Annotated in this window: 52 protein-coding genes and 5 pseudogenes; 34 read left to right on the top strand and 23 right to left on the bottom strand. The window is 61.3% G+C overall.

Annotation, left to right across the window (positions count from 1 at the left end):
• The first annotated feature begins 98 nt into the window (after window positions 1-98).
• Window positions 99-1,541 carry an MFS transporter gene (locus tag JMF86_RS26295; RefSeq protein ID WP_011548552.1) on the top strand — a complete coding sequence of 481 codons (1,443 nt, stop codon included), beginning with the start codon at window positions 99-101 and terminating at the stop codon, window positions 1,539-1,541.
• Window positions 1,542-1,731: 190 nt separating this feature from the next.
• On the top strand, window positions 1,732-2,805 hold the full coding sequence (locus tag JMF86_RS26290) for a porin (RefSeq protein ID WP_011548551.1): 1,074 nt from the start codon (window positions 1,732-1,734) through the stop codon (window positions 2,803-2,805).
• A gap of 231 nt (window positions 2,806-3,036) precedes the next feature.
• Here JMF86_RS26290 and JMF86_RS26285 read toward each other — a convergent pair whose 3' ends face one another.
• Entirely contained in the window at window positions 3,037-3,198 is a 162-nt protein-coding gene (locus tag JMF86_RS26285) for an AraC family transcriptional regulator (RefSeq protein ID WP_200094992.1), read from the bottom strand.
• Window positions 3,195-4,362, bottom strand: a pseudogene (locus JMF86_RS26280) (IS3 family transposase). The gene JMF86_RS26285 and the pseudogene JMF86_RS26280 overlap by 4 nt, the downstream one beginning before the upstream one ends.
• 65 nt (window positions 4,363-4,427) lie before the next feature.
• Between JMF86_RS26280 and JMF86_RS26275 the strand changes: the two are divergent.
• A pseudogene (locus JMF86_RS26275) lies at window positions 4,428-4,526 on the top strand (protein NrnU); the annotation flags it as partial.
• Between the two features lie 206 nt (window positions 4,527-4,732).
• Here the strand turns inward: JMF86_RS26275 and JMF86_RS26270 are convergent.
• The 3 genes from JMF86_RS26270 to JMF86_RS26260 form a co-directional block, all read right to left on the bottom strand.
• On the bottom strand, window positions 4,733-5,470 hold the full coding sequence (locus JMF86_RS26270; protein ID WP_011548548.1) for a sulfite exporter TauE/SafE family protein: 738 nt from the start codon (window positions 5,468-5,470) through the stop codon (window positions 4,733-4,735).
• Window positions 5,471-5,745: 275 nt separating this feature from the next.
• Window positions 5,746-6,321 (bottom strand): DUF488 family protein, encoded by a 576-nt coding sequence (locus JMF86_RS26265; RefSeq protein ID WP_011548547.1) that lies wholly within the window; start codon window positions 6,319-6,321, stop codon window positions 5,746-5,748.
• The gene (locus JMF86_RS26260) at window positions 6,318-6,545 is read right to left on the bottom strand and encodes a DUF2945 domain-containing protein (protein ID WP_011548546.1); all 228 of its coding nucleotides are present in this window, start codon (window positions 6,543-6,545) and stop codon (window positions 6,318-6,320) included. The genes JMF86_RS26265 and JMF86_RS26260 overlap by 4 nt, the downstream gene beginning before the upstream one ends.
• A gap of 239 nt (window positions 6,546-6,784) precedes the next feature.
• Between JMF86_RS26260 and JMF86_RS26255 the strand changes: the two genes are divergently transcribed.
• A complete protein-coding gene (locus JMF86_RS26255; protein ID WP_124675975.1) occupies window positions 6,785-6,964 on the top strand; it encodes a hypothetical protein in 180 nt (59 codons plus the stop codon).
• A 376-nt stretch (window positions 6,965-7,340) separates the two neighbouring features.
• The gene (locus JMF86_RS26250; RefSeq protein WP_011548544.1) at window positions 7,341-7,631 is read left to right on the top strand and encodes a DUF4148 domain-containing protein; all 291 of its coding nucleotides are present in this window, start codon (window positions 7,341-7,343) and stop codon (window positions 7,629-7,631) included.
• 75 nt (window positions 7,632-7,706) lie between these two features.
• On the opposite strand, the gene JMF86_RS26245 is transcribed toward JMF86_RS26250, so the two are convergent.
• Window positions 7,707-8,879 (bottom strand): porin, encoded by a 1,173-nt coding sequence (locus JMF86_RS26245; RefSeq protein WP_011548543.1) that lies wholly within the window; start codon window positions 8,877-8,879, stop codon window positions 7,707-7,709.
• Window positions 8,880-8,953: 74 nt separating this feature from the next.
• Window positions 8,954-10,303, bottom strand: coding sequence for an MFS transporter (locus JMF86_RS26240; protein ID WP_011694456.1), 1,350 nt, complete (start codon window positions 10,301-10,303; stop codon window positions 8,954-8,956).
• Window positions 10,304-11,006: 703 nt separating this feature from the next.
• Between JMF86_RS26240 and JMF86_RS26235 the strand changes: the two genes are divergently transcribed.
• The 7 genes from JMF86_RS26235 to JMF86_RS26205 all read left to right on the top strand — a co-directional run bounded on the left by JMF86_RS26235 (window position 11,007) and on the right by JMF86_RS26205 (window position 22,241).
• The gene (locus JMF86_RS26235) at window positions 11,007-11,984 is read left to right on the top strand and encodes a helix-turn-helix domain-containing protein (protein ID WP_011548540.1); all 978 of its coding nucleotides are present in this window, start codon (window positions 11,007-11,009) and stop codon (window positions 11,982-11,984) included.
• A 215-nt stretch (window positions 11,985-12,199) separates the two neighbouring features.
• Window positions 12,200-14,914 carry an alpha-ketoglutarate dehydrogenase gene (mdeB, locus tag JMF86_RS26230; RefSeq protein WP_011694457.1) on the top strand — a complete coding sequence of 905 codons (2,715 nt, stop codon included), beginning with the start codon at window positions 12,200-12,202 and terminating at the stop codon, window positions 14,912-14,914.
• Between the two features lie 162 nt (window positions 14,915-15,076).
• On the top strand, window positions 15,077-16,411 hold the full coding sequence (gene aceF, locus JMF86_RS26225; protein ID WP_236593028.1) for a dihydrolipoyllysine-residue acetyltransferase: 1,335 nt from the start codon (window positions 15,077-15,079) through the stop codon (window positions 16,409-16,411).
• Window positions 16,412-16,685: 274 nt separating this feature from the next.
• A complete protein-coding gene (gene lpdA / locus JMF86_RS26220; protein ID WP_011548537.1) occupies window positions 16,686-18,473 on the top strand; it encodes a dihydrolipoyl dehydrogenase in 1,788 nt (595 codons plus the stop codon).
• A gap of 248 nt (window positions 18,474-18,721) precedes the next feature.
• Window positions 18,722-19,231 carry an Lrp/AsnC family transcriptional regulator gene (locus JMF86_RS26215; RefSeq protein ID WP_011661374.1) on the top strand — a complete coding sequence of 170 codons (510 nt, stop codon included), beginning with the start codon at window positions 18,722-18,724 and terminating at the stop codon, window positions 19,229-19,231.
• A 22-nt stretch (window positions 19,232-19,253) separates the two neighbouring features.
• Entirely contained in the window at window positions 19,254-20,402 is a 1,149-nt protein-coding gene (gene ribB / locus JMF86_RS26210; RefSeq protein WP_011548535.1) for a 3,4-dihydroxy-2-butanone-4-phosphate synthase, read from the top strand.
• Window positions 20,403-20,603: 201 nt separating this feature from the next.
• On the top strand, window positions 20,604-22,241 hold the full coding sequence (locus tag JMF86_RS26205) for an acyl-CoA synthetase (RefSeq protein WP_011548534.1): 1,638 nt from the start codon (window positions 20,604-20,606) through the stop codon (window positions 22,239-22,241).
• A 37-nt stretch (window positions 22,242-22,278) separates the two neighbouring features.
• On the opposite strand, the gene JMF86_RS26200 is transcribed toward JMF86_RS26205, so the two are convergent.
• Window positions 22,279-23,100: a helix-turn-helix domain-containing protein gene (locus JMF86_RS26200; protein WP_011694458.1), complete on the bottom strand. Its 822-nt coding sequence runs from the start codon at window positions 23,098-23,100 to the stop codon at window positions 22,279-22,281.
• 218 nt (window positions 23,101-23,318) lie between these two features.
• Between JMF86_RS26200 and JMF86_RS26195 the strand changes: the two genes are divergently transcribed.
• The 10 genes from JMF86_RS26195 (at window position 23,319) to JMF86_RS26150 (ending at window position 33,466) form a co-directional block, all read left to right on the top strand.
• Window positions 23,319-24,083 (top strand): enoyl-CoA hydratase/isomerase family protein, encoded by a 765-nt coding sequence (locus JMF86_RS26195; RefSeq protein ID WP_011548532.1) that lies wholly within the window; start codon window positions 23,319-23,321, stop codon window positions 24,081-24,083.
• A gap of 2 nt (window positions 24,084-24,085) precedes the next feature.
• Window positions 24,086-24,865, top strand: coding sequence for a creatininase family protein (locus tag JMF86_RS26190; protein WP_011548531.1), 780 nt, complete (start codon window positions 24,086-24,088; stop codon window positions 24,863-24,865).
• A gap of 290 nt (window positions 24,866-25,155) precedes the next feature.
• Complete coding sequence (locus JMF86_RS26185) at window positions 25,156-26,310, top strand: LLM class flavin-dependent oxidoreductase (RefSeq protein WP_011548530.1); 1,155 nt, start codon at window positions 25,156-25,158, stop codon at window positions 26,308-26,310.
• Between the two features lie 4 nt (window positions 26,311-26,314).
• Window positions 26,315-27,103, top strand: a complete 789-nt coding sequence (locus JMF86_RS26180; RefSeq protein ID WP_011548529.1) for an enoyl-CoA hydratase/isomerase family protein — start codon at window positions 26,315-26,317, stop codon at window positions 27,101-27,103.
• Complete coding sequence (locus JMF86_RS26175) at window positions 27,100-29,007, top strand: long-chain fatty acid--CoA ligase (RefSeq protein ID WP_011548528.1); 1,908 nt, start codon at window positions 27,100-27,102, stop codon at window positions 29,005-29,007. The genes JMF86_RS26180 and JMF86_RS26175 overlap by 4 nt, the downstream gene beginning before the upstream one ends.
• 165 nt (window positions 29,008-29,172) lie before the next feature.
• Complete coding sequence (locus JMF86_RS26170; protein WP_226113947.1) at window positions 29,173-29,679, top strand: flavin reductase; 507 nt, start codon at window positions 29,173-29,175, stop codon at window positions 29,677-29,679.
• 916 nt (window positions 29,680-30,595) lie between these two features.
• A complete protein-coding gene (locus JMF86_RS26165) occupies window positions 30,596-31,732 on the top strand; it encodes a Mu transposase C-terminal domain-containing protein (protein ID WP_236593027.1) in 1,137 nt (378 codons plus the stop codon).
• Between the two features lie 9 nt (window positions 31,733-31,741).
• Window positions 31,742-32,611 carry a TniB family NTP-binding protein gene (locus tag JMF86_RS26160; protein ID WP_011548525.1) on the top strand — a complete coding sequence of 290 codons (870 nt, stop codon included), beginning with the start codon at window positions 31,742-31,744 and terminating at the stop codon, window positions 32,609-32,611.
• On the top strand, window positions 32,604-33,116 hold the full coding sequence (locus tag JMF86_RS26155) for a TniQ family protein (RefSeq protein WP_011548524.1): 513 nt from the start codon (window positions 32,604-32,606) through the stop codon (window positions 33,114-33,116). Before JMF86_RS26160 ends, JMF86_RS26155 begins: the two co-directional genes overlap by 8 nt.
• 8 nt (window positions 33,117-33,124) lie before the next feature.
• Window positions 33,125-33,466: a hypothetical protein gene (locus JMF86_RS26150; RefSeq protein ID WP_011548523.1), complete on the top strand. Its 342-nt coding sequence runs from the start codon at window positions 33,125-33,127 to the stop codon at window positions 33,464-33,466.
• A gap of 86 nt (window positions 33,467-33,552) precedes the next feature.
• Here the strand turns inward: JMF86_RS26150 and JMF86_RS26145 are convergent, their stop codons facing one another.
• The 6 genes from JMF86_RS26145 to JMF86_RS26120 all read right to left on the bottom strand — a co-directional run bounded on the left by JMF86_RS26145 (window position 33,553) and on the right by JMF86_RS26120 (window position 38,458).
• Window positions 33,553-33,771: a 4-oxalocrotonate tautomerase family protein gene (locus JMF86_RS26145; RefSeq protein WP_011548522.1), complete on the bottom strand. Its 219-nt coding sequence runs from the start codon at window positions 33,769-33,771 to the stop codon at window positions 33,553-33,555.
• A 58-nt stretch (window positions 33,772-33,829) separates the two neighbouring features.
• Window positions 33,830-35,038, bottom strand: a complete 1,209-nt coding sequence (locus JMF86_RS26140; protein ID WP_011548521.1) for a MalY/PatB family protein — start codon at window positions 35,036-35,038, stop codon at window positions 33,830-33,832.
• A gap of 380 nt (window positions 35,039-35,418) precedes the next feature.
• The gene (locus JMF86_RS26135; RefSeq protein WP_011548520.1) at window positions 35,419-36,528 is read right to left on the bottom strand and encodes an alkene reductase; all 1,110 of its coding nucleotides are present in this window, start codon (window positions 36,526-36,528) and stop codon (window positions 35,419-35,421) included.
• A 148-nt stretch (window positions 36,529-36,676) separates the two neighbouring features.
• Window positions 36,677-37,357 carry a DsbA family oxidoreductase gene (locus JMF86_RS26130; protein WP_011548519.1) on the bottom strand — a complete coding sequence of 227 codons (681 nt, stop codon included), beginning with the start codon at window positions 37,355-37,357 and terminating at the stop codon, window positions 36,677-36,679.
• 69 nt (window positions 37,358-37,426) lie between these two features.
• Window positions 37,427-37,768: a carboxymuconolactone decarboxylase family protein gene (locus tag JMF86_RS26125; protein WP_011548518.1), complete on the bottom strand. Its 342-nt coding sequence runs from the start codon at window positions 37,766-37,768 to the stop codon at window positions 37,427-37,429.
• A gap of 126 nt (window positions 37,769-37,894) precedes the next feature.
• The gene (locus JMF86_RS26120) at window positions 37,895-38,458 is read right to left on the bottom strand and encodes a TetR/AcrR family transcriptional regulator (protein ID WP_011548517.1); all 564 of its coding nucleotides are present in this window, start codon (window positions 38,456-38,458) and stop codon (window positions 37,895-37,897) included.
• A 358-nt stretch (window positions 38,459-38,816) separates the two neighbouring features.
• Between JMF86_RS26120 and JMF86_RS26115 the strand changes: the two genes are divergently transcribed.
• The 3 genes from JMF86_RS26115 to JMF86_RS26105 all read left to right on the top strand — a co-directional run bounded on the left by JMF86_RS26115 (window position 38,817) and on the right by JMF86_RS26105 (window position 41,311).
• Window positions 38,817-39,371, top strand: coding sequence for an OsmC family protein (locus tag JMF86_RS26115; RefSeq protein WP_011548516.1), 555 nt, complete (start codon window positions 38,817-38,819; stop codon window positions 39,369-39,371).
• 152 nt (window positions 39,372-39,523) lie between these two features.
• Window positions 39,524-40,294, top strand: coding sequence for an SDR family NAD(P)-dependent oxidoreductase (locus JMF86_RS26110; RefSeq protein WP_011548515.1), 771 nt, complete (start codon window positions 39,524-39,526; stop codon window positions 40,292-40,294).
• 144 nt (window positions 40,295-40,438) lie between these two features.
• Entirely contained in the window at window positions 40,439-41,311 is an 873-nt protein-coding gene (locus tag JMF86_RS26105; RefSeq protein WP_011548514.1) for a fumarylacetoacetate hydrolase family protein, read from the top strand.
• A gap of 503 nt (window positions 41,312-41,814) precedes the next feature.
• Here JMF86_RS26105 and JMF86_RS26100 read toward each other — a convergent pair.
• From JMF86_RS26100 to JMF86_RS26085, 4 genes are all read right to left on the bottom strand, one after another.
• Window positions 41,815-43,257 carry an amidase gene (locus tag JMF86_RS26100; RefSeq protein WP_011548513.1) on the bottom strand — a complete coding sequence of 481 codons (1,443 nt, stop codon included), beginning with the start codon at window positions 43,255-43,257 and terminating at the stop codon, window positions 41,815-41,817.
• Between the two features lie 36 nt (window positions 43,258-43,293).
• Window positions 43,294-44,523, bottom strand: a complete 1,230-nt coding sequence (locus JMF86_RS26095; RefSeq protein WP_011548512.1) for an MFS transporter — start codon at window positions 44,521-44,523, stop codon at window positions 43,294-43,296.
• A 22-nt stretch (window positions 44,524-44,545) separates the two neighbouring features.
• Entirely contained in the window at window positions 44,546-45,484 is a 939-nt protein-coding gene (locus JMF86_RS26090) for a transporter (protein ID WP_011548511.1), read from the bottom strand.
• Between the two features lie 78 nt (window positions 45,485-45,562).
• Window positions 45,563-46,516 (bottom strand): helix-turn-helix domain-containing protein, encoded by a 954-nt coding sequence (locus tag JMF86_RS26085; protein WP_226113973.1) that lies wholly within the window; start codon window positions 46,514-46,516, stop codon window positions 45,563-45,565.
• Here JMF86_RS26085 and JMF86_RS26080 point away from each other — a divergent pair.
• From JMF86_RS26080 to JMF86_RS26055, 8 genes and pseudogenes are all read left to right on the top strand, one after another.
• On the top strand, window positions 46,506-46,913 hold the full coding sequence (locus tag JMF86_RS26080; protein ID WP_226113972.1) for a hypothetical protein: 408 nt from the start codon (window positions 46,506-46,508) through the stop codon (window positions 46,911-46,913). The genes JMF86_RS26085 and JMF86_RS26080 overlap by 11 nt on opposite strands.
• A 626-nt stretch (window positions 46,914-47,539) precedes the next feature.
• Window positions 47,540-48,916, top strand: coding sequence for a glycoside hydrolase family 28 protein (locus tag JMF86_RS26075; protein ID WP_011548508.1), 1,377 nt, complete (start codon window positions 47,540-47,542; stop codon window positions 48,914-48,916).
• A gap of 143 nt (window positions 48,917-49,059) precedes the next feature.
• Window positions 49,060-49,197, top strand: a pseudogene (locus JMF86_RS35140) (IS66 family insertion sequence element accessory protein TnpB); the annotation flags it as partial.
• Window positions 49,198-50,433: 1,236 nt separating this feature from the next.
• Entirely contained in the window at window positions 50,434-50,829 is a 396-nt protein-coding gene (locus JMF86_RS35135; RefSeq protein ID WP_011694460.1) for a transposase, read from the top strand.
• Window positions 50,829-51,920, top strand: a complete 1,092-nt coding sequence (locus JMF86_RS26070) for a DDE-type integrase/transposase/recombinase (protein WP_011694461.1) — start codon at window positions 50,829-50,831, stop codon at window positions 51,918-51,920. Before JMF86_RS35135 ends, JMF86_RS26070 begins: the two co-directional genes overlap by 1 nt.
• Complete coding sequence (istB, locus tag JMF86_RS26065) at window positions 51,895-52,683, top strand: IS21-like element helper ATPase IstB (RefSeq protein WP_011694462.1); 789 nt, start codon at window positions 51,895-51,897, stop codon at window positions 52,681-52,683. Before JMF86_RS26070 ends, istB begins: the two co-directional genes overlap by 26 nt.
• Entirely contained in the window at window positions 52,680-52,901 is a 222-nt protein-coding gene (locus JMF86_RS26060) for a hypothetical protein (protein ID WP_011548505.1), read from the top strand. Before istB ends, JMF86_RS26060 begins: the two co-directional genes overlap by 4 nt.
• A 300-nt stretch (window positions 52,902-53,201) precedes the next feature.
• Window positions 53,202-54,301, top strand: a protein-coding gene (locus tag JMF86_RS26055) for an IS3-like element ISBcen23 family transposase (RefSeq protein WP_085962301.1) whose coding sequence is annotated in 2 segments (ribosomal slippage) — window positions 53,202-53,454 and window positions 53,454-54,301 — 1,101 coding nt in all. Because the reading frame shifts where the segments join, the coding sequence is not laid out codon by codon here.
• Between the two features lie 265 nt (window positions 54,302-54,566).
• On the opposite strand, the gene JMF86_RS35435 is transcribed toward JMF86_RS26055, so the two are convergent.
• From JMF86_RS35435 to JMF86_RS26035, 4 genes and pseudogenes are all read right to left on the bottom strand, one after another.
• The gene (locus JMF86_RS35435; protein WP_011548488.1) at window positions 54,567-54,794 is read right to left on the bottom strand and encodes a DUF1016 N-terminal domain-containing protein; all 228 of its coding nucleotides are present in this window, start codon (window positions 54,792-54,794) and stop codon (window positions 54,567-54,569) included.
• Window positions 54,795-54,875: 81 nt separating this feature from the next.
• Window positions 54,876-55,364: a GNAT family N-acetyltransferase gene (locus JMF86_RS26045; protein ID WP_011548487.1), complete on the bottom strand. Its 489-nt coding sequence runs from the start codon at window positions 55,362-55,364 to the stop codon at window positions 54,876-54,878.
• Window positions 55,361-55,630 (bottom strand): DUF1778 domain-containing protein, encoded by a 270-nt coding sequence (locus JMF86_RS26040; RefSeq protein WP_011548486.1) that lies wholly within the window; start codon window positions 55,628-55,630, stop codon window positions 55,361-55,363. The genes JMF86_RS26045 and JMF86_RS26040 overlap by 4 nt, the downstream gene beginning before the upstream one ends.
• A gap of 332 nt (window positions 55,631-55,962) precedes the next feature.
• Window positions 55,963-56,205: pseudogene (locus JMF86_RS26035) on the bottom strand (IS256 family transposase); the annotation flags it as partial.
• Between the two features lie 54 nt (window positions 56,206-56,259).
• Between JMF86_RS26035 and JMF86_RS26030 the strand changes: the two are divergent.
• Window positions 56,260-57,272 (top strand): annotated as a pseudogene (locus JMF86_RS26030) (IS3-like element ISBcen22 family transposase); the annotation flags it as partial.
• 279 nt (window positions 57,273-57,551) lie between these two features.
• On the opposite strand, the gene JMF86_RS35125 reads toward JMF86_RS26030, so the two are convergent.
• Window positions 57,552-57,671: integrase core domain-containing protein (locus JMF86_RS35125; protein ID WP_231691705.1), on the bottom strand; the 120-nt coding region annotated here is incomplete at its 5' end.

Here is a 57,671-nt window from a genome sequence, read left to right as displayed (position 1 = left end):
CAAGCTCCAACATCGCGACACTACAAGACAGAAGCGCGACGGTGCTTAAAAAAGACGAAGTCCGAGGGCCCATAAAATGCAGCTTTTCAGGAGACAGCATGAACACCCCTTTGACCGCCTACAGCGTCGGTGTTGGTCAATCCGAGAGCGCAACGCGCACCACGAGCGAGCAGTTGCGTGCGGCGAACCTGCTGTTCCGAATCGAGAACGTACCGTTCTGCCGGTGGCACACCAAGGCCCGTATCATCATGGGCAGCGCGACCCTCTTTGACGCATTCGACGCCCTATCGCTTGCCTTCGTACTGCCCGTATTGATTGGCCTCTGGCATCTCTCGGCCGGCCAGATCGGCGTGCTGATCGCCGCCGGCTATCTCGGCCAGGTCGTAGGCGCGTTGGTGTTCGGCTGGCTCGCTGAGCGCATCGGTCGCGTACCGAGTGCGACGGTGACTGTGGGCGTGATGTCGGCCATGAGCATCGTCTGCGCATTCACCGGCAGCTTCCATATGCTGTTCCTAATGCGCTTTCTGCAAGGCATCGGCGTGGGAGGAGAAGTGCCCGTCGCGGCCACGTACATCAACGAGCTGTCGCAAGCGCACGGCCGGGGACGTTTCTTTATTTTGTACGAACTCATTTTCCCGCTGGGTTTGCTCGCAGCCGCGCAACTGGGGGCGTTCATCGTCCCCCGCTTCGGTTGGGAGTACATGTTCCTCGTGGGGGGCATCCCGGGCATAATTGTCGCCTTCCTGATCGCACGACTCCCGGAATCGCCGCGCTGGCTCATTTCAAAGGGGCGCTTCGATAAGGCGGAAGGAATCATCGAGCGACTGGAGGCCAGCACGCCCAAGCGAAACCTTGATACGAAAACGCAGAAGGCCGAAGTTGATGAGCGCGTGGTCGGCCTGCTGAACGGCCTGCAGTCGAAGCAGACGGGATCGTGGAAGGAACTTTTTTCGCCGTTCTACCGCGGGCGCACCATCGTAGTGTGGTTACTTTGGGCGACCTCATATTTTGTCGCGAACGGCATCAACAACTGGCTGCCCAGCCTCTACAAGACGGTCTACCATCTGCCGCTGCAAGAGTCGCTTCACATGGCGTCCATCTCGAACGTCCTGAGTACGTGCGGGGTGCTTGCCTGCGCGTTGCTGATCGATCGTGTCGGGCGCCGCCGCTGGGCAATGGCCTGCTTCATCATCAGCGGGATCCTGCTCGCCGCTCTGGGTATTCATGGAGCAGGTAGTGCCTGGTCAGTGATGTTCTTGGGATCTTCCGCATACGCAGTGATGGCAACCACAACCGTACTGCTGTACCTGTACACACCTGAAATCTATCCGACCCGGATGCGCGCGATTGGTACTGGCCTCGCGACGTCCTGGCTGCGGGCCGCTTCTGCTGCCGCGCCTGCGATCGTGGGCGTCGTATTGACAGGGAAGGGCATCGCGGCGGTATTCATCCTTTTTGCGGTGGTCAGCGCTGTGGGTTTCTTTGTAGCTTCGCGAATGGTGGAGACCACCAATCGCGCTCTCGAAGAGATCTCCCCGTAACCGCTCGCATCCCTTGCCGCTCCTTCTCCTGATGTGAGTCAAGGGGAAGGAGCGTCCTGGTTCGAAACACCGATAATTTCAGCGCGACAGGTTCACAGATAGCGACAACGTTCCACGACTCTGTTTGTAGTCCTTATCGGATGTCGTGCGGCAAAGATCGCATATAACAAAACGAATGGAGACAACGGAAATGAAAAAGGCACAACGGGTCATGGCCCGCGCTTCGATGCGGAAAGTCGCTGGCACACTTGGCGTAGCAGCGATGCTCAGCGCCGGCCTCGCATTGACCTCTGTCGGCGCCCGCGCAGATAGTGGTTCGCAAGTCCAGCTGTATGGGATCGTCGGCACCTATGTCGGCAGTGTCAAACGTAGCGATACGCCTCAATCCACGGTACTCATAGGCAGCGGCGGATTGACCACATCATTCTGGGGAATCCGCGGCAAGGAAGATCTGGGCGGCGGTGTCAGCGCCATCTTCGCTCTGGAGAGCTTCTTCCAGCCTCAAAACGGCGCGCAGGGCCGCAATGCCACAGACCCGTTCTTTTCACGCAATGCGTACGTGGGCTTTCAAGGCGACTTCGGTCAGTTGACCTTCGGGCGCCAAAGAAATCCGACCTATACGGCCGAATCCCTCATCAACCCGTTCAGTTCGTCGACTGTCTTTTCGCCTCTCGTCCTCCAGACGTTCGTGACCAACTATGGTGGCACGATCATTGGCGATACGGTGTGGAACAACACCGCCAAGTACACAACACCGGACTTCAAAGGTTTCGGCGCAACCGTGATCTATGGCCTGGGTGGCGTTGCGGGGTCGCCCGGCGTCGGCAATCTCGGCGCGCATTTGAATTATCAAGGTCACGGTCTCACGGCAGTGGTGTCCGGCCAGCGCGTACGCTACACCGCAGCGGGGCCAGTGGGCGCACAATACGCCTACCTCGCGGGCGCGGCCTATGACTTCAAGCTCGTGACACTTTATGGCGCGTGGGCGATGACAAGTGACGTGAGTACGCCGACAGGCAGCCACACGTACGAGGCGGGTTTTTCGATCCCGTTCACACCGGCCGATTTCCTGCTTGCTGAGTGGGCGCGTACGCAACGGTCCGGTCCTACGCATACGACCAACAGCCTTCGCAATACTGCCGCACTCGGTTACGACCATCTGCTGTCCAAGCGGACGGACATTTACGCAATTTACTCTATCGACAAGCTGAGCGATCATCCCATCGGCAACACCTTTGCCGTCGGCATTCGGCACACGTTCTAGAAAGCGTTCACCCTTTTGTCGTCACTTCCTGTCTCTGAAAAGCTCGGCGGCGAGGTCGGTTACGGGCCGGTCATATACGAGGGGCGTTCGGGATTCGCAAATTCCGCCGAGTCTGGTGCTAAGCTGCTGATTCGAGAGGGGAAACGCTGACATCCGCTCGGTAGTCCGTGACAGCGACGTGGACGCCAGCAGCGACAAGTGCCAGAACCCAGGCACCTCATGCGAAGGGATTCAGGGGCCGTCTTGCCTGAGCGCCGAGCGCACCGCTTGCGGGGTTTTTCCGGTCCATGCCTGAAATGCCCGCGCGAAGGAGTTGGGATCTTCGAAACCCAGCAGGAAGGAAATTTCTGCGCCGGACATTGATGAATTGACGAGGTAGTGTGTAGTGGTCAACTAATCCCGGACACTGCGTTAAGTTTTTCTTCCGCAACCGCCGGCGCCAGTCCGTCATTGAACTGATGCGGCCGTATCCAGTTGTACCGGTGCATCAGGTAGTGGCTGATGTCCCGGTGTGCCTCCTGCGCCGACATGTAGCCCACTGACGGTAGCCATTCGGTCTTGAAGCTGCGGAACAGCCTCTCCATCGGGGAGTTATCCCAACAATTTCCTCGACGGCTCATGCTCTGCTGTATCCGATAGCGCCAGAGGCGCTGACGGAATTTCCGGCTTGCATATTGGCCGCCTTGATCCGAGTGAAACAGCAAGCCTTGCGGTCGACCACGTTGCTCATAGGCCATCTCCAACGCCTGCACGACCAGATCGGCATCAGGGCGTGTCGAGAACGCCCAGCCAACAACCCGACGCGTGAACAGGTCGAGTACTACGGCCAGATAATGCCAACGTCCCTGCGCCCAGACATACGTGATGTCACCACACCACACCACACCTGATTCGGCGTACCAACCTCGAATTCGCGATTGAGATGGTTCGGGATATCGATCCGCTCGACCGTGGCCTGCTTGTAGGCATGGCGACCCGGCTGCTTGCAGATCAACCCGAGTTCTTCCATCAAGCGGCTGACCTTGAAGCGTCCAATCGCCGTACCTTCCTCGCGCATCATGCCCATGATGCTGCGACTGCCAGCAGAGCTTCGACTCTCGATGAACAGCTCGTGTACCCGGCTACGCAGTACCATGCGCTCGGTATCAACGCGTCGGGCTCGCCCTCGGTGTGCATACAGGCAGGACCGCGACACGTCGAATACCGCGCAGATCAGCTCGACCGATTCGCTTGCGCCAATCTGATCAATTACTTCGTACGTTCGATGCCTTCCGACATCAAGAGCGCGGTAGCCTTTTTTAAAATGGCCTTCTCACGCTCGAGGCGTTCGATACGCGCCTCGAGTTCCTGAATACGCTGTTGATCCGGCGTGATTGCCTTGCCCTGCGGCGTGACGCCCTGGCGTTCCATCTGAAGTTGCTGCACCCAGCGGCGCAGCACCGTCTCGCCGACGCCGACCGAGCGGCTTGCTTCCATATGGCTATAACCCTGGTCGAGCACCAGACAGGCGGCTTGCTGTTTGAACTCCGGGGAAAACGTACGTCGTTGCTTGCTCATCAGACACCTCTTCATGGCGACCATTCTCGCCTAAATCAGTGTCCGGATTCATTAGACCACTACAGTCGGGCGATGTGTCGGCGATCGCGGCCGGCGTCGTCGGGTGGGCGGTGTTTGCGCTGTTCCTGCACGACCCGTTGATCGGCGTGCGGCCGTTCGGTTGAACGTTCCGCGTACGCAGGCTCGGCGACCGCGTCACGCTGATCGGCCGCGGCCCGGCGCGCGAGCGGCAGGCATCGCCCGGCCTACCGGCCGACGCATTGCAGATCGGCGGCAGCATTGACCGACGGCGGGCACGATCGCGCGGCGGCTGGCGAGTTCGCCCGCGCATCGACGCGAGCGCATAGCGACGACGCTCGCGGCGCGCGCGTCAGATCGGCCTGACGAACAGCCCGACCGTCAGTGCCGCGCCGATACAGACGATCGCGATCCGCAGCACGCGCTCGTTCACGCGGTGCAGCGCCCATGCGCCGAGCAGGCCGCCGACGATCGCGCCGCTGCCGAGCGCAAGCGCCGCGCCCCAGTGCAATTGCGGCGAGGTGACGAACAGCAGGACCGCCGACGCGTTCATCACGCCCGCGAGAGCGTTCTTGGTCGACATCGCGTGACGCGGCGACAGGCCGGCCATCGTGAGCGCGGCCATCATCAGGAAGCCGATGCCGCCGCCGAAATAGCCGCCGTAGATCGCGATCAGGAACTGCGAGATCCCGGCCGCCATCGGGCCGAGATGCTGCGCGGCCTCGGTCGGCTTGCGGAAGAAGCTGCCCCATGCGAACACGACGGTTGCGAACAGCACGAGCCACGGCACCAGCTGCGAGAAGATCGACGACGGCGTTTTGAGCAGCAGCAGCCCGCCGAGCGCGCCGCCGATCACGCTGATCACGAACAGCGCGCGAAACGACAGCGTGCCTGCGCCGCGGACCATCTTGCGGCTTGCCCAGCCGGTCGTGACCTGGCCGGGAAACAGCGCGACCGTCGACGTGATGTTGGCCGCGAGCGGCGACATCCCCGATACGATCAGCGCCGGTAGCGTGACGAATGAACCGCCACCCGCGAGGGCATTCTGGAGACCGGCCCACAGGCCGGCGAGGATGATGAGGACGAGCATCGGTGCGCAGGAAGGGTAGCGTGGCAGGGCGCGCCGGCGGCGAGCGCGAGCGCGAAGGTGGCCCGATGGTAATGCAGGATCGCGTCCGCGCAAAGGCGGTGCGTGCGCTCCGTTTCAGACGCGCACGGGCGGCCGCCGTGCGGCGGCGCATCGGCCGGCTGCGTCAACCGGTCGTGTCAACCCGTCGCATCAACCAACCGCGTCACCCAACGGCGTCACCCAACGGCGTCAACCAACGGCGTCAACCAGCCGGCGCGGGCAGCGCCGACGCCCGGTCATTCGTTCGATTGCGCCGCGGCATCTTCCTGCGTATCGCCGTCGGCGTCCGGATAGACGATCGCACCGTCATCGCGGACCGTCGCGCCGGCCGTGATGCGCGCCGGCTCCACACGATTCAGGCCCATGATGTGCAGCACCGTCTCGCCGCGCGCGAGCAGGTAGTCGGACACGATACGCCGGTGACAGCGCCACCAGACGGCCTCCGAACACATGAGCGCGCAGCGCTGCTGCTCCCCGAGCGCGATCAGCCGCGCGAGGCCGGCGCGGAATTCCGGCGACAGCGCGTAGTCGGCGTACCGATGGAAGCTGCGGTTCGTCCAGAAGCCGTTGAGTGCGTCGGGCACGTCGCGCGACTTGCCGCGCAGCCCGCCGAGCTCGGCGATGTGCTCGTAGCCGATGTCGGCAGCGGCCAGCGCGTCGGGCAGCGTTGCCTCGTTGAACTGCGGGTTGGTGCGCGAGCGCGTCATCTTGCGGATATCGACGAGCAGCGTGATGTCGACGGCCCGCAGCATCGCGACGAGTTCGTCGAGCGTGCGGTTCGAATGGCCGATCGTGTAGAACGGGAGCGTCACGTGCGCTCCTTGCCGGCGACGCGTTCGAGCACGCGGCCGCGATGCGCGGCGATGTGGTCGGTGCGATCGCTTTTGATTTCGTATTGGGGATCGTCGGGCGACGCGCGATGACGATGGCCCTTGTAGTCGAAATCCTGCGTGTGCACCGCGATGATCGTGCCGGTCACGTAACCGGCTTCGGAATTCCAGCGGACATGGTCGCCCGGTTCGAACGGCGTCGTCATGCGTGAGCCTCCTCGTGGTGATGCTCTTGCGATACGGCCGCAAGCGGCGGGTGGAGCGAGCCACGCCAGTATGCACGTCGCCGCGCTTTCGCGCGTGCGAGGTGCATCGTGTGGGGCCTCGGTCAGGCTCGTCCATGCAATCTGCATGCCCCGTATCGACGTCTGAAGTGACATTTTTACTTCGCGAACGTTGACGACTTTGCTTTGGCCGACGGCTCGACGACGATCAGGCGAAGCAGATGAAAGTCGATCCCGATCCGATCGTCCGGCATTTGGCGCTGTCTCCGAACGACCGCCTCGAATCGGCGCGCGGTTCGGCAATGGACCGCCGACAGGACATCGTGCATCAGCAAAACTCTGGCAGTTTTTGCAGATGCGTTGTCATCTTCCACAAATTCATGCTGGCTGGATGTCGATAAAGTACGCATCACGCAGACGCTTCAAAGCACCGACGTGCCGGGTTCCCGTGCTTCGACCCGGTAGTGAACAAGCGTTGTGCGATGTCGATGGCCGCGATGCGTCATGAACCCATGATGCAGCGCTTCGAGCGCTGCTCAGCACCATCGACGGATTGCCGAGAGATCGACCGTAAGGTCGGGTCAGATTGGGGAGTTAATCATCATGAAACTTGTCATTTCGAAAGTCGCAAAGGCAATCGTGTCCGCGTGCGCCATTCAGAGGGCCGACGTCATGGTCTGCAATTCGGCGGGACAGCAGATCCCGTACGTCATGTTGTTCACCATGTATGGCTTCGTCTGAGCGCGGCGCCACGGCCTCACAAGGAAGGAGATTCTCATGCGCACGACAATTGCAGCGATACTCTGGTTCGTCACGTGCATCCCGTTTGCCGCGAGCGCCGGTGTAGTCGATGCGGGCTGCGCCGCGGCCGTGGTCACGAGCGGAAAGACGCGCGCCGAAGTGCGGGCCGAACTCGTTCAGGCAGAACGCGACGGCTGGATTTCGACTCACTCGCCCAGGCAGCGGACCTATCCGCCCGATATGGCGCAGGCTCGCCGGAATCGGGATGTCCGCGATGCAGGCGCGGTGGCGACGCCATCCTTGCAGGCGTCGAACCAGCAGCCTTGAACAATGACCCTGGCGTCCGCATGCTGGCGCTGCAATATCGCTGCATCGTCATGTAGGCTCCAGGGCGAGCCACGCTCAGAACTTATGTCGTATAGCGAGCCGATAAACCATCTGGTGGTTATTCGACGAATCTCCGGAGCCGCCGATGTTGGCGACGGCTGGCGCGCCCGTCGACGATGTGCCCGAAGCGCGCTGCCAGCCGCCGGAGAAGTACACGTCGGTACGCTTCGACAGCAGATAATCCAGCGTGAACGCCACCTGATTGTAGTGCTGGTTGCCGACGGCATTGCCTTGTGCCGTCGTGACGCTCCGCGCGTTCATGTAGTCGTACGCGACGCCGACGAAAAAGACCGGCGTGACACGGTAGTTCAACCCGATGTCGTAGTTGTTGAAGACGGCGGTACCGTTCATGAACCCCGCACCGAGATTGGCGTATTGAACGTTCGAATACGATGCGCTGATCGTCGCGTTTCCGATCGTGTAGGCCGCCGCGATGACGGCGTCCTGATAGGCCTGCGCGACCTGATAGGCCGAGTTCAGAGAGGAGGCCAGCAGATTGAAGCCGCTTGCATAGTTGGTGAACCATCCGTTGCCTGGCGTCGAGGTCGGGTGTTTGAAGTAATCGAACGCCGCGCCGATCTGAAGCGGACCGTGTGTGTAACCGACTCCAAGCGAATAGCCCGACATCGACGTGAAGTCGCCGGGTACGCCGCCAAGGCTATATTCGACGCCAAAGGAGAAGCCGCGGAAGTCCGGGCTCATGTAGCGCACGGAGTTGTTGAATCGCACGCTGTTGCTGGTGTTGTCGAAATCTCCCGGATGCGCGCTCGGCAGGTCGCCAACCGCCGCGGATCCGGCAAGAAACTCGGGGAAATACCACACCATGTCGTATTGACGGCCGGCGGTGAGAGAGCCGTAAGTGTCGCTGCTCAGTCCGACGAAAGCCTGCCGGCCGAACGCCGTGCCGCCCTGGGCAAACTGTCCGTTGTTCACGTTGATGCCGGACTCGAGCGTAAAAATCGCCTTGAGACCGCCACCCAGGTCTTCCTTGCCGGTCAGCCCCCAGCGGCTGCCGTCGATGCCGTCCAGCGAGTCCATGTAGACGGCTTTGCCGCCGCCTACGTTGGTCTGGTAATGAATGCCGTTGTCGATCTCGCCATAGAGTGTGACGCTGCTCTGGCTATGCGCGACGGAACTGGCCAGCCCCACGAGCGAGCCGACAATGATTTCGATTTTTTTGGTTTTCATGAGATCTCCGCAATCAAAAGGCCATACAAAAGAACGGTTCACTTGACGTTCATCGATTCAGCGAGCGGTACCGGTCAGGCCGAAAAGGATTTCTTCAGGCCGTTCTTCGTCAGGCCATAGCAAGCGCCCATCAGCGCCACGCAAGCCGCTGCAATGAGGATTGGCGCGGCTGCCACGCGAAACATCGCGTCGACGCTCCAGTTGTTCGCGTACAGGACGCCCGCGAGGTAAGTGCCGCCCGCGGCGCCGAGCCGACCGAATCCGTAGGCCCACGCGACGCCCGGGGCGCGCAATTCCGGGCTATAGAACAGCGTGCACAACGCGATCGCGCAGGTTTGTCCGCCGCTGATGCAAAAGCCGCAAAAGAAGATCGTCGTGAGTAAAGCGAGATGCGATGAGCCGATCGCGATGGAGATTGCGTACATCGACACGGCGCCGCCGACGTAGACCGCGGACAGAATTCTGTAAGGGCTCGTGCGATCCATGATGGGTCCCATCAGCAGACTGGCCACCATGCCGCCGATGATCACGGTGATGGTCGCCCAGACCACGAGCGCGGGTGGGAACGAGATGGACGCGAGAACGGTCGGCAGCCAGCTCTGCAGAAAATAGAACGCGGCCAGGTTGATGGCGAATACGGCCCACAGCAGGAATGTCCCCACGCGGAATTGTGCGGAGAACAACCCGAGCACACTTGCGTCTGCCGGCTTCTCTTCGTGAGTGACCAGTTCGCTGTCCGCTTGCAGCGTGAAATCGGGAAAGAGGCGCTTGGTTGCACGAAGCAATTCACCGGGCTGCGCGTTCGCCGACAGGTAGGCCACGGATTCCGGCAGCAGCGGGACGAGCAACACCGTCAAGCCGACTGCCGCGAGCCCGCCCAGCCACAGTGGGCCTTCCCAGCCGAACCGCGGGATCAACGCGCTGCTGCAGATGCCCGCGAAGATGAACCCCAGCGCATATCCCATGTAGACGAGAATGACGAAAGTCGCGCGGGTTCTCTTCGGGCTGAATTCCGAAACGAGGCCCACCGCGCAAGGCGTGGCCGCTCCGAGCCCGATGCCGGTGAGGAACCTCAAGGCGATCAGCTGCGGCACGCTGGTGGCAAAGACGGTCAGGACGGTGAACAGGCCGAAAGCAGCGGTTGCCACGAAAGCGATCTTCTTCGTGCTGAAGCGTCGGGTCGCGAACGGAATGCCGAAATTGCCGATCAGCAACCCGAAGAACACCGCTGAAAAAATCGCGCCGAATACCGCCTTGGGCAGTTGCCATTCTTTCGCGAGAACGGGCACGATGAAGCTGATGACCTGGGTGTCGAAGCCGTCGAAAAGCATCAGCAGCGCGCAGAAGGCGACGATGAAATACTGCCTCCTGCCGATTCTGCGACTGTCGATGATGTCGTAGACGTTGATTTTCCGTATTTCCACATCGTTCTCCTCGCGTTAAAAGAAAAGGTTTTACTTCGGGTATTGCATTTTCTTGCCGGGTTAAAGGTGGTGGCGCGAATGGGCGAGCATTCGGTGCCATTAAAATGGGATTGAAGAATCGACGATTAATGCGACGAATACTTGATAAATTTACGAAGCTGATTGTTGATGCAAATGCGGCGGCCCGGCGGATTCGATCGACGACCGTGCCGTCCCGTCCCGAACGGGGCGAGCGCCATGCACAATGGTGCGGCGCCATCGTCCGTTCGGTATTGGTGTGAAAAAACTGTCTCGCTTGATTTATTATTCCGTCGCTCCGTATTTCATTGCGTTTGAAGAAATCCGGGGCGCCGGGATCGTGAAGTCATCTTGATTGCACGGAGAAATATTGCCGCAGTCCAGGCAGTATTTATTATTCTTGTGTTGCCGCGGCGGTGCTCCGTTCGGCAGATTGTGCGGTGAGAGCGGTCGATCGAAGCGTAATTCGCGGTCGGTGGCCCGCTGAACTTCGCGGTGCCGTCCACGCCGATCTGCTCGACGCCATCGTGGGGTTCGCCCGGCTCGTCGAGCGTGCACGTGACGCGCCACAGCCCATGTACGAAGCACAATCGGGGCCGAACCGGACTGCATGGGCATCGACACCGTCGAACCGCTCACGCGCGAGCCCGGACGTCGGGCGTCCGGGAAGGGGCGGTCTCGCGCAATGAAGTCGTGGCGCCATTCCAGCGTGGCACGTGATGCGGCTGTGCCTGCTTATGCTTCGCATCGTTCGCCACAATTTCAACATGTCGCTAGAATGCCCGATATGAACCGTTACGTTAGCCTTCCTGATTTTGCGGATCCGGACGCGATCGATCGGCCGGCGGTAGCGATGTGCATGCACGTCGACGAGCATGCTGCCGAAATTCCGGTTCACAAGCATCAGAAGGGGCAGCTGGTGCTGGCGTTGCACGGCGCCGTGACCTGCCGGGTCGCGGGCGCGTTCTGGATCGTCCCGCCGCAATGCGGCGTCTGGATTCCCGGCGAGATGCCGCACAGTAACCATGCGACACCCAATGCCCGGCTTTGCTATCTGTTCGCCGAGCCCGGTGTCGTCGACTTGCCGACGGAGTGCTGCACGCTGTCCATTTCGCCGATGCTGCGCGAAATGATTCTGCATCTGGCCGGTGCGCCGCTCGACTACGAGCAGGGCGGCCATACCGACCGGCTTGCGCGCGTGCTGTTGCATGAGCTGACGTTGATGCCGGTCGAGCGCCTCTATCTGCCGGTTACGGATCATCCGCGCATCCGGCAGATGGCGGACGCATTGAACGCCAATCCCGGCGATCGCAGCACCGTCGCGCAATGGGCGAAGCGTCTCGCCATGAGCGAGCGTTCGCTGGCAAGACTCGTCGTCAGTGAAACGGGACTGACCTTCGGCCGCTGGCGGCAGCAGTTGCAACTGCTCGTTGCGGTGCGCGAGCTTGCCGGCGGCGCTTCCGTGCAACGCGTGTCGGACGAGCTCGGCTATGAGTCGGTAACCGCCTTCATCACCATGTTCAAGAAAGCGCTCGGGCATTCGCCAGGCCGCTATTTCGCCGCGCTGGCTCGCACGCAATCGGAGGCCGGGCTCGCGCCGGCGGCTGCGACCGAGATGGACGACCGAGCGGATGGCGCAGCGGACGTTGTGGGCGATGCATGAAGCCGCGCCTTCGCCCATTTTCCCGCCCGTGACGCCGGGTTCTCCATGCGAGACCGCGCGCATCGAATAGAAATGCTGTAGATCGCGCATTCCGCAGAAGACACTGCAGCCGATACCGCTTTGGCGGCCTTCAATACGACCACACATTCTGCGGCATCCCCCGTAATCTTTGCGCACTCGCCACTGAACTCGCATTGCTTTTACGGAGTTGCAAGATGACCGACTTATCGACGGGGACACCCTCGATCCTTTCCCTGGGCCAGACGAAAGTCGACGACGACCCACTCGAAACCGCCGAATGGCTCGATGCGCTCGATGGCGTGGTTCGGCATGCCGGTGCCGAACGGGCTCAGTACCTGTTCGATCGGCTCGCGGCCCACGCGTCGTCCAACGGTATCGCAACGGCGCGCCTCAATGTCACGCCCTACGTGAATACGATCGCCGTCGCTCAGCAGCCGCCGTATCCGGGAGACTTCGATATCGAAGAAAAGCTTGCCGCCGCGCTGCGCTGGAATGCGCTGGCCATGGTCGTGCGGGCCAATCGCGCCTACGGTGAACTCGGCGGGCATATTGCCAGCTATGCGTCGGCGGCCGACCTGTTCGAAGTGGGCTTCAATCATTTCTTTCGCGGCGCGAACGATGCCAACGGTGGCGATCTCGTCTATTTTCAACCCCATTCCGCGCCGGGCGTTTACGCGCGGGCTTACCTCGAAGGTTTTCTCGACGAAGCGCATCTCGAGCATTACCGACAGGAAATCACCGGTGCGGGCCTGTGTTCCTACCCGCATCCGTGGCTGATGCCGGACTTCTGGCAGTTCCCGACCGGCTCGATGGGCATTGGGCCGATCAACTCGATCTACCAGGCGCGCTTCATGCGCTATCTGCAGAACCGCGGACTGCAACGCACGGAAGGCCGCAAGGTGTGGGGCTATTTCGGCGATGGCGAAATGGACGAACCCGAGGCGATCGGCGCGCTGTCGCTGGCCGCGCGCGAGCGGCTCGACAATCTCGTGTTCGTGATCAACTGCAATTTGCAGCGGCTCGACGGACCGGTGCGCAGCAATGGCCGCATCATCGACGAACTCGAGGCGCAGTTTACGGGGGCGGGCTGGAACGTCATCAAGGTGTTGTGGGGTTCGGACTGGGATCCCCTGTTCGCACGCGATCGCAGTGGGGCGCTGTTGCGCGCGTTCGCGCACACCGTGGACGGCCAGTTCCAGACTTTTTCCGCCAACGACGGTGCCTACAATCGTGACCGCTTTTTCGGTCAGAACGCCGAACTGGCCGCACTCGCCGCGCATCTGAGCAACGACGATATCGACCGCCTGCGGCGCGGCGGCCACGATGTGCGCAAATTGCACGCTGCCTACGACAAGGCGTCGAAACACAGCGGGCAACCTACGGTGATTCTCGCGAAGACGATGAAGGGCTTCGGCATGGGCTCGATCGGCCAGGGGCGCATGACCACACATCAGCAGAAGAAGCTCGACATCGAACAGTTGAAGGCGTTTCGCGACCGCTTTCGCCTGCCGCTCTCCGACGACGATGTCGAACAACTCAAGTTCTACAAGCCGGACGAAAGCAGTGCCGTCATGCAGTATCTGCACGCGCGCCGTGCGGCGCTGGGCGGCTACCTTCCGCGCAGGCGCACAGCGGCGTCGCACGCGCCGGCCGTGCCCGCGATGTCGTCGTGGGGACGATTCGCGCTCGATACCAACGACAAGGAAATGTCGACCACGATGGCGTTCGTGCGCATGCTCGGCAACCTGTTGAAGGACGCCGAGCTGGGGCCGCGTGTGGTGCCCGTCGTCGCCGACGAGGCGCGCACCTTCGGCATGGCGAATCTGTTCCGGCAAATCGGCATCTATTCTCCGCTCGGTCAACTGTACGAGCCGGAAGACATGGGTTCGATGCTTTATTACCGTGAGGATACCGGCGGCCAGATTCTGGAAGAGGGCATCTCCGAGGCGGGCGCGGTGTCGTCGTGGATTGCCGCGGCGACGTCATACAGCGTGCACGATCTGACGATGCTGCCGTTCTATATCTACTACTCGATGTTCGGTTTCCAGCGCATCGGCGACCTGATCTGGGCGGCTGCCGATCAGCGCGCGCGCGGTTTCCTGATCGGCGCGACGGCCGGCAAGACGACGCTCGGCGGTGAAGGTCTGCAGCATCAAGACGGCACGAGCCACCTCGCGGCCTCGACGATACCGAACTGCCGCGCGTACGATCCGGCCTTCGCGTACGAAGTGGCGATGATCGTCGACGAGGGCATGCAGGAGATGATCGCGCGTCAGCGCGACGTCTTTTACTACATGACGGTCACCAACGAAAACTACGCACAACGTTCGTTGACTGAAGCGGATCTCGATCGCGTCCGTAGCGGCGTGCTCAAGGGGATGTACGTGCTGGAGCCCGCGCAGATCGAGATCGCGCAGGTGCAGTTGCTCGGCTCGGGCGCGATTCTCGGTGAGGTCCAGGCCGCGGCACGGATGTTGAAAGACGACTGGAATATCGACGCGGCCGTCTGGAGCGTGACGAGCTTTACCGAATTGCATCGCGACGGCGTGTCCGCGGAGCGTGCGCAGCGGCTACTGGATCACGGCGAGCCTGCGGTGCCCTACGTGACGGCCGCCCTGGGCGCCGCACGTGGACCGGTGATCGCCGCGACCGACTATGTGCGCGCCGTGCCCGAGCTGATCCGCGCGTATGTACCGTCCCGCTACGTCGTGCTCGGCACCGACGGCTTCGGGCGCAGCGATACACGTGCGGCGTTGCGTGCGTTCTTCGAAGTGGACCGTGCGTCGATCGTGATCGCCGCGCTGAAAGCACTCGTCGACGAGGGCCGGCAGGACCCTGACGTCGTGCGTCAGGCGATCGACCGATACGGGCGAAGCGGAACCGGGCTGACCGAACCCTGGCTGGTCTAGCACCCGTTGACCGGTGAGCGTCGTGCGAGCGGCGCGCGAAGTGGCTGCTCGAAGGCCTTGCGCGTCCATCGGTCCATCGCGGGAAATCCGATCGAATCAAGTGCGTCCGACCTGATGAAGAGGGGGCGTTGACTGTTGAAATGCTTGCTGTTGGAGACGAATGTGCGGGTGACACGAATAGAAGTGCCGGATATCGGCGATTACAAGAACATCCCCGTGATCGAAGTTCTGGTGGGAGTCGGACAACGCGTCGAACGGGAGCAGTCGCTCGTCGTGCTCGAGTCGGACAAGGCGACGATGGATGTGCCCAGTCCCACCGCTGGCGTGATCAAGGAGATGAAGGTCGCCGTCGGCGAGACGGTGTCGCAAGGCACGTTGATCGCGCTGCTCGACAGCGACGGCGAGCGGCAGGACGACGCGGCGCCTGTGCCTCCGGCCGCCTCGGCTGCGCGCGATCTCGCGTGTCCGTCGGCGAATGTCGCGACAGGGCTGGTGCCGGCGCTTGCGCCGGCGCCCGAACTGAACTCCGCATCCGCGCCATTGCATCACGCGCCGGCGCGCGAAGGCGAGCCGTCTCGCGCCAGCCACGCATCGCCGTCGGTGCGCAAGTTCGCGCGCGAGCTCGGCGTCGACGTCGCGCGCGTGTCGGGCAGCGGCCCGAAGGGCCGCATCACCAAGGACGACATCACGGGCTTCGTGAAGGGCGTGATGTCGGGCCAGCGCGCGGCGCCGGGCGCGGCAGCCGCGCCGGCAGGCGGCGGCGAGCTGAACCTGCTGCCGTGGCCGAAGGTCGACTTCGCGAAGTTCGGCCCGTTCGAGCCGAAGCCGCTGTCGCGCATCAAGAAGATCTCGGGCGCGAACCTGCATCGCAACTGGGTGATGATCCCGCACGTCACGAACAACGACGAAGCGGACATCACCGAGCTCGAAGCGCTGCGCGTGCAGCTGAACAAGGAGCACGAAAAGGCGGGCGTGAAGTTCACGATGCTCGCGTTCGTGATCAAGGCGGTGGTGGCCGCGCTGAAGAAATTCCCGACCTTCAACGCGAGCCTCGACGGCGACAACCTGGTGTTCAAGCAGTACTACCACATCGGGTTCGCGGCCGACACGCCGAACGGTCTGGTCGTGCCGGTGATCCGCGATGCGGACAAGAAGGGCCTCGTCGACATCGCGAAGGAAATGGCCGAGCTGTCGAAGGCCGCGCGCGACGGCAAGCTCAAGCCCGATCAGATGCTGGGTGGCTGCTTCTCGATCTCGTCGCTCGGCGGGATCGGCGGCACGCACTTCACGCCGATCATCAACGCGCCGGAAGTGGCGATCCTCGGGTTGTCGCGCGGGCAGATGAAGCCGGTGTGGGACGGCAAGCAGTTCGTGCCGCGGTTGACGATGCCGCTTTCCCTGGCGTTCGATCATCGCGTGATCGATGGCGCCGAAGCCACGCGGTTCAATGCTTATCTTGGCGCGTTGCTCGCGGATTTCCGTCGCATCATTCTTTGATGAGAAGAGGGGCTCGCGGGGGCGTGCGTTTTTGTCGGTGCGCCCCGTACTGTCGTTGAACCTGTTTTGCATACGGTCTGCTAGCGTCGCCCCTGCGCGGGGCGGCGGTTACTTTTCTTTGTCTTCCAAAGAAAAGTAACCAAAAGAAAGGCGCGTCCTTGGGCGGACAGCAAAGGTGGTTCTGCCCAGGTTCGCGTTCTCTTGTCAGGCCGTGGCCGGTTCATCGCGCGAGTTTCCATTCCCTCTCTCCGTAGCCAACAAGAAGGGGACGTACATGAGTCTCATCGAAGTCAAAGTTCCAGATATCAGCGATTTCAACGGCATCGATGTCATCGAAGTCAACATCAAACCCGGCGACGTGATCGAAAAAGAGCAAACGCTCCTCACGCTCGAATCCGATAAGGCATCCATGGAAGTGCCCAGCCACATCGCAGGCACCATCAAGGAAATCAAAGTCAAAGCCGGCGACAAAGTCTCCCAAGGCACCGTGATCGCACTCGTCGAAGCGTCCGCAAACGCCACCGCACCGGCGAAAGCACCAGAGCCCGCCAAGCCCGTCGCGGCCGCGGCACCGGCTGCGGCTCCGGCACAGGCCGCAGCCGCAGCCGCTGCCGCTCCGGCGCCGCAAGCCGGCAGCTACGGCGGCTCAGCCGACATCGAGTGCGACATGCTCGTGCTCGGCGCCGGCCCCGGCGGCTACTCGGCCGCGTTCCGCGCCGCCGACCTCGGCATGAAGACGGTGCTCATCGAACGCTATTCGACACTCGGCGGCGTATGCCTGAACGTCGGCTGCATCCCGTCGAAAGCGCTGCTGCACACGGCGCTGGTCGTCGAGGAAGCCGCAGCGCTCGCGTCGCACGGCATCACGTTCGGCAAGCCCCAAGTCGACCTCGACAAGCTGCGCGACTTCAAGGGCGGCGTCGTCAAGAAGCTGACCAGCGGCCTCGCCGGCATGGCGAGGGCGCGCAAGGTCGAAGTCGTGACCGGCATCGGCGCATTCGTCGACCCGTTCCACATGGAAGTGCAGGGCGACAACGGCAAGAAGATCGTCAAGTTCAAGCAGGCCATCATCGCCGCCGGCTCTCAAGCAGTGAAGCTGCCGTTCATGCCGGAAGACCCGCGCGTCGTCGATTCGACCGGTGCACTCGAGCTGCGCCAGCTGCCCAAGCGGATGCTCGTGATCGGCGGCGGCATCATCGGCCTCGAAATGGCGACGGTGTACTCGACGCTCGGCGCCGAGATCGACGTCGTCGAAATGATGGACGGCCTGATGATGGGCGCCGACCGCGATCTCGTGAAGGTCTGGGAAAAGTTCAACGCGAAGCGCTTCGGCAACGTGATGCTGAAGACCAAGACGGTCGGCGCGGAAGCGAAGGAAGACGGTATCTACGTGAAGTTCGAAGGCGAGAAGGCACCCGCGGAAGCGCAGCGCTACGACCTTGTGCTCGTCGCGGTAGGCCGCAGCCCGAACGGCAAGAAGATCGGCGCGGACAAGGCGGGCGTCGCGGTCACCGAGCGCGGCTTCATCGACGTCGACAAGCAGATGCGCACGAACGTGCCGCACATCTTCGCGATCGGCGATATCGTCGGCCAGCCGATGCTCGCGCACAAGGCCGTGCATGAAGGCCACGTCGCAGCCGAAGCCGCGCACGGCGAAAAGGCGTACTTCGACGCGCTGCAGATTCCGTCGGTGGCATACACCGATCCGGAAGTGGCATGGGCCGGCAAGACGGAAGATCAGTGCAAGGCCGAAGGCATCAAGTACGGCGAGGCGGTGTTCCCGTGGGCCGCATCGGGCCGCGCGATCGCGAACGGCCGCGACGAAGGCTTCACGAAGCTGATCTTCGACGAGGAAACTCATCGCGTGATCGGCGGCGGCATCGTGGGCCTGAACGCGGGCGACCTGATCAGCGAAGTGTGTCTCGCAGTCGAAATGGGCGCGGACGCCGAAGACATCGGCAAGACGATTCACCCGCACCCGACGCTCGGCGAATCGGTCGGCATGGCCGCCGAATTGTATGAAGGCGTCTGCACGGACTTGCCGCCGCCCAGAAAGGCCTGATCGCCATCTCGGCTTGCGTGTCGCAAGTATGACGAGTTGCGGGTTTTCCCGAGCGTGCGGCGACAATGACCGTTTTTGGTGATAACTCGACTTTTTATCAGAATTTTCCGCGGAGCTGCCAGGCATAAACTTGTTCATCAGGTGATGTTGTTCGAATGCCTGCTGGAGCGGAAATCGATGTTCTGCCGCGCAAGCGAGCGTTCGAACTTCAGGGCACCGGAGCCTTGTGCAAAGAGGAGACGCGGGCTATGAACGTTGCGCTGGACAGGATAGACCTTAGCATCCTGAGTGAACTTCAGGAGGACTCAAGTTTGACGAATCTCGAACTGGCGGCTCGAGTCAACCTGTCGCCCTCTCCCTGTCTCGTCAGGGTCAGAAATCTGGAGCGTCTCGGTGTAATCAGCCGACGCGTCGCCGTGCTCAATGCGTCCCTGCTCGGCCTGGGCATCATGGCCATCGTCGAGATCAGTCTGGAGCGGCAGGGCATGCAGGCGCGGGAGAGTTTTGCCGACACGGTCAGAGGCATCACCGAAGTCATGGACTGCTTCATGATGACCGGGCAAACCGACTATCTGCTGCGGGTGGTGGCGAGAGATCTCGTCGAACTCGAACACATCATCACGCACAAGCTGACGTCGCTTCCCGGTGTGGCCAGCGTTCGCTCGAACGTCGTCCTGAAACGGCTTGCCAACAAGACGACGCTTCCCATCGACAAGACGCGGCCTATCCAGATTCATGGACTGGCGCAGGCGTCGTGATCACATCGCGTAAGGTGCTCTCATGAGTAACGCAATGTCCGCCGGCCGGCCGGCAGATTCGCGCGCCGACATCGCAACGGCGTTGGAGATTATCGAAGAAGCGCGCGCCGGGCGGATGTTCATTCTGGTCGACGACGAGGACCGTGAGAACGAAGGCGACCTCGTCATTCCCGCGCAATTCGCCACGCCCGACGCCGTCAACTTCATGGCGACGCATGCGCGCGGCTTGATCTGTCTCGCGATGACTCGCTCGCGCTGCGAATCGCTGGGTTTGCATTTGATGAGCCGAATCAACGGTTCGCGGCACGAGACGGCCTTCACGGTGTCGATCGAGGCGCGTGACGGTGTGAGCACCGGCATCTCGGCGGCCGACCGCTCCCGCACGATTTCGCTGGCGATCAATCCGGAAACGGGGCGAGACGAGCTCGTTTCTCCCGGACACGTCTTTCCGCTCATGGCGCGCGACGGCGGCACGCTCGTGCGCGCGGGCCACACCGAGGCGGCGGTAGATATCGCCCGGCTGGCCGGGCTCGCACCGGCCGGTGCGATCTGCGAAATCATGAACGACGACGGCACCATGGCGAGGCTGCCGGACCTCATCGCCTTTTCACGGCGGCATCAGCTGAAGCTGGGCACGATCGCCGATCTCATCGCGTATCGCCGACGAACGGAACGGCTCGTCGAGGCCGTTGAACACGGGAGCTTCACCGAGCCGAATGGACGGCATTGGCGGATCGTGGTCTACCGGAACCGGATCGATCAGGTCGAGCATATCGCCTTCGTCATGGGCGATCTACGGGGCGCCGACCCCGTTCTCGTGCGCATGCATGCGATGGATACCATGAACGACGTCATCGGCGGTCACCACCTCGCGTCCCTGCGCGGCGCGGCGCGTTTGCTGGAGAACGAGAATCGCGGCGTCATCGTGGTGATCCGCGAATCCCGCCCGACGGCCGTGTCCGAGCGGGTGCGTGCCATGATGCATCCCAAGCCTGCCGAGCCGGAACTGCGCGATTACGGAATAGGCGCGCAAATTCTCACCGAACTCGGCGTGAAGAACATGATCCTGCTCTCCAATCATGAAAGAACGATCGTGGGCCTGGAGGGCTACGGTTTGAACATGGTCGAGCAGAGAAAAATAGAGCGAATTCACGACGATCAGGAAGTTTGACGCCATCCGGTCGCGCCGCCGTGCCGATGCAGAAATCGGGTCGTCCCGTTCCGATCGCGGGAGCGTTGTTCCGGATGAAGTCGTGACGCTCATCGCAGGGCGTTTCGTGACCATAAAAGCAACTGGAGGAGAGATGAGACACGCAGAAAACCCCGACATCGTCGGCGCGCGCGCGAGCGCCGTGGCCGCGGGGCGGCCCGCATGAAAACGACGGCGGAAAATCCCTATACGATCGGACTCGAGCGCGACCCGGCGAACTTCATTGCCTTGTCGCCGCTGACGTTTCTCGAACGCGCCGCGTCCGTCTGGCCGGAGCGCACGGCCATCGTGCACGGCACGATACGCCGCGACTGGGCCGAAACCTACCGGCGGTGCCGGATGCTCGCCGGCGCGCTGCGCGGGCGCGGCATCGGCAACGGCGATACGGTGGCGATGATCGCGGCCAATACGCCCGAACTGTTCGAGGCACATTTCGGTGTACCGCTTTGCGGCGCTGTCCTGAACACCATCAACACACGGCTCGATGCCGACACGATCGCGTTCATTCTCGGCCACGGCGACGCGAAGCTGCTGATCACCGACCGCGAATTCTCCTCGACGGTGAAGAAGGCCCTGGCACGGCTCGGCCGCGCCATTCAGGTCATCGACATCGACGACCCACAGTTCGGAGAAGGCGATCTGCTCGGCGAAAAAGACTACGAGGCGTTGCTGCAGGAGGCCGCGCACACAGAATTTTCTGTCGCGATGCCGGAAGACGAATGGCAGGCCATATCGCTGAACTACACATCCGGCACGACGGGCAATCCCAAGGGCGTCGTGTATCACCATCGCGGCGCATATCTGAACGCAGTATCGAACGCACTATCGTGGCATCTGGACGAGGACACGACCTATCTATGGACCTTGCCGATGTTTCACTGCAATGGCTGGTGCTTTCCGTGGACCATGGCGTTGGTGGCCGGCACCAGTGTTTTTCTGCGCCATACGCGGGCCGAGCGGATTCTCGCCGCCATCCGCACCGAGGCGGTCACGCATTTTTGTGCGGCGTCCGTAGTGTTGAACATGATCAATAACGCCGCGCCGGAGCTGAAAGCCGGCATCCGTCATGGAGTCAAGGTCATGACCGGCGGTGCGCCGCCGCCCGCTTCGGTGATCGCCGGCATGGAGCGCATGGGCTGGGACGTGACGCACGCCTACGGGTTGACCGAGTCCTATGGGCCGGTCGTGCAATGCGTGTGGCGCGACTCGTGGAATGCACTCGATCTCGATGCGAAAGCGCGGCTCAAGGCCCGCCAGGGAGTGCGCGGCCCCGCTCTCGAGGCAGTGATGGTAGCCAGCCCCGATACGCTGGAGCCTGTTCCAAAAGACGGGCAAACGCTCGGCGAGGTATTTCTGCGCGGCAACAACGTGATGAAGGGCTACCTGAAGAATTCGGACGCCACCGTGGAGGCATTTTCCGGCGGGTGGTTTCACACGGGCGATCTCGCGGTATGGCATCCCGATGGCTACCTGGAAATCAAGGATCGCTCGAAGGACATCATCATCTCGGGAGGCGAAAACATTTCGTCGATCGAGATCGAGGACATACTGTATTCCCATCCCGCCGTTCTGGAGGCGGCAATCGTCGCGCGTCCCGACGACAAGTGGGGCGAGACACCTTGTGCTTTCATCGCGCTCAAAGACGATTCGGCGGTGACCGAAGCGGACATCATCGCGTTTTGCCGCGAGCGGCTGGCACATTTCAAGGTGCCCAAGACCATCGTGTTCTCGCCGCTGCCGAAGACAGCGACCGGCAAGATCCAGAAGTTCCACTTGAGGGAGCGGGCGCGCCAGCTGTGAAAGGGGCGGCGGCGTAGCGCCAGCCGCCGCGTTTCGATCAGCGCGAGGACGCCTCCTTCTGGTCCACGCGAAACTTGCCGGGACTTTGTCCCATGGTCTTCTTGAACATGGTGATGAACGAGTTCGGACCTTCATAGCCGAGCTCGAGCGCCACTGCGTGAACCGACGCGCCTGCCGACAATCGCTGAAGCGCAATGATGATATGCAGACGCTCGCGCCAGCGCCCGAAGGTCATGCCGGTTTCGCTGCGTACCAGCCGCGCGAGCGTACGTTCGCTCATCGCATATCGGCGCCCCCATTCCGCGATCGTGCTGCGGTCGGCGGGGTTGTCGAGCAACGCCGAAGCGATCTGTTGAAGCCGGGGATTGTCGGAGATCGGGAGAAAGACGTCGTCGGGCGCCAGCAGCGCGAGCTGATCCAGCAGCACTCTGGCGAGCCGGCCCACCGGGCCGTCCTTCGGATAGTCGGGCGGAAACCTGGCCAGTGAACGGATCAACTCGCGGATGAGCGGCGTGATCGTAAAGCTGCGGCAGTCGGTGGGCAGGCCGGCCTCGTCGGGCGGAATGAAGATGACGTACAGCTTGGCGAAATCGGAAGCATGATTGCTGTGCGGAATGCCGCCCGGAATCCACACCGCGCCGTTGGGCGGGACGATCCACCATCCGCTCGGCGATCGGCACATGACCGACCCGCTCAATGCGACGACCAATTGCCCCTTGCGATGAACGTGCATCGGCAGCTCATCCTCTTTTCCGCTCGTCTCCAGGAGAACGGAAATGACCGGCAAATCGACGGAGTCCGGATCGAACGGCTGATAGTTGATCTTCACCGGGTCTGTCATGGCTCGCGAAGCGGACATGCCGATTTCAGGATTGTTGGGTTCCACGGTTCACTCGCTTTCTGCGCCTGCCTGGCCTCGGTGAATTCATGTATCGCCGCCCTCGGTGCAACATACGGTGGGCCATCCGACTGACGCGATTTTAATCCGCCGAATCAACGATGGCGCCGGCAAATCAAAATTAAATTTGGCCCCGTCGGACCTACACTGACTCGATGTAAATTCACGAGACATCAGGTATGAAAACCGACGAATTGATTTGCACACGGATCGACGCGGACGTCGTGCAACTGACGATCGACCGGCCGCCGGCGAACGCACTGAACGAACCGCTCATCACCGCATTGATGTCCGTCTTCCGCGACTTCGCTCGACACGACGTGCCACCCGGCATCGTGTTCACCGGGGCGGGAGAGAAGTTCTTTTGTGCCGGCGGCGATATCAATGAAGTGGCGGACCATGAGCTCGCCCTGTCGCGCATGGAAGCGTTCCACGCGTTCCTGGCGCAACTCGAGCAGTATCCGAGCCCGCTCGTGTGCGCGGTCAACGGCTATGCAGTGGGTGCCGGATTCGAAATGGCGCTGCATGCGGACTACGTCGTCGCGTCCGCTGAATCCCGGCTAGGATTTCCCGAGATCAATCACGGCCTGTTGCCCGCGGCAAAAGGCATGCGCCACGCAGCGGCCCTGCTGGGTCGGCGTGCCGCGCGTTCGCTGCTTTTCTCCGGTGAACTGATCACGGCCGGAGAAGCGTTGGCGATAGGCGCGGTGGACGCGATCTCCGCGCACGATGAAACGCTGAGAGACGCGCTGGCCAAATGCCGCGCGCTTTGCGCCAAAGATCGCCAGCTGTTCGCCGCCATCAAGCGAACGCTGCGCGAGAGTCCACGGATGAACGACGAAGCTCTGCTGCAGATGACGCTCGATGACCTGCGTGGATATCTCGGCAACGCGCGGACCGCGGACGCAAGATCCAGATTTCTGAACCGCAATAAGAAGGCCTGATCGTGAGCAATCTCAAACTGCCGGAAACGCTGCATCTTGCGCGCATGACGTATGAGGGCGTGGCGGCCGCATTGGCCACGCAGTTCGATCGCGTCATCATTCCTTGCGGCGCAATCGAGCAGCACGGCCCCCATCTGCCGCTGAGCATGGATGCCGATCATGCTGACGCGCTGGCCGTGGAAATCGCCACGTTGCTGGGGCGAACCCTGATCGCGCCGACGATACGAGTGGGATGCTCGAAGCACCACATGGCCTTCCCGGGCACGATCTCGTTGCAGGAGCACACGTATGCCGCGCTCTGCCACGATTACTGCGTGAGCCTCGCGGCACATGGATTCAAGTGCATCTATCTGTTCTCGGCGCATGTCGGTAACTTCAATGCCCTTCATGCGATGTTGCCGGAATTGCGACAGGCCGTCGGGCCAGACGTCCAGGTGCTTGCCTATACGGATCATCAGGCGTGGCTGCGCGAATGGCGACTGGCCGTCGAGGAAGCCGGCGGCGATCCGGAATCCGTGGGCGGACACGCAGACATCGCCGAAACCTCCCTGATGATCCACCTTGATCCGGACAGTGTGCGACTCGCTCGACTCACGGCCGGCCACGTGGGCGCCATGACGACCGAGCAATTGAACCGGATGTGGAAGGAAGGCGTGGCGTCGATCTCCCGAAACGGCGTGCTGGGCGATGCGCGAGGATCGTCACGCGAGATCGGCGAGGCCTGTTTGCGTGCGACCGCGAGGCTTCTCGCGTCGGCATTTGCGGCCGAATCGTCGACCTAGAAAAAGACGGAGAGCCGGCAGCATGATCTGCCGGTATCGGCAAGGTTGCGGCATGAAAAGAATAAAAAATGCTGCGGGATGTGCGGCAATATTTATTCACGGAAACAAAAGAGACATCAAGGCAGAAAAGGCATCCGGATGGATGAGTATCGCTATCCAATCTGGATGGGCTGTTTCTAAATCAAGTTAAACGACGATGTTAATTGGTTGGCGGCGTGACACTGCCCGAACCTCGGCAGCCGTTCGCGCGCGCCGTGAATTTTCGAATTACGACTGTCAAGGAAAAGAAAATGCCATTGAAATTCGGTTTTTGGTCCGAGCAGGAGACGCAGGTCGGGCATAGCTACTCGAACAGGCTTCGCGAGCTGGTTCGCGAAGCGCGCTTCGCCGAGCAAATGGGTTTCGACTTTGTTGCGTTGTCGGAGCAGCACTTTGCGCTTGGCGGCGTGTCGAGTTCGGCGCCTGAAGTGGTGTTCGGTTATCTCGCGGCCGTCACTTCGCGAATCAAGCTGCGTCCTGCCGTGGCGCTGATGCCGAAGGCCATCAATCACGCGCTGCGTACCGCGGAACGGCTGGCGGCCACCGACATCCTCTCCGAAGGCCGGATGGAGATGTATTGCGGGCGCGCGAACACGACGATCGCAATGCGCGCGTTCAACGTATCGCCGGAGGAAACCCTGCCGCAAATGGAAGAGGGCATGGCGCTGTTGCGCAAAGCGATGCGTGAGGACGTGTTCACCTTCGAGGGAAAGTATTACCAGGTGCCGCCCCGGTCGCTCGTGCCGAAGCCGTTGCAAAAACCGTATCCCGTCCTCGGCGTTGCAGCCACCAGTGCGAACAGCCATGCCTGGGCCGGCTCGGAAGGTCTCGCGGTGATGAGCCATGCGATTTATCAGGGATGGGAGAAACAGAAGGGGCTGCTGGACACCTACTGGAACAGCTGGAAGCGCGATGAGACCGGGCCGTTGCACAAGCCGCGCGCCGGCATGCCGATCTTCATCGGTATCGGCAAGACCGACCAGGAAGCGAAGGACATTTACGCCGGCGCGATCATGAACTATGCGCGCATCTCGACCGATGCGTATCCGCGGCTCGCCAAACTCGCCGACAACTACGCATACATGGCCGAAAGCGTGCCCGCGATGCAGCGCGCCGCCGAAGATTGGGACTACCTGCTGAACGAATCCGCCACCACGGTGTGCGGAAGCCCCGATACCGTCATCCGTCAGTTGGAGCAATACGAGAAGCTCGGAATCGACGAGGTGCTGCTGCATATCGACTCGGTGCCGCACGAGCAGATCATGTCGACGATCGACATGGTGGGCCGTTACGTGATTCCGCATTTCAACGATCGCAACAATATCGTCCGCCCGACCGACGAGTTGCTCGAGAAGATTCGCGCCATGCGTCCGCAGGCCGCCAACCCGAAGCAAAGTCAAGGATGAACCTATGAATACGTCTTCGCGCTATCAGTATCTGAATGTCGAACAACGGTCCTCCGGTGTCGCGATCGTTACGATGAATCGCCCGGAAATCCTGAACGCCATCAATTGGGACATGCACGACGAACTCGAACGGGTATTCGTCGAGCTGGATCACGACAAAGCGGTCAAGGCGATCGTGTTGACCGGCGCCGGTCGCGGGTTCTGCTCGGGCGGCGACCAGAAGTCGATCGACAACGGCAATATCCCGTCGGCGACGCGTGGTGGCCGTCACCTCATAAGAAACATGCTGGAGGTCGAGGTGCCGATCGTGGCGGCGGTCAATGGCGTGGCCGTGGGCCTGGGCGCGACGCTCGCGCTGTTCTGCGACATGATTTATGCGAGCCCGACCGCACGGTTCGCCGATACGCACGTCAATGCCGGTGTCGTCGCGGGCGACGGCGGTGCGGTGATCTGGCCGCTTCTGCTCGGGCCGGTCCGCGCGCGGCACTATCTGATGACGGGCGACTTCGTCAGCGCGGAGGAAGCGCTGACGATGGGGATGATCAACAAGATCGTCGAAAGCGACAAGCTGCTGGAGGCGGCGATCGATTACGCGGAACTGCTCGCGAGCGGCCCGCGCGACGCGATCGTCTGGACGAAGTACTGCGTCAACAAGCTCGTCAAGCAGAATGCCCATCTGCTTCTCGACACGTCGATCGCTCTGGAGACGATCACGTTCAATTCCCCCGAGCGCCGCGAAGCGGTGGCTTCGTTTACCGAAAGGCGCAAGCGCTTTGGAGACAACTGGAAATGAGCGCGGCACCGTGGACTTCCGGCAATCAATTCGCGACCACCACCATTCCGGCCTTGCTGATCGAGCGCGTGAAGAACGACGCCGACGCAAACGCGTTCTTTCAGAGGCGTGCCGGAGCGTGGGTGCCCACCACCTGGAAGGGCTATGCGAACGCAGTCTGTTCCGTATCCGCAGCCCTCGGCGCGGCCGGTGTCGCACGAGGCGATCGGATTGCCATCATGGGCGACGTATCGCAGGAGTGGCTGATTGCCGACATGGCGACGATCTGCTCGGGCGCGGTGACGGTAGGCGTCTATTTCACCGCGTCGGTCGAAGAGGTGCGCTACTACCTGGAGGATTCAGGGGCGACACTCGCTTTTGCCGGAAGTGCCGAACAGCTTCGGGTCATGAAAGCGGCCGATACGTCCAGCCGGCTCCTCAAGATCGTGGTGCTCGATCCGGACTGGAAGCGCTCGCCTGACGAAACCGGCATGAATGTCGTTTCACTCGCCGAGTTCGCGTCGCATTTTGACGGCGACGAAGTCGCTTATCTGCGTGAGCAGTCAGAGCTTGCGCGGCCGACGGACCTGGTGAGCCTGGGTTACACCTCGGGAACCACGGGGGCGCCGAAAGGCGCGATGCTGACGCACGTGTCGATGCTCGCGGGCGCGTTCACGTGGCCGACCTTCTGTCCGGCGATATTGTCCGAACCGCAGCGCATGGTGATCCATCTGCCGCTTTCGCACACGGTCGCGCGCATTCAGGCGACGACGCTGCCGTTGATCGCGAAGACGGTACCTTACTTCGTCGACGTGTCGGCCGATTTCGCGAAGTGCATTCAGGAAGTCAGACCGACGTCCTATATGGCGCCGCCGCGCTTCTATCAGAAGTTCGCGACCCAGATCATCAACCACGTGAACGGCAGCAGCGAAGCCGAGCGGAGAAACTACACGCTCGCGCTCGGCATCGCGCGGGAAGTGCTGGCCGATCGCCAGGATGCAGGCACGGGCGACCCGTTCAAGGAACAGCTCTACGCCATCTGCCGTGAGCACGTGTTCAAGCCGTTGCTGGCCAGAATCGGCTTCGACGATTTGCGCTATCCGTACACGGCCTCCGCTCCGGTGCCGCCCGAGGTCGTCACGCTGTTTCAGTTGTGGGGCGTCAACCTGAAAGAGAATTACGGGCAAACGGAGATGGTCGGCGGCAACCTCGCGCAGGTGACCGACTGGTCGAGGCCCGGCAACTCCGGCGTCCCGCTCGACGACCCCGCCTGGGAAACCCGCGTGTTGCCGGACGGCGAAATGATCGTTCGGGGGCCGGGGCTGTTCATCGGCTACTGGAACAAGGAAGCCGAAACGAAGGCCGCGCTGCGGGACGGCTGGCTGTACACCGGCGATATCGTCGACGTCGGCGCGGACGGGTCGTACAAGCTGATCGATCGAAAGAAGGAGCTCATCAATACGGCCGCCGGCAAATCGATCAGCCCGGTGCAGGTCGAAAACGAACTGCGCCAGAGTCCGTACATTACCGAGGCACTCGTGATCGGCGAAGGGCGCAAGTATCTGACGGCGTTGATCGAAGTCGACGGCACGCTCGCCATGGACTGGGCCAGGACGCACGACCCGTCGGTCACGCAGTACGCCGATCTGGCCAGTTCGCAGCCCGTTATCGACCTGATCCGTGAAGAAGTGGAAAAGGCAAATGCGAGGTTGGCGCGCGCGGAGCAGATCAAGGCGTTCAGGATATTCCCCGAGGAACTCACACCGGAAAACGGCGTGATGACCGCCACGCGCAAGAAACGCCGCAAGGCATTGATGGCACGCTACGCGCACATTATTGCCGGCCTTTACGACGATGCCGAAGAGCAGTTGATCAAGGAGCAGCTCGTCGGTTCAGGGACAGCAGCGTCCGTTCACCGGCAATAGGAATCGCCGGCAGCGCAATTGGCCACGAGAACCCGTCGACGGTGCGGCGTGGGTGATGAACGGTGCAACGCCACGGGTACTTCACCACGCATGCTTCATGCAAGGACCCGTGGCGCGCCGCCACGAAGCCGCACCGCCGTTCCGTCCACCGAGAGAGGTACCGCCGTGATAGCACTTTCCCCCGACCGCACGACCTTCCGCGAAGCCATGTCCCGTATCGGCGCAGCGGTGAATATCATCACCACCACGACACCTTCCGGCGATGTCGGCATGACGGTGTCCGCGGTGTGCTCCGTCACCGACGATCCTGCTACGGTGCTCGTTTGCATAGACCGGTCCAGCCGTCAATATGGACACTTCAGCAAGGCGGGCATCATCTGCGTCAACGTTCTTTCCCATGAGCACGAGATGCTTGCACCGATCTTCGCGGGCAAGGGCGATGTCCAGATGACCGAGCGCTTCACGTACGGCGAGTGGATCCGTCTCGTCACGGGTGCGCCGGTGCTGGCCACAGCGGCCGCGAGTCTCGACTGCACGGTGGACCGGAGCATCGACATCGGCACACATACGGTCTTTTTCTGCGCCGTGCAGGCGCTACATCTCGGCTCCGCGTGTACGGGCCTCGTCTATCACGGGCGCGCTTATCATCGGCTGCCGCAGCAGCATGCGTGACACGGCGCGGCCGTTCCCCAGCGACCACAAGGCCAGGCCGATTGTTGCCGTTCGAAGTTTCTGCTGACAGTGTCCGCCGATACTGCTGATGGGTGCGTTTGCGGTGGCGTAGTCAGCAAAGGACGAGAGCTACACCGGGACGATGGAAGTCGATGGTGGGCTGCCCCGGCGTTATACAAATAGCCGGTCTTCCGATGTAGAGCGATGACCTGGTGTAGGCGTTCATTATTAGCGCTAGCCGTGTTCAGAAACGTTGCTAGCGGAAATTCTCAAAGAAGCCTCGGCGAACAGGGACTTTTTGAAGCTTTCTGGCGGCTGCTTAGCCGTTGCGTTTCTGCAACGGAAACTTGGCCAATGTTCACTAACGTTGCTAGCACGTTGCACGTGTTCTTTAATACTGCTAGCGCACGTGTCGCGTGGATTGATAGGGATCCATATGGCTTCGATCGAAGAGCGGGCCGCTCGAGCAGCGAAGATTGCGTCCGTGCTTCGACCGCTTGGCAACGGCGTGCTTTCCCGACAGCAGGCTGAACGAGCAGCACAGCTATTAGGCGTTCACTGCACCACCGTATATCGCCTGCGTCGACGTTTCCTCGCAGATCCGGTCGCCAGCACATTAGAGCCAAGGCAGCCGGGTAGGGCGACCGGGGGCAGACTGGACGCCGCCGTCGAATGCGTCATCGACGAGGCCGTGCACGAATGGCTCCCTGATCAGCGACACCTTGCGCATCCTGCAACTGATCTTGTACTTGAGGTGAAACGTCGCTGCAGCGTTGCAGGTCTATCGCCTCCAAGCAGGTCAACAATTGCTCGACGGTGGCTCTCCTATCGCGAGCAGGATGCTTTGGCACGAGCTGCGCTCCCGAACGCTGCAGTTGCCCCTGGCACATTCCAGGTCCGACATCCGTTAGATATCATGCAGGTTGATCACACGCAAGCGGACATCCTGCTCGTTAGCGAACTGGACGGACAGATTATCGGTCGACCGTGGCTGTCTGTGGCTCTCGACGTTGCTACGAGATGTGTGCTTGGCTTTTATGTCGCAATGGAGAGGCCGGGGGCTGCGACGGTAAGCTTGCTCCTCTCGCGCGTAGTTCTGCGCAAAGAGCCGTGGCTCGAAAGACTAGGCGTTGAGGCTGACTGGCCGATGCGCGGTATCCCTCGAACGCTGCATCTTGATAACGCGGCCGAATTCAAAAGCCGTGCCCTTCGCAGTGGATGCCGCGAGTACGGCATTGAACTGATGTACCGACCGGTGGGCAAGCCGCACTTTGGTGGCCACATCGAGCGGCTGAACAGGACCTTGATGGAGCGCGTACGTGGCCTCCCTGGTTCGACTGGATCGTCAGTCAAAGGGCGCAAGGCGCGCCAGGCCGAAAAGACAGCTTCGCTTACGTTGAAGCAGTTCGAGCAGTGGCTGGCTGTCGAGATCGGTAGGCGTTATCACTGCGGCCCCCACCGCGGTTTGTTGGGACTTCAGCCCGCGCAAAAGTGGCAGGAAACATGGCGAGCAGCGGATTCACGATGCTTGCCAGCTCAACCGGATGCCGAACTGAAGTTTCTGATCCGGTTCCTGCCAGTCGCATCCCGGACCATTCAGCGGGACGGCCTCAAGCTCTTCCTGATCCGCTATTGGCATCCCTTGTTCGCGGCATGGCGGGAAACACGCCGGTCCGTGACGGTCCGCTATCACCCAGAAGACCTCTCGCGCATCTTCGTAAGCGCTGGCAGAGGCAGTTTCGTTGAAGTGCGATACGCGGACTTGCGTCGGCCTCCCATCTCGCTGTTCGAACAGCGAGCAGCTTTGCGAGCTATCCGGGCTAGGGGACAACGGGCAGTATCGGAGAGGGAGATATTCGAGACTGTTGAGCAGCAGCGACAACTGGTCGTCACTTCCCAGCGGGCTACTCGAGCGCGACGCCGCATGGCACGTCAAGCTGGCGGTTTGGTTCCGAAGAGCAGCATCGAAGATCTCTCACTCACTGAACAGCGGCAGGTCGAGCAGGTAAACTACGACGCACCAGTTACCGCGTATGACGTTGAACAGTGGTAGGGGGCCAGCATGAAGCAAGATGATTTCGCGCATCTGCTACCCGCAGCAAGAGATCAGGTCCTACTCGGAAAAGAGGATCGCATAAAGAGTCTGCTACGTGACCGGTGGATCGACTATCCCCGAGCGACTGAAGCCTTACAGCTACTGCAGCGGCTCTATGACACGCCGAGACGTGAGCGCATGCCGTGTCTTCTGCTGCACGGCGACTCGAACATCGGGAAAACCAAGATAACGGCCAAGTTCAGGCGAGCGCACCCCAGCGAGTTCGACGAGAGAACCGGGGTAGAGCGGTGTCCGGTCGTGAGCGTACAGATGCCTCCCACCCCCGATCAGCACCGCTTTTACGCCGCCTTGCTCTTTGAGCTCGGTGCGCCACATAACCCCGCTGCAGGGCTTGCCACACTCGAGCGGCTCGCTCGCGACATCTTGCGGCGGATGTCGCCGCAGATGCTAATCGTAGACGAGGTCCATCACCTGCTCGCCGGAACCTACCGTGAGCAACGCGCCTCTTTGAACCTTCTAAAATACCGAGCCAACGACCTGCAGATTAGCATGGTCCTTGTCGGTACGCGCGATGCCGTTCTAGGGCTTCAGACCGATTCACAGATGATCAGCCGCTACAGACCATTCGAGATCCCAAGGTGGAGGGAAAGTGAAAGTCTTCGCAGGCTCATGGCTGCGTTCGAGAAAGTCTTGCCGCTACGAAAACCATCGAATCTGTCGCGACGTGAGATTGTCCAGCTCGTTCTCGAGATAAGCGGAGGGCTGACTGGCGCCATATCTACGATCCTCAACGAAGCAGCAGAGTTGGCGATCAGGAACGGTGACGAGTGCATCGATATCGCTCACCTAGAACGAGTTGCCCGCGCGTATGTCTGACACCCACCGGCCGTGGCCCATCGCACCTCGCCCCTTCCTGGAAGAGGCGTTTGGTAGCTGGTTGGGTCGAATCGCGGCGCGGTATCAGACGAGCGTAGACCTGATCTGGGAATCGGGCACAGGCGTAGCGATGCCTAGCCTGACCAAGGCCGGCTGGATCCTCTTTCCCCCAGTTCCATCCGCAACTCTGAGCCGTCTATCTCGCGTAGCGCGGCTCAACGATGGCATTCTGAGCATGATCCAGACGCCGCATGAGTGGGTCTTCGACCAGAAGTACTTGGTGTATTGCTTCAGATGTCTTGTTCTGAACGACGCCGATGTCACTGCATCACGGTGGAAGAGGGAGTGGCTCGATCCGTCAGCCGACTACTGCCGGGTGCACCACAGCCTGCTCGAGACTGTTCCGCAATCGATTTTCGCCAGAGCTCCGAATTTCGACGCCGCGCTGCGGGCGATATCACGTTATCGATGCCCACCGCTTAGGCTGAGCAAAACACTACGCTAGCAGTATTAGTGAACATTGCTAGCACTACTTTGGGCACGGCTAGCATTGATTGTGAACTGCTACACGAGCTGGCCGTGCCCGGCTTGCGCATCGGATTCAAATTCCGGTGGACCGCCCTCGGTGGTGGTGTAGCGACCGAGGCGAAAATCACGCAGCAAGCCCGCATGACGATCACGCCCGACCTGCCGCTGCCGTTTGACGCGCAAGCCGCCGCAAAGATCGGCGGATTGGTTATTGTGATCTCAGGCGCCTCTTGTCGTCATGCTCACTTTCGCACTGGGCGGCTGTTGAAATTCGGAGCGGTGACCTGGCCCACTCGATCAATCGCGCTGGCTGCGCGTTTTAGGTAGCATGCCGTGGAAGCAATGAAAAAGGGCTCCAACGGCATAAGCGATGGTCGCTTCACTGCCGCTGGAGCCCGTTCAGGGCCAGCCAGTTACTGGCCTGCGGCCAGTGCCTTAACCCTCTCGGTTGTTAGTGCGTTGCCGGCAATGCCCCAGTCACCGCTCTTTACTTCCTCAACGATAACCCAGGTAACGGGCCGCATGCTTTCGCCCTCGATCGACACCATGGCGTCGGTAAGGGTAGAAATGATCTTTTCCTTGTCGGCTGCGGAGAAAACGCCTTCGATGACTTTTACGTTAATGAGCGGCATAAGTGTTCCTTTGGTTCGTTTGAATTGATGCTGCTGTCTTGCCTTACGTCGGCTTGATTCAATGGTATTGCTTCACAATTGCATCTCGGATTCGTTCGAGGGACAGCCGAAGCTGCGCCCGCGGACACGCAAGATTGAGTCGCACTCTGCGGTCGCCGTTCTCGACGAACATCTCTCCGCCTTCCAGAACGACGCCTGATTTTTCAAGAAAGAAACGCGTGAGGTTGACTGAATCGTCGAAATAGGTCCGTAGGTCGATCCACGCCAGATAAGTCGCTTCCGGAACGCGAAATTTTGCTTTTGGCAAGTGATCGCTCAGAAAGTGTTGAGTCAGGGCGAAGTTCTCGTCCAGATACAGCCGCAGCGCATCCAACCACGGAGCGCCATCGCGGTACGCACCGATGGCGGCGGCGAGACTGAGCGGGTTCACGAACGGGTAGTGGCGCCGTTTCCATTCTGAGCGCAATTCCGGATCCGGGATGATGACGGTCGCGATCATCATTCCTGCCAGATTGAACGTCTTGCTAACGGCCATGCACGTGATGATGTCTGGGCTACCCGGGAACAACTTCGCCAACGGCGTGTGTGCATTTCCGGTTCTTAGCAAGTCGCAATGGATCTCGTCAGAAACAATCTTCACACCGTTTGCGATGCAGAGTTCACCCATTCGGCGCAGCTCGTCGCTTGTCCAGATCCGGCCGGTCGGATTGTGAGGGTGGCAGAGGAAAAAGAGCTTCACCGCCGGATCGCTAACTTTCGCTTCGAAGTCCTCAAAGTCGATCGAGTACTTGCCGTCGTCGGATGCGAGCATGCGTGACGTCACGAATTCGCGATCGCGCTGAAGCGCCGCGTGTTTGAAGTATCCATAGGCCGGCGTCAGACTAAGCACTTTGTCGCCGGGGCGGCACACATATTCTACGAGTGCGAAGAGGGCTGGTATGACGCCGAGTGAGACCTGCATTTCCTCGCGAGCGAAATGCCAGCTGTATCGTTGCGCACACCAGGAGTGGAAAGCCTGATAGAGCTGCTCGTCCAGGTCCGCCGTGTAGCCGAAGATGGGATGTTTGAGGCGCTCGGTAATGGCATCGATGGCGGCATCGGGGGCGGCGAATTGCATGTCGGCGACCCACATCGATATCAGCTCTTCTCTCGGCATCTCGAGTGCAAGTGCAGGTGCATCCGCTCCGAACAGATAATTCGCGAAACCTTCCTCCGCCATTGCATTTGTGTTGCGGCGGGAGATCGAGCGATCAAAGTTATAGCCCATACTGGATTCTCCATGTACGAAATCAAGCATTCAACGAGCCTCGCGCGATGCAGCTGTTGGTCTATCGCACCGACGGACGACGGCATATCCGCTTGACCTTTCGGTCCCATGACGCGCAACAGTTTCGAAGGCCTGCATTGACGTCGATGGGGAGTCTGAATGTGGCATGCAACCTGAGGCGACGCCTCGGCCGGTCCGGATCACGGTCGGCCGGCCAAGTTTCGCCAGATCTTCTGATGCTATTAAATGCCGATGGGAAGCACTTCGAACGACTTGGAAAAGTTGATTCGGAGACTTCCCATGCAAGCAGTCCGAGCCCGCCGTACCTCATCTCGCGTTCATGTCGGGGACCGGAATGATGCGTCGGCATTTCAGTCCGATTACGCGGTTTCCTGCTCGAAAGTCGGATAATCGGTGTAGCCCTTGGCACCAATGACGCCATAGAAGGTCGACCGATCGGGCTCCGTGAGCGGCCAACCGTTCTTCATCCGCTCCACCAAATCGGGATTGGAAATGAAGGCCGTGCCGAACGCGATCAGGTCAAGTTCTCCCTTCGCCAGTTCGGCTTCGGCGAGCTCCTGCGTGAAGCCGCCGGCGCCGATCAGCGTGCCTTGGTAGGCCTTGCGAAAGGCCGCACCAAAGCCATTCGGAGTACCTGCTGCAGAAATGGTCGTCTGATAGTTCAGGTGTACGAACGCCAGCTTCCGTTCGTTCAAGGCCGAGGCCATGCTCGCCCACGCATCCGCTTCCCCTTCGAAGGCCTCCATATCGTAGATGCGCCCGAACGGCGAGACCCGCACGCCCACCTTTTCACCGCCAATGGCGTCTGCCAGGGCGTCGATCGTCTCCAGCAAAAAGCGCTGACGATTAGCGATGGAACCGCCATATTGGTCGGTGCGGGTGTTCAGCGCGCTGCTCAGGAACTGGTCGAACAGGAAGGCATTGGCCGCCATCACTTCTACGCCGTCGAAGCCTGCGTCCATCGCCCGACGCGCGGATGCAACGAAGTCCTGAGTGACACGTTGCACTTCGTCCGTGGTCAGCGCACGCGGCACACTCGGGAGGACCGGGCCCTCCTTGCCGGGTTCTACCCACGCGTAGACCATGGTCGTGGTCGCCGGCACTTCGCCCGACGACACCGGAGCCGCATTGCCAGGCTGGATGGAAACGTGGGACAGCCGGCCAACGTGCCAGAGCTGGGCAAAGATTTTGCCGCCCTTTTTGTGCACGGCGTCGGTGACCTTCCGCCATCCTTCCGTCTGCTCGTCGGTGTACAGACCCGGCGTATACAGATAGCCTCGGCCCTCTTCGGACACCGGAAGACCTTCGGTGATGATCAAGCCGGCGGAAGCACGCTGCGCGTAGTAGAGCGCGGTGAGATCGTTGGGAATGTTATCGGGCGTACGCGTGCGCGTCATCGGTGCCATGACGACGCGGTTGGCGAGCTGCGTCCCGGAGAGATCGTAGGGCGTAAACAATTTACTCATCATGTTGCTCAAAATGTAGGTGCGCCAGGGCGCTGGTGAGTGTCGGGTTAAATGCGAAATGAAACGGATGGCTATCTAACAGCCGGGAATCTGCTTCACGCGCATTTCGGTCAGTCCGGAAAGAATCGATACCTTGTGAATGGGGGGCTGCCTAGTGAGCGCACCCGTCAATGCTGCAGCTCATGCCTCCGGTGTCTTCGCTTTCGTCCGGTACGTTCTCGGCGGAGTCGAACAACGCTTTTTCGAACACGGCAACTTCACGTGCGCCTGAGAGGTACGTTCGGTTGTTGAAGACAAACAGCGGAACGCCATTTGCGATTCGATTTGCCTCTGCTTCATCTCGCGCGATTTCGGACACCATCTCGCGATCGTCGAAGGAGAGCGACGCAGCAGAAATGCCGATGCTCTTCGCAAGGTCGATGAGCGCGGCTCTATCGAAGATGTCAATCCCGTCGGTCGTCGCGGCCCGGTAGATCGCTTCGATCATCCGTTGTTTGTCTTCGGACGTTTGGACACTTTTGACGAGTAGGTGCGCGTCGCTCGTATCGCCAAAGCGCATGGTCTCGAATCGGTAGTTCAGACCTTCCTGGGCTCCGGCCGAGCACACCGCATCCATCATTCTTTGCGCTGCTGTCGCGTTTCCGAACTTGGCATAAAGCGCGTCTGTAAAGCCGGTCGGAACCATGCCTCGCGCAAGACGGTAGGACTTGTGTGTCACGACCACGTCGACGTGCTGCGTCACGCCTTCTATCGCTTTTTCCAGGCGTCGTTTTGCGATCCAGCACCAGGGGCAGACAAAGTCCGACCACACTTCTACATTGACCCGCTTCATGTTTCATCCTCAGCTAGAAATTGCTGCCTCGTGGCGCTCCGCTCGCAGCGGTAGCGCCGGGTAGGACATTTACTCGCGACCGAGATGGTCCAGCGCGTCGAGGACATGAGTGCTATAGACCACAGCGGCGCCGGCATTGAGATTGATGGCGACACCAAGTGCTTCTGCGACTTCTTCCTTCGTCACACCGAGCTTGTTGGCTTCTGCCGCGTGAAAAGCGATGCAGCCGTCGCAGCGTGTTGTGACAGCGACTGCCAACGCAATCAGCTCTCGCGTCTTTGCGTCGAGATGATTTGTCTTGGCGCCGGCGGCACCGAGCAAACCAACGCCTTTGAGCGTGTCCGGGGTGTACCGTGCGAGTTCATGCACGCGACGGGTGACGGCGCCGATTGTTTCAGTCCAGTTTTCCATGGTTTTCTCCAAATAACAACCAACTAGTTGGTAGGGTAAATACTCAAATAAAAGAGCCATGTTCACGCGGAAAACGGCTCTGGCGCTGGGTGCAACGATGAATCGTTTGGGGAAGCGATCCCCTTTTTATGCTGCGGAGACGATGAGTCGAATGATGCCGCGGTCGAGCGTTTCGCCGTTCTTCATGGCCCACTCGACAAAGCTGGCTCCCTCTAGAACGCTCAATACCTGATACGCCTTCTGGCAGCTCCCCACACCGGCGGCGATCTCGCCGTCGCTGATGCCCTTGTCGATGACCCTGGTCAGCCAGCGCAGTTGCAGCTCGAAAAACCGGTGCGTGAGCTTCTGCAGTTCGGGCGGCAAAGCAGCCATCTCGGCGGCAAGCGCACCGCAGAGCGGGAGCAGGCTTCCATCACTGCTGGCGCGAAAGGTATCGAAAAATCCGTTCAAGCGGCCCCAGAAGTCCTCATTCTCGCGGTCGATTCGCTCGAACGCTTCCACCACTCTCGCGACATAGGCTTCCACAATCGCAACGCCCAGATCTTCCTTCGTCGGGAAGTGATGGTGAATGCTTGCCTTCCGGATGCCAACGGTTTCGGCCAGATCCGCATAACTGAAGGCGGCATAACCCCTCGAGCGCATCAGGCCTTCTGCAGCTTGAACCAACGCGTCGCGCGTACCTACTGCCATGCATCCTCCGGCACACTGCCATCTTCAATTGAACGAACCCAGCGAATCACTGCAAGCGGAGTCTACCTACTAGTTGGTTTTTTGTCAAGCATGACGGCGCATCTCGTCTTCGCAGCGGGCCAACCTTGCAGGGACGCCCCGCAAGCAGATGGTGGAGGAACGTGTCCCCAATTGCACTAACCGACCTCGTGCATTTTTTCATTGAGCGGGCAGAGCGGCAAATTCGTCCGATCAATCTCGAAGGAGCGTCACGACTACAAGGACGAGAAATGCCCTTGTGAAGCTACCAACTAGATGGTAGGCTTGCCGCGTGTTTGAACTTTTCCCTGCGCGAGAGCGCTCCTAGGAGGACCAGCAGATGACTACCCACCCGAACGGAATCGATGTGCCGGCTTTGCAGCAATTCGCGCAAGAAGTCGCCACGGACCCCACGAAGCGAAACGCGCGCTTCAACGTCAAGACGAAATGGGAACACCAGACGCGTTCCGTGGCGACTGTCAGCCACTATGAGCTGGGCGGGGTGACTCACCAGCGGCATTTCGAAATCGCAGCGGACGAACCCACCCAGCTTTTGGGCACGAATAGCGCGCCTAATCCGCAAGAGCTGCTCATGGCCGCGCTCAACGCTTGTTTGACGGTCGGATACGTGGTCAACGCCGCCGCGATGGGCATCACTGTCCACAGTCTGGAAATCGAGACCGATGGTGAGCTGGACTTGCGCGGTTTCCTCGGGCTCGACGAGAGCGTGAACCCGGGATACGACGAAGTGAGCTATGTCGTTCGCCTGCACACGGACGCTTCGCGCGAGCGTGTCGAGGAGTTGCACCAGGTCGTGACGAAAACTTCGGTCAACCTCGCGAATTTCTCGAAGGCGATCCGCATGGTCTCGACTCTCGAAGTCCGCGAAGGCTAACCAGCGGAGGTACTTGCGATACCGGCCGCGTTCTGCGTTCTGCGTTCTCCGCGAGGCGAGCTGATTCATGGACGCGGCAAGACGAGTAATGTCCGCGTTGGCGCGGCCGCGCATGCGGAACTGATCCAGACATTTAAATTAAGGAAGCCAAAATGAATGATTTTTCCGGTAAGAAACTTCTTGTCGTCGGTGGCACCAGCGGTATCGGGCTCGCAACGGCCAAACAAGTGCTGAAAAGCGGCGGTAGCGTCGTCTTGACGGGAAACAGGAAAGACAAAGCTGAAGCGGTCCGTGCCGAACTGAGCGGGCTCGGTCCGGTCTCCGTGATTGCGGCGAACCTCATGACCGAGGAAGGCATGAACGCCATCCGCTCGGAGATCAACGCGAATCACAAAGATATCTCGCTTCTGGTGAATTCTGCGGGCATCTTTGCTCCGAAGGCCTTCATCGACCACGAAGAATCTGATTACGACATGTACCTGTCGCTCAATCGTGCCACTTTCTTCATTACGCGGGACGTGGTCAGGAACATGCTCGCTGCGAAGCTCCAAGGCGCTATCGTGAACGTCGGGTCGATCGGAGCCCAGGCAGCGCTGGGCGACTCCGCGGCATCGGCGTATTCCATGGCAAAAGCAGGTCTGCACGCGCTCACGCGCAATCTCGCGATTGAACTCGCCGATGCGGGTATCCGAGTGAATGCTGTCTCGCCGGCGATCGTACAGACGTCGATTTATGAAGGCTTTATGGCGAAGGAAGACATTGCCGGTGCGATGAAAGCGCTCGAGTCGTTTCATCCGCTCGGACGCGTCGGTACGCCCGAAGACGTTGCAAACACGATCGTCTTCCTTCTTTCAGACAAGACCTCGTGGGTAACCGGTGCCATCTGGAATGTGGATGCGGGGGTGATGGCCGTGCGCAAATGATGGCTGTTTGGATGTACGCGCGCTAGCAGTACATGGGCGACGGAAACGTGATGAAGGAGGGGCTACCGCTGCCTCCAGCGGTGCTCCAACAGGACATTGAAGGCGTAGTCGGCGACTTCATGGACGGCGAGCAAGGAGTGTGCGATGCGATTTGCAGTCTATAAAACGGATGGGCACCGCGGCATCGCGGTGGAGCACGGCGGGCGATGGTTCGGGCTGACCGCCGAGGACACCGCCTATCCGGGCGATCTGGATGCGCTGCTGGCGCACGGCGCTGATCTTGCCGAAGTGGGCGCGCTTCTCGCGCGCGGCGCGCCGGTCGATCTCGAGGCGGTGCGCTTGCTGCCGCCGTTCGGACGGTCCGGCAAGATCGTCTGTGTCGGATTGAACTACCTCGACCACTCGACCGAGACCGGGTTTGCGAAGCAGGCCTATCCGACCGTGTTCGCGCGGTTTGCGTCGAGCCTGATCGGCCATGGCGACCCGATCGCGCTGCCGGCGCAATCGTCCCAACTCGACTACGAGGGCGAACTAGTGGCGGTGATCGGCAAGGGCGGACGCAGCATCGCGCGCGAGCGGGCGCTCGATCATGTTGCCGGCTATTCGATTTTCAACGACGCCACGCTGCGTGATTACCAGTTCCGCACGCCGCAATGGACGATGGGTAAGAACTTCGACGGGACGGGGGCATTCGGGCCGTGGTTCGTCACGGCCGACGAACTGCCGCGCGGCTGCAAGGGGCTGAAGATCCAGACGCGCTTGAACGGTGCGGTCGTGCAGGAGGCATCGACGTCGGACATGATTTTCGATGTCGAGACGCTGGTCGTGCTGCTGAGTGACGTGATGACGCTGCAGGCCGGCGATGTGATCGTCACGGGCACGCCTGCCGGTATCGGGATGGCGCGCGAACCGCAGCTCTGGATGAAAGCCGGAGACGTGTGCGAAGTCGAGATCGAGCGGCTCGGCGTGTTGCGCAACCCGGTCGCGTACGTGGGGACGGTCCGGCGCGACGCTTGACTTACGCGCATGGTGCTCTGCGCCCGGCTCGCAGGCGTTGTCAGGCAGGTTCTCTACATGCGAGGAGAGGCGGACGCGCGCGTAGGGTGCCGTGATCGTGAGCGTGACAACAGACAGAGGTGCCTGTCACGTTCGGACAGTCTTCTGAGATTTTAAGTGGGACGTCCGATGCGGTTATGCTGGTGATTTAGTCGCAGGCGAAGGATGATTACCCGTCGACGCAAAGAAGTCTGCTGGCTCGTCCGGCCTGGCGAAGTGCCTCCCGTATCTGAAAGATCGACTACAAGAGCTTGATCGGTAAAACGCGATTTGATTCCAAGGGCGATCTCCAGAATGCGACGATGACACTCTATACGTTCAAGAACGGGAAACGCGAAAGCCTGCGCGTACAACATTGAATATCGGGACACCCCGACACGACGTTCGGGGTGTCTGCTTCCTCTCTGGTCAAACGCGCCCGTGCGCTCAGTCGCCTGCAGCCAGGAAGTTCACCGGACCGTCAGTCAAACGCAAAGCGGGGGAACCCGATCCGCCCACGGTGCAGCGCGCTCAAGCTGCGCGGCGAGCGAGAACAGCAGCGACTCTGCGCCGAACGCCCCCGCGAAATGGCTGCCGATCGGCAGGCCTTGCTCGTCCCAGTAAAGCGGCACCGACATCGCGGGCTGACCGGTCGCGTTGAACCATGCCGTGAACGGAGAAAACCGATGCGCTCGATCGATGACTTCGCTCAACGACTGCGTGTCGTCCGCGGTCGCAAGTTCGGCCGGCGCAAGCGGCGGCATCGCGAGCGTCGGCGTTAGCAGCACGTCGTAGCGCTCCATCAACCGGCCGAACGTCCGGCCCAATGCATGGATCCAGTCGACGGCGCTCGCGTATTCGGCGCCGCTTGCATTGCCTTTCTCCCGCAGGATGATACGGGTGCGGGCCTCGATTTCGCCGTCGCGTACCGGAAGTCCGCGCTGGTTGCCTATCATGTCGACCAGCGCACGCGTTTGTGCGCCGATGATCGTGAATACACGGTCATAGAACGCCTCCGAATCGACCGGACTATCGAGCGGCTCGACGTGGTGTCCGAGCGAGCGCAGCAACGCGACGGTATGTGCGAGTGCGGGTCGGCAGGCCGGATGAAGCGGCCACGGTGGCGCTTGCTCTATCACGGCGATTTTTAGCGGCCGCGGATCGCGCTGCGTGGCCGCGAGAAACGTCTCCGGTTGGCATGGCGCCGCATAGGGCGCGCCGGTATCGGCGCCCGCGGTCAGGTCCAGCAGGGCGGCGCTGTCGCGAACCGAGCGCGTGATCGCGTGGTTGATGGCCATGCCGGCCCATCCTTCGCCGATCATCGGGCCATTCGGCGTTCGACCGCGTGTCGGCTTCAATCCGAACACGCCGCAGCAGGACGCGGGCACCCTCAGCGAGCCACCGCCGTCGTTGCCGTGCGCGAACGGCAGCACGCGCGCGGCGACAAGCGCTGCCGCGGCGCCGCTCGATCCGCCGGCGCTCACATGCGGATTCCACGGATTGCGTGTGACGCCGAAACGCGCTGAGGAGGTGCAAAACGACGTGCCCAGTTCGGGCGACAGCGAGGTTCCAGCGATCGGTATGCCCGCGCGCCGTAGGCGCCCCACGAGTTCGCCGTCGAAGTCGGGCCGGTAGTCGCCGAACAGGAACGATCCGTTCGCCATGCGTGCGCCGCGCACCGGCATGAAAAGGTCCTTGATGAGTGTCGGGACACCGGCGAGTACGCTCTCGTGGCCAGTGATGGTCGATGCGGCTAGTCTGGCCGTTTCGTCGAGGCGCTCTGCGACGGCATTCAGCGAGGGGTTGATCGCGTCGAGACTGGCGAGGACGGCGTCCAGCAGTTCCGTCGGCGTTACTTCTTTCTCGCGAACGAGCGCCGCGAGCGCGATGCCATCATGCGTGGCGATGAGCGTTTGGAAATCTTTCATAGGTCTATCGTTCGAGAACAAGAAAATGGGAGTGGATCAATCGTCGCCGCGGCTACGAAATGCCGGCAGCAACCACAGCAGTGCCGTGGCGGCTGTACCGGACGCGATGGAGACGATTGCGGGACGCAGTCCGCCGAACGCCTGTGCACATCCGAGCACGACCAACGGGCTGAGGAACTGGCCCAAATAGAGCGCGGCTGTGAAACCGCCCAGGGCGCGGCCACGAATCGCGAGCGATAGCCTGCGCATCAGCGGCAGGATTGCGTTTGGGACCAGCATGCCGCCGCCGAAGCCGTGAATCACGACCGCCACGACGATGGCCGGCACCGTATTGGCGCTCGCAAGCAGATACAGACCCACCGCAAGCAGCACAAGGAGCGCGACATTGACGAAGCGCCGGCCGAGCGAGTCGCGCAACCATGGCCATGCGATGGAGCCGGCCAGCGTCGATAGCAAACCGATACCCGAGACCGCACCGATCATCGTCGACGAGTGCTGCCCGATGTCGATCATCAGCTGCGGCATCTGCACCGGGACCACGAAGGAACTGACCATTCCGACGCAGATCAGCAGATAGCCAATGGCGAGCGTCGACGCGAGCTTGCCGCCGGACAGCGGCGTGCCGCCGTCGCCCGGCTCGGCGGGCCGACCATGACGCAGCGGCTCCCACAGCAGGGCGGCAATCGCAGGTATGAGCAGGATCGGCAGCAGGTAAAGATAGAACGGATAGCGCCATGCGTGCTCGCCGGCCGCGCCGCCGAGCACGAAAAAAATCGTGCCGACGACACCGATCGTGACGACCTGCCGGTTCACGTAGCGCACCCGTTGTTCACCGTGCCAGTAGTCGCCGATTAACGTCGTGCAGCACGTCATCACGCACGCTTCCGCGGCGCCGAGCGCGAACCGGCAGACGAGGATCGCGGTGAAACTGTCGAGCCATGCCGGCGCAGCGCCGACCAGCCCGTACACGAGCGTTGCTAGCAAAAGCAGCATCTTGCGTCCGACGCGATCGGCAAGCCAGCCGGCGAGCGGCGCGCACAGCGCGATCGCAAGGGCGGGGCCCGTCGCGACGAGCGGCACGAGTGCGGCGAGGCGCGGGTTGGCTGGCACGAAGTCCGCCGCGAGTTTCGGCAGGATCGGCGCGATCATGACTGCGCCCATTACGGTGAGACTGCTGCCGAGCAGCAGCACAGCACCCTGGCTGGCGCCGGCTTGCCTAGCGGCACGTGAATATGGCGCGGTATGCGCGGAAGAAAGCGGATTCATCGACTGCTCCCGAATCAGAACATCAGAACGACAGCGCGGCACGCAGCGCGATTTGGTACCCCTGCGCGTGGTTTTGCGCACCGAATTCCTTGTAAACGTGCAGCCATACCGCCGGCTTTCCCTGTTCGACATAGCTGATCGCGGGGCCCACCGCGTTCACGTGCGCGCGGTTGCCGTCGACATTCGGGCCGTGGTCGTTGCTCAGTTGCCGCTCGATGTAGCCGCCGAGGCCGGCGGTGAACGGGCCGATGTGCTGTCCGAGCGCGAATTCCTGGCGGAACCCGGTGCCGCTTCGATAGTTCGTTGCACGGTTCGTCGTGTTCTGATCGACCTCGATGCTGGTCGAGATTTCGAATCCGCTGTCGGTGATGTACGTTGCGCCGATGATCGGCGAGAAGGTCCAGTGGTTGACGCCAGGATTGAAAAGTCGAGTGGACCGATAGGCTCCCGTTGGCGCCTGCACTTGGAGTGCGACGTTGACGAACAGATTAGGCAAAGTCCACGCGAGAATCAGCGGCTGGAAATCCGCATCGCCGATATTGGTCGGATCGGCCGACATTGCGAGCGTTCCCGCGGGCGTCGGTACGTTCACGTGCCCGTTCAGATTCAGGAACGGCACGATCGCGCCGAAGCCGACGTTCGCGCCGAACAGCCTCGCGTTTGTCATTCTGATGTATGCGAGGCTCCACGACGCGGCTGTTAATGAGAAGTCGGCATTGCCGCCGTTGCGCATCGTGTGCGTCGAGTAGTACGCGAAGCGTGTGGCGAGCGTGCCGTTGGGCGTGGGTGGCGGCGTCATCCCCGCGCCGAAATCGAACACGCCGAACGGCGTGATCGGGCCGTCGTTTTCAAGCGCGCCAGCGCTCTGACATGCGAGCGTTGCCGCCAATGTGCCGATCGCGACGACGGTGGTGCGTGTGCGACAGTGCCGCACGCCATGCGGGCGTCTTAGGACTTTCATCGTGCCGTTTCCCGTACAGTTGAAATGTGTACGGAGTCTAGGAACGTCAAAATCCGGCGCGTTATCCGCTTTTGGTAATTATCGTGGGGGGCGTTTGAGCGTATCGGACGGCAGTTCGCCGAACAGTTCCCGGTAGTGCGACGCGAATCGGCTCAGGTGCCAGAAGCCCCAGCGGCACGCGACGTCGCTGACCGAAGCGCTCGCCGGGGAATGTTCGCGCAGTTCGCGACGCACCGCGTTGAGCCGTACCACACGCAAGTACCACGCAGGATGCGTGCCGAGGATTTCCTCGAAGCAGTACTGCAGCTTGCGCCGGCTCGCGCCCACCGCACGGCATACGTCGAGCACGGTCAGTGGAACGCCGGGCTGCGAGATCACGAGCTCGCGCACGCGGTCGACGATGCGACGCCGCGCGGATGGATCGAGCCGAACGGGCCGGCCGGCCGCTTCAAGCGCGTCGACGAGTTCGATCAGAATAGTGTCGCGCAGCGCCTTGCGCGTCTGCAGACGCGCAAGGCGCTGCTCCGACGTGTCTGCAGCGCTGAAACCCGCTACCAGCAAGGATTTCAACGCTTCGTAGCGGGCCACCGGCACGCGCGCGATGCTGGTTTCGCTGGACGGCGTTCCGCCGGCTTCGCCATCGTTATCGCCGAGCCATACCAGCCTGCGAAGCGTATCGGTTGGGACAGTCAGCAATACGACGTCCTGGTGGTCCGGGGTGCGCAACTCCGGCAGCGATGTGCCGCTGGAGACAAGCAGCGCTTTGTCGCGCAGCGGTGAGCCGCCGCAGTATCCGGTGCCTGAGGTTTCCAGCGGGATGCTGAACGACGTGCTACCGGCGCACTGGTCGCCACGTTTCAGCAGCGAGCGATTCACGCGTTCCCTCAGGAGCTGCATCTCGTCGAGGCGGATCGCATGGACGGTACCCTGGAAAGGCCCAGGCGAGAGCTGATCGAGGTGGATCGACCAGCCGTGCGTGCATTCGGCGAGGCTGTCGACGTCATTGCAGGTGAAGCGCCGGATGAACGGCATCCCGTCCGTCGAAGAGTCGCCGGTTGTCGCGGGCGGCAACGGGGTGTACGGCATGGCAGGTTGGGCGATGGACGAAGACCAGTGCCGACAGTGCGCACACCATAAATCATTGACAATGCGTCTTTACCCCGAGGCCGGACGTGCCCGACGCGCTCGCGGCTGGCAGACCTTCGGCCGACGACGTCGGCGGCGAATTCACGAGCCAGCCTCCGTCATCGACTTCCTGATAGCGCCGCATCAGCGGGTTGACTTGGCGAACGCTCAGACCGATCCGTTACGCTGCACGCCCGGGTTTCCAACCCATCTCGGCGATCAGCATCACCTTGGTTCGGTCAAGTTCTCGCATGGCGCACTCAGTGAGATTGAGTACCGGGAGAGTCTGGGGCTGACGACATAACCGATCGTATGTCTATGCAGTTATTACTAGTGCATACAGAAGAGAGACCTAAATTTTCAAAATAATTACAAAAACGACGAATATTAATATTCGCGTAAGAATTTGATCGATGAATTTCAAAAAGAACTCCGGAATTTTGCTAGTGCGGCGAGAATGAGGGCGCGCTGGAGAGTCGATATTTGATCTAGAGCTATTGCATCTTTTATTTATTGTTTGATCAAAAATCTGCAGTTGCTGGATGCACGTCAATGACTATGCCGCGTATAATTAAGTGAATTTGAAAGCCATATTTCATAAATTGCTTTGTACATGAGGGGCCGCCGGGAGATGCAACTTGTTTGACGCCCGGTTATCGCATAAACAGCGGCGCCATTGTGATTGCTGCTCGCACTCCCGTCAGTGCCATCACTTTGCCAACGTTCTCAACTGAGGATCATTATGGTCACCGATCCGTGTTAGTGCGCAGGGATTCGAGAAAAATCCGAGGCCCTGAGCAGTATCCTGGGATACGTGTTGTGTCCCGGCCGAGGTTCGTCCGGCGGCGAATTGCGACTCATAGGTTACCCCCCCCACTGCTTGCCGGCTGCACCTATTTCGCTCTCTTATTTTAAATACAAGGAAAACCAATGAAAGGCAAAAGCAGCACGCGCCTCGTCCTAAGGCTCTCCACCTTGGCCGCGCTCGCCGTGCAAGCGTCCGCGCAAGCGGCCACCTGCACGCCGCAGTGGAGCAGTTCGGCCAGCACCAACACCACGAATCTGCAGAACGCCATCCAACAGTGCGCTGCCAGCGGCACCAGCAGCAGTCCGGGCCTGGTCGACCTGGCCAGCAACAACGGCATCTCGACGGCGGTCATCACCAGCGTGAATCTCGCCAACAATATCGTGCTGAAGTTGGAGAAGGGCTTCACGCTGAAGGGCTCGCCCGCGCAGCCCTCGAGCGGCGCGATGCTGACCGGCAGCAATCTGAGCAACCTGACCATTACCGGCACCGGCGCGATCGACGGCGACGGACAGGACTACTGGCCTGCCGCAGTCGGGCAGAACAATACGGCCCGGCCCAAACTGATCGCCATCACCGGCTCAAACCTGCAGATTGGCTCGAACTTCACCGATGCCGGCAAATCGCAGTCGATCGTGGCCTTCCCGAGTTCGTCCAATGCTACCGGCAGCGCACTGATCATCCGCAACTCGCCGAAGGAGCAACTGGTGATTGAATCGGGCTCGAAGAACGTCACGATCGACGGCGTGTGGATCTACGCGAATCCGAACCGCAATGCCAGCGGTGACGATCTCGCGCCGAACACCGACGCGATCGACATCATCGGCACCCAGACGGCGACCATCAAGAACTGTCTGCTCGACACCGGCGACGACGATATCGCCATCAAGTCAAACGCGGGCGGGGCGGCCACCTCGAGCGTCAACGTCAGCCATTGCGTGGTGGGCGGTGGTCATGGCATCTCGATCGGCGGCCAGGAGGCGGCCGGCACCACGCTCGCCAAGCCCGGCGTCTCGCAGGTGACGGTCGACACGATGCAGTTCAGCGGCACCGACTACGGCTACCGGATCAAGACCGACCAGACCGCCAAGGACAGCGGTGCCACCACCGGCGTGACCTACCGGAACACCTGCATGCGCAACGTCCAGCAGCCCTTCCTGTTCACCTACGCCTACGCCTCGGGCACCGGCGGCGCCCTGCCGATCATCGCCAACGTCACCATCGACAATGTGATCGCCACCGCCACCAAGCAGCAAGGCGCCATAATCGGGCTCTCGAACAGCCTGATGGGCGTGCCAAAATCGGGCGACACGGGAATCAGCATCACCAATAGCCAGATCAGTGGCGGTAAGGCCTTCTCCGTGACCGACGGCGAATTGCAACTGGGCAGCCACAGCAGCGCGACGACCTCGACCGGTTCGAACGGACAAGTAGTGGGGATTCCGGATACCGGCGCGACGCTGTCCTGCCCGAGCAGCATCACGATCCCTGCGCAGATTTGAGCGACATGGGGACACGTCTTCGGTAGGGGCCAAATTAGGATCAAAACGCCTGATGCGTAAGCGCGAAATCCTCCGCACCTAGCCGGCACTGCTGAATCGATCCACGATTGCGTCCGCAACTCACACTTGCGGACGCAACCACGATGACAGCTGACACGATTGACCTCGTTTACCTGCCCCTGAAGGTGATGCACGTTTCGCCGCACGGCAAACGGTCGTTCGATCCAGATGGGAAACGCCGCCTGGTCGAAGCATGCTTGCAACCCGGCGCGTCACTATCGTTGGCCAGGCTGGCTTACCCGGATACGGGAGGCCAATCTGATCCGTTCAATGTCGTGCAAGGGCTGCTCGCCCCATAACGCGGCGTGCGAAGGCTTCTTGGGGTGCTCTTGATTTCCATGCATTTTTCCGGTTAGCCGCCTTTAAGCCCAGTAAGGCTTTGCCATGCGACCCTCAATAAATATCTATACAAATCAATATGATACTGTCTACCCCTCGCTTGAAGATCGTTGGTCGTTGTCAGAAGGTCTGGTCGGCTCGAAACCCCACCGTCGCCGGCTGTGCAAGCAGGCCCGAAAGGCCTTCTTGTTAGGCTCGTTGACTGGTTGACAGGACGGCGTTGTCGGACGCGGTACTCGGCAGGATCCGCTTCGCATAGAGCGCTGTCGATGGCGGTCAAAATCCGCGCTTTTCCGGCGGCGTCACGTCGCGGCGGCATGACACAAATGTAAAAGTCGGCGTTTTGGACGCGACCAACCTGTCGGAAGCGGGATGTTGATGCGGGGCGCGACGTAAGGAGCCCGTAGGGTGACTGGAGACGCGCCCCGCGTCGCATTGGGCGATGCGCATGGTAGAAAGGCGTTTGCCGAAGAAGAACAACAGGCGCGGCACCGGCCTCAACCGCCAAGTCCAGTACGGTGCCGCACCTCCACATAGGATCCAGATGGCAGGCCCGTCGGCCGGCCGGAGAGCCGTGTGAGCGATCAGTATCGCATTGCTCGCGCGGCCCGTCGACCTCAGTCGACTCCTCGTCTTTGGCGTTCTCGAGGAACCGCCAATGCAGCCGCCCACGGGCCGCCTGTACCTGTGCGCCCGTTGCCGGGCGCAGGTCTTCATCTGCCGCCGGTGCGATCGCGGCAATCGATATTGCCGGAATTGCGCCGCCGACGTACGCCGTGACCGTGTGCGCGAGGCTGGACGACGCTATCAGCGCACGCGCCGTGGGCGCGTTGCTCACGCGGCTCGAGCCAAGCGCTATCGGGCTCGGCGCAATAAAGTGACGCATCAGGGTTCACCTGACGTGCCCGCCGATGGTGTACTGCAACCGGACCGTGACGCCGCCATTGCACTCGCCAACGCCGCCGCCCATCCGGCGGCGGCGCAGCCGTTGCGTTGCCATTGCTGCGGCGGCTTGTTGCTGCCACTGGTGCGAACCGGCTTCGTGCGCCGTCGCGGTCCCCGTCGTGTTCGCTCCGAAGGGGCCTCCTTCGGGCGGTGCCCTGATCGCGGAGACCCCGATGACGATTCCGGTTGAACTCGAAGCGCAGATCCTGCGCCTGTATTACGCCGAGAAATGGCCGTGCGGCACCATTGCCAAGCAGTTGCGCGTGCATCGTGAGACGGCGCAGCGCGTGATTGCCCATGCCGGGCTGCCCCGGATTGGGCCGCAGCCGAAACCCTCGATGATCGAACCGTACCTGCCGTTCATCCGGCAGACACTGACGAAATACCCAACGCTGACGGCCAGCCGCCTCTATGTGATGGTTCGCGAGCGCGGCTACAAAGGGGCGCCGGACCACTTCCGGCATCTGATCTCACTGCACCGCCCCCGGAAACCTGCGGAGGCCTTCCTGCGTCTGCGCACGCTCCCCGGCGAGCAGGCCCAGGTCGATTGGGGGCACTTCGGCCACTGATGGCGTTCGTGATGGTGCTCTCATACTCGCGCGATATCTACCTGCGCTTCTTCCTTGATGCGCGAATGGAGAACTTCCTGCGCGGCCACATCGGCGCGTTTAACACATGGTGTGGACTACCAAGAGTCCTGCTGTACGACAACCTGAAATCGGCCGTGCTCGAGCGCGTTGGTGATGCGATCCGCTTCCATCCGACGCTGCTCGCGTTCGCCGGCCACTACCGCTTCGAGCCTCGGCCTGTCGCCGTTGCGCGCGGCAACGAGAAGGGACGCGTGGAACGCGCGATCCGCCATGTTCGAGAAGCCTTCTTCGCCGCGCGCAAGTACACCGATCTCGATGATCTGAACGCGCAAGCCGAGCAATGGTGCCGTACCCAGGCGGCCGACCGGCCATGCCCTGAGGATCGCACGATGACCGTGCGCGAAGCGTTCGCTCGCGAGCAGCCGTTGTTGTTGACGTTGCCCGACAATCCATACCCCGTCGAAGAGCAACTGGCCGTGAAGGTGGGCAAGACGCCGTACGTGCGCTTCGACCTGAACGATTACACGATCCCGCATACCCACGTGCGTCGCACGTTGACCGTCCGGGCCGACCTCAACCAGGTGCGGGTGTTCGACGGTGCCGAGATGATCGCCAGCCATCGACGTTGCTACGACCGGGCCGAACAGATCGAAGACCCACAGCACCTTAAAACGCTCGAGCAGTTCAAACGCGAAGCCCGGCAGCACCGCGGCGTCAACAGCCTGACCCGAGCGGTACCGGCCTGCGAGCTCCTGCTGATCCGTGCGGCCGAACGTGGCGCAAGCGTCGGCGGGCTGACGAGCTCGCTGCTACGCCTGCTCGACCGCTACGGCGCTGCCGAATTGCAGGCCGCCGTCGAAGACGCGTTGCGTGCGGGATCGGCGCATACCAATACCGTACGGGCCGCGCTGGAGCGCCGCCGCGCCGCGCGCGGCGCACCGCCTCCCGTTGCCATGAATCTGCCGGAGCACGTACGGCGCAAGGATGCGCCCGTCCAGCCGCACCGGCTCGATACCTACGATCAACTGACTGCGGAGAAAAAGGATGACGTCGACCCCGAACAACAATGAGATGCTGCGTTCGCGCGCCAGGGCGTTACGCCTGAACGGCCTCGTCGAGCATTGGTCCGAAGTCGACGGCTCCACCTGGCTTGCGCCGTTGCTGCAGTGGGAGGAAGACGAACGGGCCCATCGATCACTGCAACGGCGCATTCGCGCCGCGAAGCTGAGCAAGTTCAAGACGCTGACCGACTTCGACTGGGACTGGCCCAAGCGGATCGACCGCGCGGCGGTCGAGGACCTGATGTCGCTCTCGTTCCTCGACGACGCGACCAACATCGTGTTCATCGGCCCGAACGGCGTGGGCAAATCGACGCTGGCGCAGAACGTCGCGCACCATGCGCTGATCCAGGGCCGCACGGTGCTGTTCAAGTCGGCTAGCGAGATGCTCGGCGAACTCGCGGCACTGGACAGCGATTCGGCGCTGCGCCGCCGCTTGCATCACTATGCCACGCCGGACATCCTCGTGATCGACGAGGTCGGCTATCTCTCGTACTCGAACCGCCACGCCGACTTGCTGTTCGAACTCGTCAGCCGTCGATATGAGGCCCGATCGACCATCGTGACGACCAACAAGCCGTTCGCGGAATGGTCGGAGGTGTTCCCGAACGCCGCCTGCGTAGTGTCGCTGGTCGACCGTCTCGTGCATCGCGCCGAGGTGATCTCGATCGAAGGCGAATCGTATCGGCTCAAAGAGGCCCGCGAGCGCAACGAAGCGCGGGCCCGGCAGCGCAAGACGCGCAAACCTGCCGCAAAGAAGGGGCCGACGTCATGAGCCGCGCACCGTTGCTGCCCTCCGGGCGCCGGCGTGGCCTGCCGTTCGTCGTGCCCGACGACTGGACGCCCGAACAGGCGCTGGCTGCGTATGAACTGCTCGAGGATCTGCTCGCCGTGATCACCGACTTCTACGGCGCCCAACTCCACGAACAGCTGCGTGAGCAGCGCACGTCACGACCGGGTATCCGAACGCGAAAGCTCGACCCGCCGTTCTGAACAGCGCCACCGCCGCATCACGTCAAAGGGGCCCGAGGGCCCCTTCGTACTTGAGCGAATCACTCAGCATTGCACCGCCATTTAAGCGCGGTTTTACACCGCCATCAACAGCCCCATAGCGCGCATCGCTATCAACCTCCCGCCACGGTCCGTCGAGCCAGGCTGGATTCCAACAATATCGACACGAGACTCACTGTCTGACTGGCTACAAAATTCCGCCGCAGGTCACAGGTGACCTGAGACGGATCGTGTAGCCAAACGGCAAGTGAGTTCTCTTATCCTAGAGGCAAGGAGAACTCGATGAAGAAGCGACATACCGACGAACAGATCATCCGCATCCTGCGGGAAGCCGAGAGCCAGGAGGTACCGGTCAAGGATCTGTGCAAGCGGCACAACATCTCGGAGCAGACGTTCTACCGGTGGCGCACCAAGTTCGGTGGCATGGACGTGGCCGAAGCACGTCGGCTCAAGGAACTGGAATCGGAGAACGAGAAGCTCAAGCGGCTGGTGGCCGAGCAATTGCTGGTGATCGACGGCTTGAAGGAGTTCAGCCGAAAAAAATGAATTCCCCGACGGGCCGGCGCGAAGCGCTGGAAGTCCTGACTCGGCGGGGATTATCGCAACGCAAGGCATGTCGTTACCTGGGGCTGAGCCGCCGGGTGGCGATCTACACGCTCAAGCAACCGGAGAAAGACCGGAGCTTGGGCGAGCGGTTGATCGCGGCTTCCCAAGAGGTGCCACGCTTCGGTTATCGTCGGATCTCGGCTTGGCTGTCGTTGGGCGAATCGCGTGTGCGCCGGATGTGGCGTGCGCTGAAGCTGAACATCCCGAAGCGCCGGCCGCGTCGACGGCGTTGCGGCAGCGATATTCGCCTGCCGGGTGCGACGAAACCCAATTCGGTCTGGAGCTACGACTTCGTCCACGACCAGTTGGTCGACGGTCGAGTCTTGAAGATGCTGTGCGTGATCGACGAATACACCCGCGAATGCCTAGCAATCGAGGTCGGGGCCAGCTTGCGTTCGCAAGACGTGATCCTGGTCCTGTCGCGATTGATGCGCCTATACGGCAAGCCGGCGTTCATTCGGTCCGACAACGGCGCGGAATTTACGGCGGCCAAGGTTATGCGCTGGCTGCGTGACGCGGCAATCGGGCCAGCCTTCATTACGCCCGGTAACCCGTGGCAAAACGGCTTCGTCGAAAGCTTCAACGGCAAGCTGCGCGACGAGCTGCTGAATCGGGAATGGTTCCGCAGCCGCGCCGAGGCCAAGGTGCTCATCGAGCGCTGGCGACAGTTCTACAACGAGCGTCGGCCGCATAGCGCTCATCGTTACCAACCTCCTGCCACGGTCCGTCGAGCCTGGCTGGATTCCGAGAATATCGACAGGCGACTCACTGCTTAACTGGCTACAAGATCCCACCGCAGGTCACAGGATTTCTAGAGCAGATCATTACAATCGGCAGCGCATGCCCACGTCGATCGACTACCTCACTCCCGTCGAATACGAAACCCGACGCTGCATGACATGCTGAACGTGAAAACGAGGCAGGGTCAATCCGGGTGGGCGTGGATTGTGCAGACAGTCTCTGCACAATCCGGTCTGCAGGCCACGTCGAGTAAAAAGCTCGCATCTGCGCGAGATTGCGCCATCCGAAACTACGACCGAATCACTCTGACAGCCCGGCGCCCAAACGGCGGATCACCGCGTCGCCATAAGCGGGCCGCCCCTTCCCGCCCTGCTCGAACTCAACGATTCGTCGCCCGATCTCCCAATATGTCGCCGTCATCAGGGCGTTCACCGTGCGAGCCGTCGCTTCGCGCGACGACGCAACTACATCGGCAATTTCACGGTGCAGTCCGGCATAAGCGGCCTGCCCGACATCGAGCTGCGTCACAGTGCGTTCACCGCGTCCTTAAACGCCTCGCGCCGTAGCCCAGTATTACCGACTCCGTCATTTCCCGCAGGATAGCTTCCGCTACTTCACCGTTGCCAATGGCATGAACAATGCCAGCGGGTCGCTAGTCAGCGGCGCGAAGCCGAAATGCCGGTAGAACGCCGCAGCCGTTTCGTCCTTTGCGTCGACCGTCAGAGCCACCGCAGCGATTTCGGACTTTGCGGCACGTTGCAGCGCGTTGACCAGCAGCGCTGCGCCGAGTCGCCTGCCGCGATATGCCTGATCGACGGCCAGGCGCCCCATGCGCACCACCGGGATCGCAGGATAACGGGGCAACTTGCGCGCGATGGCGTGCGGCAAATCCGTGAGCGCGACGCTGGCGGCAGACAGTGTGTAGTAGCCCGCGACAACGTTGCCGTCGAGCATCACGAAACAGGCGGCCACCCTGCGGCGTACGTCCTGCGTAACCACCTCGCGCAGATATCGATCAAGCGCGGGCGTGCCGCATGCGAATCGAGATCGATCATGAGCCGCCTCAAGGGCGGCCACTACCAACTGCGCACCGCTCATGCGTTACGCAGCAGTTGATCGTGAAGATCGATCGCGCGCTTGAGCGCGTCGACCGGCTCGGCGGGCGTCAGGATCGCGTGCGCGAACCGTTCCGATTCCGCGACCGACAGGCGGATCACTTCCGCGTCGGCAATCGCGCGTTGCGCCGCCTCCCGGGCGGCCGAGACGACGAAATCGGACATCGTGCGCCCCTGAATCTCGGCAGCGCGCCGGATCGCCGCGTGCACATCCGTTTCGATGCGGGCCTCAAATCGTGTGGTAGCCATGGTCACTCACCTCCTCACGCCATTGTACGGAAAATTGCCGGGGCGATCAAGGTGTACGGAAAATTGCCGAGTCACTATCGCGCAAATTGAAAATGCTGGGCGACGTGTTTGACGCATCGCGAAGTCTCTTCGCACTTGTAGACCAAAATAAAGTCGTCAAATTACGGGCCAGAAGCCTTGATCCGCGAGGATTCCGGAGTGACGGAACTACATTGCGCTATGTGACGGTCATCCGCTACCAGAAAGGCTTTGGCGGGCCGCCCAGCGCTTCGCCGTGGGTCGAATGGGTGCGCCAGCGTGGCGGCTGGTGGAGCAGCCCCCCTGAAACACCGGACCGTCTTGGCGCCCCGCCCGTTGCGCTGATTCGTGGCGTTGGCCGGCTTGGCCGCACCGGCAGGGTAGCCAAGATGATGATTCATCTCGCCGCTCAGTGCTCGCTCGATCAGCGCCTTCTTGAGCGCCAGCGTCGCGGCATTGATGGCTTCTGCTGTCATTGGACCGTTGCCAAACTGCTCAAGCAGTTCGGCCGGAATCGCCGGCAGTTCCACCGGCTGGGCTTTCGGTTTGCGAGGCATACACTCTCCTTGAGAGAATGTTATGCCTTAAACACGAAATTCCTGACAGGCCCGATATCGGAGCAGACGTATTACCGATGGAAGAAGCAGTACGCGGGTCTGGAGTCGAACCAGGTCCGCGAACTGAAGCAACTCCAGGATGAGAACGAGCGGCTCAAGAAGCTAGTTGCGGAGCTGAGTCTGGACAAGGCCATCCTGCAGGATATCGCCACAAAAAAGTGGCCGCGCCCGCGCTGAAGAGACAGGCAGTGAGCTACATCGTGGATCACTACGGTCTTCCGACGCAGCGGGCGTGCCGGCTGGTCAAGCAAGCTCGCAGTACCCACTACTATCGCAGCGTCAAGGACCCGCAAACGGCACTGCGTCAACGCATGCGCGAGATTGCGCAGACGCGCGTTCGATATGGCTACCGGCGCGTGCACGTGCTGCTCAAGCGTGAAGGTTGGCGTGTGAGCCGTAATCGGGTCTATCGGCTCGACGCCGAAGAGCAGCTTCAACTGCGTTCGAAGCTACCCAAGCGCCGCAAGATGGTGGTGTCGCGCCGCGAGCGTTGCGTGCCGGTTCGTCCCAATGAAGTCTGGAGTCTGGACTTTGTGGCGGACCAGTTAGCCGACGGCACCCGCTTGCGCGCCCTGACGGTCGCGGACATCTTTAGCCGTGAAGCGCTGGCCATTGAAGTAGGCAAGCGCTTGCGTGCCGAGGACGTCGTGTCAGTGCTGAATCGTTTGGTGGCTCAGCGCCGCGCACCGAGGTTCCTGTTCGCCGATAACGGCAGCGAATTCTCGGGTCGCCTGCTGGACATGTGGGCCTACCACTACAAGGTGCAGATCGACTTCAGCCGGCCAGGCAAGCCCACCGACAACAGCTTCATCGAGACATTCAACGGCTCGTTCAGGGACGAATGTCTGAACCTGCACTGGTTCGAATCGTTGGCGGAAGCCAAACGAGAGATCGAGGCTTGGCGCCGCGACTACAATGAGACTCGACCTCACATGGCGCTCAAAGAGCTAACACCGGGTGAATTCGCCCGGCAATACAGCCTTCGGCCCACGGCCGAAGGCTCATGAAAGACCGAACACTAACGCTCGGCACTGTCCAAGAAATCCAAGCGGTTCAGGTGGATATCTGAATCCAGGTATGACAAGGCTTGTAATGCCTAGGTCGAAATCTCCGCACTTGAACGCACCGGCATACCGAGTATTCGGTTCATGGCGATATGGAAGTAGATTTCAGCTGGACATTGGGGCTTCAATTTGCGCCGATGCCGCCACCCTAACAGTCCGCTGGTTAGCCTAGGCAGCGGGCCCTGTGGAGTTGCCCCTGTAACTCAGGACACGCGGACACCGTTAGGTTGATGACACCGCATTACGCCTGAACTCGCGAGGCGAGCGGTATTTCAAGGCTTTGTGCGGGTGGCGCTCATTGTAGTGTTCAAACGCGATAGCCAGACGCGAGAGCGCTGTTGG

The organism is Burkholderia sp. E168m15, assembly GCF_016586105.1.
Classification (GTDB): domain Bacteria; phylum Pseudomonadota; class Gammaproteobacteria; order Burkholderiales; family Burkholderiaceae; genus Burkholderia; species Burkholderia orbicola.
Note: the sequence above shows the minus strand (reverse complement) of the source record. Positions and strands in the feature narration are given on the sequence as shown.

Coding starts and splice junctions, on each gene's coding strand:
- JMF86_RS26060 (WP_011548505.1), top strand. CDS start 52,680: ATGAGCCGCGCACCGTTGCTGCCCTCCGGGCGCCGGCGTGGCCTGCCG.
- JMF86_RS26120 (WP_011548517.1), bottom strand. CDS start 38,458: ATGGCAGTAGGTACGCGCGACGCGTTGGTTCAAGCTGCAGAAGGCCTG.
- JMF86_RS26205 (WP_011548534.1), top strand. CDS start 20,604: ATGAAAACGACGGCGGAAAATCCCTATACGATCGGACTCGAGCGCGAC.
- JMF86_RS26175 (WP_011548528.1), top strand. CDS start 27,100: ATGAGCGCGGCACCGTGGACTTCCGGCAATCAATTCGCGACCACCACC.
- istB (WP_011694462.1), top strand. CDS start 51,895: ATGACGTCGACCCCGAACAACAATGAGATGCTGCGTTCGCGCGCCAGG.
- JMF86_RS26085 (WP_226113973.1), bottom strand. CDS start 46,516: ATGCCGTTCATCCGGCGCTTCACCTGCAATGACGTCGACAGCCTCGCC.
- JMF86_RS26145 (WP_011548522.1), bottom strand. CDS start 33,771: ATGCCGCTCATTAACGTAAAAGTCATCGAAGGCGTTTTCTCCGCAGCC.
- JMF86_RS26090 (WP_011548511.1), bottom strand. CDS start 45,484: ATGAAAGTCCTAAGACGCCCGCATGGCGTGCGGCACTGTCGCACACGC.
- JMF86_RS26155 (WP_011548524.1), top strand. CDS start 32,604: ATGTCTGACACCCACCGGCCGTGGCCCATCGCACCTCGCCCCTTCCTG.
- JMF86_RS26255 (WP_124675975.1), top strand. CDS start 6,785: ATGAAAGTCGATCCCGATCCGATCGTCCGGCATTTGGCGCTGTCTCCG.
- JMF86_RS26130 (WP_011548519.1), bottom strand. CDS start 37,357: ATGAAGCGGGTCAATGTAGAAGTGTGGTCGGACTTTGTCTGCCCCTGG.
- JMF86_RS26290 (WP_011548551.1), top strand. CDS start 1,732: ATGAAAAAGGCACAACGGGTCATGGCCCGCGCTTCGATGCGGAAAGTC.
- JMF86_RS26140 (WP_011548521.1), bottom strand. CDS start 35,038: ATGGGCTATAACTTTGATCGCTCGATCTCCCGCCGCAACACAAATGCA.
- JMF86_RS26100 (WP_011548513.1), bottom strand. CDS start 43,257: ATGAAAGATTTCCAAACGCTCATCGCCACGCATGATGGCATCGCGCTC.
- JMF86_RS26160 (WP_011548525.1), top strand. CDS start 31,742: ATGAAGCAAGATGATTTCGCGCATCTGCTACCCGCAGCAAGAGATCAG.
- JMF86_RS26070 (WP_011694461.1), top strand. CDS start 50,829: ATGGCGTTCGTGATGGTGCTCTCATACTCGCGCGATATCTACCTGCGC.
- JMF86_RS26110 (WP_011548515.1), top strand. CDS start 39,524: ATGAATGATTTTTCCGGTAAGAAACTTCTTGTCGTCGGTGGCACCAGC.
- JMF86_RS26245 (WP_011548543.1), bottom strand. CDS start 8,879: ATGAAAACCAAAAAAATCGAAATCATTGTCGGCTCGCTCGTGGGGCTG.
- ribB (WP_011548535.1), top strand. CDS start 19,254: ATGAGTAACGCAATGTCCGCCGGCCGGCCGGCAGATTCGCGCGCCGAC.
- JMF86_RS26215 (WP_011661374.1), top strand. CDS start 18,722: ATGAACGTTGCGCTGGACAGGATAGACCTTAGCATCCTGAGTGAACTT.
- JMF86_RS26135 (WP_011548520.1), bottom strand. CDS start 36,528: ATGATGAGTAAATTGTTTACGCCCTACGATCTCTCCGGGACGCAGCTC.
- lpdA (WP_011548537.1), top strand. CDS start 16,686: ATGAGTCTCATCGAAGTCAAAGTTCCAGATATCAGCGATTTCAACGGC.
- JMF86_RS26250 (WP_011548544.1), top strand. CDS start 7,341: ATGCGCACGACAATTGCAGCGATACTCTGGTTCGTCACGTGCATCCCG.
- JMF86_RS26195 (WP_011548532.1), top strand. CDS start 23,319: ATGAAAACCGACGAATTGATTTGCACACGGATCGACGCGGACGTCGTG.
- JMF86_RS26125 (WP_011548518.1), bottom strand. CDS start 37,768: ATGGAAAACTGGACTGAAACAATCGGCGCCGTCACCCGTCGCGTGCAT.
- JMF86_RS26295 (WP_011548552.1), top strand. CDS start 99: ATGAACACCCCTTTGACCGCCTACAGCGTCGGTGTTGGTCAATCCGAG.
- JMF86_RS26040 (WP_011548486.1), bottom strand. CDS start 55,630: ATGGCTACCACACGATTTGAGGCCCGCATCGAAACGGATGTGCACGCG.
- JMF86_RS26200 (WP_011694458.1), bottom strand. CDS start 23,100: ATGTCCGCTTCGCGAGCCATGACAGACCCGGTGAAGATCAACTATCAG.
- JMF86_RS26045 (WP_011548487.1), bottom strand. CDS start 55,364: ATGAGCGGTGCGCAGTTGGTAGTGGCCGCCCTTGAGGCGGCTCATGAT.
- JMF86_RS26260 (WP_011548546.1), bottom strand. CDS start 6,545: ATGACGACGCCGTTCGAACCGGGCGACCATGTCCGCTGGAATTCCGAA.
- JMF86_RS26180 (WP_011548529.1), top strand. CDS start 26,315: ATGAATACGTCTTCGCGCTATCAGTATCTGAATGTCGAACAACGGTCC.
- JMF86_RS26080 (WP_226113972.1), top strand. CDS start 46,506: ATGAACGGCATCCCGTCCGTCGAAGAGTCGCCGGTTGTCGCGGGCGGC.
- JMF86_RS35135 (WP_011694460.1), top strand. CDS start 50,434: ATGACGATTCCGGTTGAACTCGAAGCGCAGATCCTGCGCCTGTATTAC.
- JMF86_RS26185 (WP_011548530.1), top strand. CDS start 25,156: ATGCCATTGAAATTCGGTTTTTGGTCCGAGCAGGAGACGCAGGTCGGG.
- JMF86_RS26105 (WP_011548514.1), top strand. CDS start 40,439: ATGCGATTTGCAGTCTATAAAACGGATGGGCACCGCGGCATCGCGGTG.
- JMF86_RS26235 (WP_011548540.1), top strand. CDS start 11,007: ATGAAGTCGTGGCGCCATTCCAGCGTGGCACGTGATGCGGCTGTGCCT.
- JMF86_RS26095 (WP_011548512.1), bottom strand. CDS start 44,523: ATGAATCCGCTTTCTTCCGCGCATACCGCGCCATATTCACGTGCCGCT.
- JMF86_RS26115 (WP_011548516.1), top strand. CDS start 38,817: ATGACTACCCACCCGAACGGAATCGATGTGCCGGCTTTGCAGCAATTC.
- JMF86_RS26165 (WP_236593027.1), top strand. CDS start 30,596: ATGCAGGTTGATCACACGCAAGCGGACATCCTGCTCGTTAGCGAACTG.
- mdeB (WP_011694457.1), top strand. CDS start 12,200: ATGACCGACTTATCGACGGGGACACCCTCGATCCTTTCCCTGGGCCAG.
- JMF86_RS26075 (WP_011548508.1), top strand. CDS start 47,540: ATGAAAGGCAAAAGCAGCACGCGCCTCGTCCTAAGGCTCTCCACCTTG.
- JMF86_RS26270 (WP_011548548.1), bottom strand. CDS start 5,470: ATGCTCGTCCTCATCATCCTCGCCGGCCTGTGGGCCGGTCTCCAGAAT.